The 49,273-nt window shown below is 71.5% G+C and carries 48 protein-coding genes; 18 read left to right on the top strand and 30 right to left on the bottom strand.

Going from position 1 to position 49,273, the window contains the following annotated elements; translation table 11 throughout:
• Positions 1 to 35: 35 nt before the first annotated feature.
• The 3 genes from D7W81_RS06630 to D7W81_RS06620 are packed head-to-tail and all read right to left on the bottom strand — an operon-like array spanning position 36 to position 4,462.
• Complete coding sequence (locus tag D7W81_RS06630; protein ID WP_120554472.1) at positions 36 to 2,456, bottom strand: ABC transporter permease; 2,421 nt, start codon at positions 2,454 to 2,456, stop codon at positions 36 to 38.
• Positions 2,457 to 2,474: 18 nt separating this feature from the next.
• Entirely contained in the window at positions 2,475 to 3,218 is a 744-nt protein-coding gene (locus D7W81_RS06625) for an ABC transporter ATP-binding protein (protein ID WP_438503348.1), read from the bottom strand.
• Complete coding sequence (locus tag D7W81_RS06620; RefSeq protein ID WP_120554477.1) at positions 3,218 to 4,462, bottom strand: HlyD family secretion protein; 1,245 nt, start codon at positions 4,460 to 4,462, stop codon at positions 3,218 to 3,220. The genes D7W81_RS06625 and D7W81_RS06620 overlap by 1 nt, the downstream gene beginning before the upstream one ends.
• 218 nt (positions 4,463 to 4,680) lie before the next feature.
• Between D7W81_RS06620 and D7W81_RS06615 the strand changes: the two genes are divergently transcribed.
• Positions 4,681 to 5,772 (top strand): hypothetical protein, encoded by a 1,092-nt coding sequence (locus D7W81_RS06615; protein ID WP_120554470.1) that lies wholly within the window; start codon positions 4,681 to 4,683, stop codon positions 5,770 to 5,772.
• A 7-nt stretch (positions 5,773 to 5,779) separates the two neighbouring features.
• Here D7W81_RS06615 and D7W81_RS06610 read toward each other — a convergent pair whose 3' ends face one another.
• Both D7W81_RS06610 and D7W81_RS06605 read right to left on the bottom strand, forming a co-directional pair.
• On the bottom strand, positions 5,780 to 6,349 hold the full coding sequence (locus D7W81_RS06610) for a hypothetical protein (protein ID WP_147445366.1): 570 nt from the start codon (positions 6,347 to 6,349) through the stop codon (positions 5,780 to 5,782).
• 16 nt (positions 6,350 to 6,365) lie between these two features.
• Complete coding sequence (locus tag D7W81_RS06605; RefSeq protein ID WP_244227013.1) at positions 6,366 to 6,911, bottom strand: hypothetical protein; 546 nt, start codon at positions 6,909 to 6,911, stop codon at positions 6,366 to 6,368.
• Between the two features lie 224 nt (positions 6,912 to 7,135).
• On the opposite strand from D7W81_RS06605, the gene D7W81_RS06600 reads away from it, so the two are divergent.
• Positions 7,136 to 8,704 (top strand): AMP-binding protein, encoded by a 1,569-nt coding sequence (locus tag D7W81_RS06600; protein WP_120554467.1) that lies wholly within the window; start codon positions 7,136 to 7,138, stop codon positions 8,702 to 8,704.
• A 177-nt stretch (positions 8,705 to 8,881) separates the two neighbouring features.
• Positions 8,882 to 9,250, top strand: a complete 369-nt coding sequence (locus D7W81_RS06595; RefSeq protein WP_120554466.1) for a response regulator — start codon at positions 8,882 to 8,884, stop codon at positions 9,248 to 9,250.
• 10 nt (positions 9,251 to 9,260) lie between these two features.
• On the opposite strand, the gene orn is transcribed toward D7W81_RS06595, so the two are convergent.
• The 4 genes from orn to D7W81_RS06575 all read right to left on the bottom strand — a co-directional run bounded on the left by orn (position 9,261) and on the right by D7W81_RS06575 (position 12,289).
• Positions 9,261 to 9,812: an oligoribonuclease gene (gene orn / locus D7W81_RS06590; RefSeq protein ID WP_120554465.1), complete on the bottom strand. Its 552-nt coding sequence runs from the start codon at positions 9,810 to 9,812 to the stop codon at positions 9,261 to 9,263.
• A 64-nt stretch (positions 9,813 to 9,876) separates the two neighbouring features.
• Entirely contained in the window at positions 9,877 to 11,079 is a 1,203-nt protein-coding gene (locus tag D7W81_RS06585) for an OsmC family protein (protein ID WP_120554464.1), read from the bottom strand.
• Positions 11,080 to 11,535 carry an archease gene (locus D7W81_RS06580; RefSeq protein ID WP_120554463.1) on the bottom strand — a complete coding sequence of 152 codons (456 nt, stop codon included), beginning with the start codon at positions 11,533 to 11,535 and terminating at the stop codon, positions 11,080 to 11,082. It lies immediately after the preceding gene.
• A 67-nt stretch (positions 11,536 to 11,602) separates the two neighbouring features.
• Positions 11,603 to 12,289 carry a phosphoribosyltransferase gene (locus D7W81_RS06575; protein WP_120554462.1) on the bottom strand — a complete coding sequence of 229 codons (687 nt, stop codon included), beginning with the start codon at positions 12,287 to 12,289 and terminating at the stop codon, positions 11,603 to 11,605.
• 123 nt (positions 12,290 to 12,412) lie between these two features.
• Here D7W81_RS06575 and D7W81_RS06570 point away from each other — a divergent pair, with 123 nt between their 5' ends.
• Both D7W81_RS06570 and D7W81_RS06565 read left to right on the top strand, forming a co-directional pair.
• On the top strand, positions 12,413 to 13,333 hold the full coding sequence (locus D7W81_RS06570) for a ribose-phosphate diphosphokinase (protein ID WP_120554461.1): 921 nt from the start codon (positions 12,413 to 12,415) through the stop codon (positions 13,331 to 13,333).
• Between the two features lie 11 nt (positions 13,334 to 13,344).
• Positions 13,345 to 14,097 (top strand): enoyl-CoA hydratase, encoded by a 753-nt coding sequence (locus tag D7W81_RS06565; protein WP_120554460.1) that lies wholly within the window; start codon positions 13,345 to 13,347, stop codon positions 14,095 to 14,097.
• A 77-nt stretch (positions 14,098 to 14,174) separates the two neighbouring features.
• Here the strand turns inward: D7W81_RS06565 and D7W81_RS06560 are convergent, their stop codons facing one another.
• Positions 14,175 to 16,835 carry a M1 family metallopeptidase gene (locus D7W81_RS06560; RefSeq protein WP_306440873.1) on the bottom strand — a complete coding sequence of 887 codons (2,661 nt, stop codon included), beginning with the start codon at positions 16,833 to 16,835 and terminating at the stop codon, positions 14,175 to 14,177.
• Positions 16,836 to 17,026: 191 nt separating this feature from the next.
• On the opposite strand from D7W81_RS06560, the gene D7W81_RS06555 reads away from it, so the two are divergent.
• Positions 17,027 to 18,061, top strand: coding sequence for a lysophospholipid acyltransferase family protein (locus D7W81_RS06555; protein ID WP_438503347.1), 1,035 nt, complete (start codon positions 17,027 to 17,029; stop codon positions 18,059 to 18,061).
• Between the two features lie 4 nt (positions 18,062 to 18,065).
• Here the strand turns inward: D7W81_RS06555 and alr are convergent, their stop codons facing one another.
• Positions 18,066 to 19,307 (bottom strand): alanine racemase, encoded by a 1,242-nt coding sequence (gene alr, locus D7W81_RS06550; RefSeq protein ID WP_244227012.1) that lies wholly within the window; start codon positions 19,305 to 19,307, stop codon positions 18,066 to 18,068.
• 230 nt (positions 19,308 to 19,537) lie between these two features.
• Here alr and D7W81_RS06545 point away from each other — a divergent pair, with 230 nt between their 5' ends.
• Positions 19,538 to 20,485, top strand: a complete 948-nt coding sequence (locus D7W81_RS06545) for a transcriptional regulator (protein ID WP_244227011.1) — start codon at positions 19,538 to 19,540, stop codon at positions 20,483 to 20,485.
• A gap of 88 nt (positions 20,486 to 20,573) precedes the next feature.
• Positions 20,574 to 21,230, top strand: coding sequence for a metallophosphoesterase (locus D7W81_RS06540; protein WP_120554458.1), 657 nt, complete (start codon positions 20,574 to 20,576; stop codon positions 21,228 to 21,230).
• A 24-nt stretch (positions 21,231 to 21,254) separates the two neighbouring features.
• Here the strand turns inward: D7W81_RS06540 and D7W81_RS42260 are convergent, their stop codons facing one another.
• The 3 genes from D7W81_RS42260 to D7W81_RS44040 are packed head-to-tail and all read right to left on the bottom strand — an operon-like array spanning position 21,255 to position 22,820.
• On the bottom strand, positions 21,255 to 21,506 hold the full coding sequence (locus D7W81_RS42260; protein ID WP_158621472.1) for a twin-arginine translocation signal domain-containing protein: 252 nt from the start codon (positions 21,504 to 21,506) through the stop codon (positions 21,255 to 21,257).
• A gap of 25 nt (positions 21,507 to 21,531) precedes the next feature.
• Positions 21,532 to 22,002, bottom strand: a complete 471-nt coding sequence (locus D7W81_RS42255; protein ID WP_158621470.1) for a hypothetical protein — start codon at positions 22,000 to 22,002, stop codon at positions 21,532 to 21,534.
• Positions 21,999 to 22,820, bottom strand: coding sequence for a hypothetical protein (locus tag D7W81_RS44040; RefSeq protein WP_147445365.1), 822 nt, complete (start codon positions 22,818 to 22,820; stop codon positions 21,999 to 22,001). The genes D7W81_RS42255 and D7W81_RS44040 overlap by 4 nt, the downstream gene beginning before the upstream one ends.
• A 270-nt stretch (positions 22,821 to 23,090) precedes the next feature.
• Here D7W81_RS44040 and D7W81_RS06525 point away from each other — a divergent pair, with 270 nt between their 5' ends.
• Entirely contained in the window at positions 23,091 to 24,149 is a 1,059-nt protein-coding gene (locus D7W81_RS06525) for a hypothetical protein (protein WP_147445364.1), read from the top strand.
• A gap of 19 nt (positions 24,150 to 24,168) precedes the next feature.
• Here the strand turns inward: D7W81_RS06525 and D7W81_RS06520 are convergent, their stop codons facing one another.
• The 3 genes from D7W81_RS06520 to D7W81_RS06510 all read right to left on the bottom strand — a co-directional run bounded on the left by D7W81_RS06520 (position 24,169) and on the right by D7W81_RS06510 (position 29,255).
• On the bottom strand, positions 24,169 to 25,053 hold the full coding sequence (locus tag D7W81_RS06520) for a zinc ribbon domain-containing protein (protein ID WP_120554454.1): 885 nt from the start codon (positions 25,051 to 25,053) through the stop codon (positions 24,169 to 24,171).
• A 432-nt stretch (positions 25,054 to 25,485) separates the two neighbouring features.
• Positions 25,486 to 27,777 carry a serine hydrolase domain-containing protein gene (locus D7W81_RS06515; protein WP_120554453.1) on the bottom strand — a complete coding sequence of 764 codons (2,292 nt, stop codon included), beginning with the start codon at positions 27,775 to 27,777 and terminating at the stop codon, positions 25,486 to 25,488.
• On the bottom strand, positions 27,774 to 29,255 hold the full coding sequence (locus tag D7W81_RS06510; protein ID WP_244227010.1) for a GDSL-type esterase/lipase family protein: 1,482 nt from the start codon (positions 29,253 to 29,255) through the stop codon (positions 27,774 to 27,776). The genes D7W81_RS06515 and D7W81_RS06510 overlap by 4 nt, the downstream gene beginning before the upstream one ends.
• A gap of 344 nt (positions 29,256 to 29,599) precedes the next feature.
• Here D7W81_RS06510 and D7W81_RS06505 point away from each other — a divergent pair, with 344 nt between their 5' ends.
• Positions 29,600 to 29,983: a helix-turn-helix domain-containing protein gene (locus D7W81_RS06505; protein WP_208721197.1), complete on the top strand. Its 384-nt coding sequence runs from the start codon at positions 29,600 to 29,602 to the stop codon at positions 29,981 to 29,983.
• Between the two features lie 78 nt (positions 29,984 to 30,061).
• The gene (locus D7W81_RS06500) at positions 30,062 to 30,427 is read left to right on the top strand and encodes a response regulator (RefSeq protein WP_158621468.1); all 366 of its coding nucleotides are present in this window, start codon (positions 30,062 to 30,064) and stop codon (positions 30,425 to 30,427) included.
• A gap of 20 nt (positions 30,428 to 30,447) precedes the next feature.
• On the opposite strand, the gene D7W81_RS06495 is transcribed toward D7W81_RS06500, so the two are convergent.
• Both D7W81_RS06495 and D7W81_RS06490 read right to left on the bottom strand, forming a co-directional pair.
• Entirely contained in the window at positions 30,448 to 31,059 is a 612-nt protein-coding gene (locus D7W81_RS06495) for a hypothetical protein (RefSeq protein ID WP_244227008.1), read from the bottom strand.
• Between the two features lie 102 nt (positions 31,060 to 31,161).
• The gene (locus tag D7W81_RS06490; protein WP_120554449.1) at positions 31,162 to 32,655 is read right to left on the bottom strand and encodes a sensor histidine kinase; all 1,494 of its coding nucleotides are present in this window, start codon (positions 32,653 to 32,655) and stop codon (positions 31,162 to 31,164) included.
• A 285-nt stretch (positions 32,656 to 32,940) separates the two neighbouring features.
• Between D7W81_RS06490 and D7W81_RS06485 the strand changes: the two genes are divergently transcribed.
• Positions 32,941 to 33,327: a serine/threonine protein kinase gene (locus tag D7W81_RS06485; RefSeq protein WP_120554448.1), complete on the top strand. Its 387-nt coding sequence runs from the start codon at positions 32,941 to 32,943 to the stop codon at positions 33,325 to 33,327.
• Here D7W81_RS06485 and D7W81_RS06480 read toward each other — a convergent pair.
• From D7W81_RS06480 to D7W81_RS44035, 7 genes are all read right to left on the bottom strand, one after another.
• Complete coding sequence (locus tag D7W81_RS06480; protein ID WP_120554447.1) at positions 33,324 to 34,322, bottom strand: hypothetical protein; 999 nt, start codon at positions 34,320 to 34,322, stop codon at positions 33,324 to 33,326. The two genes, D7W81_RS06485 and D7W81_RS06480, sit on opposite strands and share 4 nt — an antisense overlap.
• Positions 34,323 to 34,324: 2 nt before the next feature.
• Positions 34,325 to 34,720, bottom strand: a complete 396-nt coding sequence (locus D7W81_RS06475) for a hypothetical protein (protein WP_120554446.1) — start codon at positions 34,718 to 34,720, stop codon at positions 34,325 to 34,327.
• Between the two features lie 13 nt (positions 34,721 to 34,733).
• A complete protein-coding gene (locus tag D7W81_RS06470; RefSeq protein WP_120554445.1) occupies positions 34,734 to 35,414 on the bottom strand; it encodes a hypothetical protein in 681 nt (226 codons plus the stop codon).
• Positions 35,411 to 36,403 carry a hypothetical protein gene (locus tag D7W81_RS06465; protein WP_120554444.1) on the bottom strand — a complete coding sequence of 331 codons (993 nt, stop codon included), beginning with the start codon at positions 36,401 to 36,403 and terminating at the stop codon, positions 35,411 to 35,413. Before D7W81_RS06465 ends, D7W81_RS06470 begins: the two co-directional genes overlap by 4 nt.
• Positions 36,404 to 36,460: 57 nt before the next feature.
• The gene (locus tag D7W81_RS06460; protein ID WP_120554443.1) at positions 36,461 to 37,417 is read right to left on the bottom strand and encodes a YdbT family protein; all 957 of its coding nucleotides are present in this window, start codon (positions 37,415 to 37,417) and stop codon (positions 36,461 to 36,463) included.
• 63 nt (positions 37,418 to 37,480) lie between these two features.
• Complete coding sequence (locus tag D7W81_RS06455) at positions 37,481 to 38,476, bottom strand: hypothetical protein (RefSeq protein ID WP_120554442.1); 996 nt, start codon at positions 38,474 to 38,476, stop codon at positions 37,481 to 37,483.
• Between the two features lie 70 nt (positions 38,477 to 38,546).
• Positions 38,547 to 38,669: a hypothetical protein gene (locus tag D7W81_RS44035; protein WP_279637804.1), complete on the bottom strand. Its 123-nt coding sequence runs from the start codon at positions 38,667 to 38,669 to the stop codon at positions 38,547 to 38,549.
• A 220-nt stretch (positions 38,670 to 38,889) separates the two neighbouring features.
• On the opposite strand from D7W81_RS44035, the gene D7W81_RS06450 reads away from it, so the two are divergent.
• Positions 38,890 to 39,936, top strand: coding sequence for a pirin family protein (locus tag D7W81_RS06450; RefSeq protein WP_120554441.1), 1,047 nt, complete (start codon positions 38,890 to 38,892; stop codon positions 39,934 to 39,936).
• On the opposite strand, the gene D7W81_RS06445 is transcribed toward D7W81_RS06450, so the two are convergent.
• Complete coding sequence (locus D7W81_RS06445; RefSeq protein WP_244227007.1) at positions 39,937 to 40,746, bottom strand: hypothetical protein; 810 nt, start codon at positions 40,744 to 40,746, stop codon at positions 39,937 to 39,939.
• A gap of 37 nt (positions 40,747 to 40,783) precedes the next feature.
• Between D7W81_RS06445 and D7W81_RS06440 the strand changes: the two genes are divergently transcribed.
• The gene (locus D7W81_RS06440) at positions 40,784 to 41,695 is read left to right on the top strand and encodes a DUF6310 domain-containing protein (RefSeq protein ID WP_120554439.1); all 912 of its coding nucleotides are present in this window, start codon (positions 40,784 to 40,786) and stop codon (positions 41,693 to 41,695) included.
• 1 nt (position 41,696) lies between these two features.
• Positions 41,697 to 42,449: a DUF5953 family protein gene (locus tag D7W81_RS06435; protein ID WP_120554438.1), complete on the top strand. Its 753-nt coding sequence runs from the start codon at positions 41,697 to 41,699 to the stop codon at positions 42,447 to 42,449.
• A 5-nt stretch (positions 42,450 to 42,454) separates the two neighbouring features.
• Here D7W81_RS06435 and D7W81_RS06430 read toward each other — a convergent pair whose 3' ends face one another.
• Both D7W81_RS06430 and D7W81_RS06425 read right to left on the bottom strand, forming a co-directional pair.
• Positions 42,455 to 43,264 carry a hypothetical protein gene (locus D7W81_RS06430; RefSeq protein WP_244227006.1) on the bottom strand — a complete coding sequence of 270 codons (810 nt, stop codon included), beginning with the start codon at positions 43,262 to 43,264 and terminating at the stop codon, positions 42,455 to 42,457.
• Positions 43,265 to 43,310: 46 nt separating this feature from the next.
• Positions 43,311 to 43,709 (bottom strand): phage holin family protein, encoded by a 399-nt coding sequence (locus tag D7W81_RS06425; protein ID WP_120554436.1) that lies wholly within the window; start codon positions 43,707 to 43,709, stop codon positions 43,311 to 43,313.
• Positions 43,710 to 43,863: 154 nt separating this feature from the next.
• On the opposite strand from D7W81_RS06425, the gene D7W81_RS06420 reads away from it, so the two are divergent.
• Both D7W81_RS06420 and D7W81_RS06415 read left to right on the top strand, forming a co-directional pair.
• Positions 43,864 to 45,117 carry a hypothetical protein gene (locus D7W81_RS06420; RefSeq protein ID WP_120554435.1) on the top strand — a complete coding sequence of 418 codons (1,254 nt, stop codon included), beginning with the start codon at positions 43,864 to 43,866 and terminating at the stop codon, positions 45,115 to 45,117.
• A 57-nt stretch (positions 45,118 to 45,174) separates the two neighbouring features.
• Positions 45,175 to 46,398, top strand: a complete 1,224-nt coding sequence (locus D7W81_RS06415; protein ID WP_120554434.1) for a glycosyltransferase family 4 protein — start codon at positions 45,175 to 45,177, stop codon at positions 46,396 to 46,398.
• Here the strand turns inward: D7W81_RS06415 and D7W81_RS06410 are convergent.
• A complete protein-coding gene (locus tag D7W81_RS06410; RefSeq protein WP_120554433.1) occupies positions 46,329 to 47,522 on the bottom strand; it encodes a glycosyltransferase in 1,194 nt (397 codons plus the stop codon). The genes D7W81_RS06415 and D7W81_RS06410 overlap by 70 nt on opposite strands.
• 88 nt (positions 47,523 to 47,610) lie before the next feature.
• Here D7W81_RS06410 and D7W81_RS06405 point away from each other — a divergent pair, with 88 nt between their 5' ends.
• A complete protein-coding gene (locus D7W81_RS06405) occupies positions 47,611 to 49,053 on the top strand; it encodes an MATE family efflux transporter (protein WP_120554432.1) in 1,443 nt (480 codons plus the stop codon).
• The last annotated feature ends 220 nt before the right edge of the window (positions 49,054 to 49,273 follow it).

The raw sequence follows: 49,273 nt of genomic DNA, 5'->3' as shown, positions 1-49,273 counted from the left end.
CCACGGAGCGGAACTGTGCCAGAAAAGGAGGGACGTCAGTCCGCCCGGAGCGCGATGATGGGGTCCACACGCGTCGCGCGCCGGGCAGGCAGCCATGAGGCCCCCAGCGCCACCCCGGTCAAGAGCAGCGCGACCCCGCCGAACGTCCACGGGTCGTCCACCGATACGCCGTACAGCAGCGACCCCAACAGCCGCGCCAGCCCCAATGACAGGCACAGCCCCACCGCCACGCCCGTGAGCGACAGCCGCAGGCCCTGCGCCAGCACCAGCCGCAGCACGTCCCCTCGCGCCGCGCCCAGCGCCATGCGGATGCCCAGCTCCCGCGTGCGCTGGGTCACCGAGAAGGCGATGACGCCCGACAGCCCCAGCGCCGCCAGCAGCAACGCGACGCCCGCGAACAGCCCCATCACCAGCGCGGACAAGCGCCGGGGGCCCGTGGACTGGTCCATCCGCTTCGTCAGCGAGGACACGTCAAACAAGGGCAGGTCCGCGTCCACCGCGCGCACCTCCGCCTCCACCTGCGCGCGCAGCGCCTCCGGGTCGCCTGACTTCACGCGCACCGCCAGGCCCAGGTACACGGACGGCAGCTGCGACAGGGAGTAGTACGCCCCCGGACGCGCCGGCACGTCCAGGCCCCACTCGCGCAGGTCGTCCACCACGCCCACCACCGTGGCCCACTGCATGTCCTTGCCGTGCAGCTTCACCCGGTGCCCCAGCGCGTCGCCCTGGGGCCAGAAGAGGTCCGCGAAGGAGCGGTTGATGACCACCGCCCAGGGTGCGTCCGGCCCGTCCGAGTCCTCCAGCAGCCGGCCCTGCCGCAGGTGGAAGCGCAGCGCGTGCAGGTAGCCCGGCGTGGCGGCGCGGTACTCCACCGCCTTCCACAGCTCACCCGGCTGGCGCTGGCGCCCGTCGATGTCGAAGCTGTTGTCCATGGAGCCGCCCAGCGGGAGCACGTTCGTGAGCCCCGCGGACTCCACGCCCGGCAGCGCCTGGAGCCGCGGCAGCAGGGCCTGAAGGAAGGCCGCCTGCCGCGGACGATCCGGGTACTGCACCTTGGGCAGCGCGAGCGCTCCGGTGAGGACGCCGTCCGGCACGAAGCCCGCGTCCACCCGCTGGAGCGCGAGGAAGCTCTTCACGAACAGACCCGCGCCCACCAGCAGCACCAGCGCGAGCGACACCTGCGCCACCACCAGCGCGGCGCGCACCCGGCTCGTGCGGTGGCTCCCCGTGGCGCGTGCGCCCTCGCGCATCGCCGCGTGCAGGTCCACGCGGCTTGCTTGAAGCGCGGGCACCAGCCCGAAGAGCACGCCCGTGAGCACGGACACCCCCAGCGTGAAGAGCACGGAGGCCACGTCCAGCTTCACGCCCTGGGCGCGCGGCAGGCCCTCACCCACCACCGCCACCAGCGCGTCCGTGCCCCACAGCGCGAGCAGCAGCCCCACCGCGCCCGCCACCAGCGACAGCACCAGGCTCTCCGTGAGGAACTGCGCCACCAGCCGCGGCCGGCCCGCGCCCAGGGCCGCGCGGATGGACACCTCGCGGCCCCGCGACACCGCCCTCGCGAGCAGCAGGTTGGCCACGCTGGAGCACGCCACCAGCAGCACGAAGCCCACTGCGCCCCAGAGCAGCCATAGCGTCTCGCGGACCCCGCCCACCACCTGGTCCTCCAGCGACTTCACGCTCATGGACCACCCCGCCTGCCGGTACTGGTCCACCAGATTCGCCGGGCGCGCGTTGCCCATGCGCACCAGGTCCGCGCGCGCCGCGTCCAGCGTCATCCCCGGCTTGAGCCGCGCCATCACGCTCAGGAAGCGGTTGCCACGCCGGGACTCCTCCTGCTGCTCGGGCGTGGGCGCGAAGGGCAACACCGCCTCCGTGTCCTCCGGGTACACGCCGCCCGGCGGCAGCACGCCCACCACCGTGCGCGGCACCCCGTCCAGCCGCAGCACGCGCCCCAGCACCTCCGGGTCCCCCTGGAAGTGGGTGCGCCACGCGGCGTCCGTGAGCACGACGACCCCGTCATGGCCCGGCGTCTCCTCTTCTTGCGTGAAGCCCCGGCCGAGCACCGGCGCGACGCCCAGCGTGGGCAGGAAGGACGCCGTGGCGACGACGACGCGCAGGCGCCGGGGCGACTCGCCACCGGTGAGCGTCATGTCGTCGGGCCGGAAGGCCGACAGCGACGTGAAGGCCTTCGTGTGCGTGAGCAGGTCCCGGTACTCGGGAATCGAGTTCGACACCTCCTTCAAACCGAAGGCGTCGAGGTTCGGGGCCAGCATCACCAGCCGCTCCGGCTGCGCGAAGGGCGGCGGCGTGAGCAGCACGCCCTTCACCACGCTGAACACCGCGCTGTTCGCGCCGATGCCCAGGGCCAGCGTCAGCACCGCCACCGCGACGAAGCCCGGGGCGTTCTTCAGGGAGCGCCACGCGTAGCGCAGGTCGCCGAGCAGGTGTTCCATGGCCGTGTCCCCTTGCCTTCAGCGAAGCTGTTCGTCCTGCACGACGCGGCCGTCGAACAGGCTCACCGTGCGCGTGGCGATGCGCGCGTGCGCCGGGTCGTGCGTCACCATGCAGAGGGTGGAGCCCGCCTTGTGCAGGTCGGACAACAGCTGCATCACCGCCTCGCCGTTCTTCGAGTCCAGGTTGCCCGTGGGCTCGTCCGCCAGGAGGATGAGGGGGTCTCCCGCCACGGCGCGCGCCACCGCCACGCGCTGCTGCTGACCGCCGGACAGCTGCCCCGGCAGGTGCCGCGCCCGGTGCGCCATGCCCACGCGCTCCAGGGCCCGCTCCACGCGCTGCTTGCGCTCCTGCGCGGGCAACCCCCGGTAGGTGAGCGGCAGCTCCACGTTCTCGAAGACGGTGAGGTCGCCGATGAGGTTGAAACTCTGGAAGATGAAGCCGATGTGCTGGTTGCGCACCTTCGCCCGGTCCGTGGGCGACAGCTCCAGCACGCTCCTGCCATCCAGGAGGTAGCTGCCGCGCGTGGCGGTGTCCAACAGCCCCAGCACCGCGAGCAGCGTGGACTTGCCGGAGCCGGACGGGCCGACAATGGCCACCCATTCGTTCTGGCGGATGGTGAGCTGGATGTTGGAGAGGGCGTGCGTCTCCACCTCCTCCGTCTCGAACACCTTGGTGAGCCCGTCGAGCTGGAGCAGCGCCTTGCCCGGCACCGCGCCCGGGACCCCGGCCTTCGCCTCGCGGTCGTTCGTCATCGTCGTCATCATCGCAGCCTCACGCGCTCCACCGCATCCCACGCGGTCATGTCCGACAGCACCACCTGATCGCCTTCCGAAAGTCCCTGCACGACCTCCACCGCGTTCACCGAGCCGCGGCCCAGCTTCACGGGGATGCGCACCGCCTCGTCGCCCCCGGGCAGCAGCCGGAAGAGCGCCAGCGTGCTCTCCGCCTGCGCCCCCGCCGGGCGGCCCACGGACAGCACGTCGTCCAGCCGCTCCAGCTCCACGGTGCCCTCCACGGTGAGGTCCGGCCGGGCCCCCTTGGGCAGCGCGTCCGGCAGTGACACCTCCACGCGCACCGTGCCCTGGCTGGCCGCGGGGGCCACGCGCGCGACGGTGCCCTCCACCACGCCGTTGCGCGTGTCCACCTGCGCCTTGAGGCCCGGGAGGATGTCGCGCGCCTGCGTCTCCGCGATTCGCAGCTCCGCCTTGAGCCGCTCCGGCTTCACCACCTTGGCCAGGAGCACGCCGGGCGTCACCCACTGGCCCAGCTCCAGCGGCAACTCCTGGAGCACGCCGTCCTCGCCAGCGAGCACCTTCATGGACTCCACCTGCTGGCGGCGGAAGCGCGCCACGGCCTTGAGCCGCTCCACCTGCTCCTGCTGGGAGGCCAGACGCTGGCGCAGGCTCTGGGACATGACGTCCAGGCGCTGGCGCTCCAATTCCAGACGCTGGCTGGCCTCCTCGGCCTTCTCCCGGGTCTGGCGCGTCTCCAGGTCTCCGACGAAGGCATTCTGGAAGAGGGCCGCGTTGGCCTGGGCGCGGCGGCTGGCGTCGGCGGCCTCGGCGGTGAGAGTGGCCACGGTGGCCTGCTGGGACAGCCGCTGCGTCTGGAGCAGTTCGCGCAGCTCCAGGAAGTCGCCTTCGGCGCTCGCGAGCTGGCGTTCGGCCTCCAGGGCCTGGAGCTGCACGTCCGGGTTGGACAGCTCCAGGAGCAGCGTGCCGGCGGTGACGGTGGCGCCGGGCCGGACGTGGATGCGCTCCACGCGGCCGGCGGTGTCGGCGGTGAGCCAGCGGATGGACTCCGGCACCAGCGAACCGGTGCCCTTCACCTGACGCACCAGCGGACCGCGCTTCACCGTGTCCAACCACACCGAGGCCTTGTCCACGGTGGGCGCGGCGGGGCGCAGCCGGGACAGGCCCACCGTCACCGCCACGAGCACGGCGAGGCCCAGGGCGGCCAGGAGGTAGGGTTTGCGGCGCGGTGCTCGAGCCTTCGGGATGTCCACGCCCCGGTCCATAGCGAGCCGTGTGCCAGGGCTTCGAGCCGGTGCAAGCGCCCGGAAACACGGGGGTGGCGGAGGGAGGTCCGGCCGCGTTGACCGCTTGCGCGAAAGGCGCGTCCCAGGAACGGACACCGCGAAGAAGTGTGCTGGGGTTGAATAGAAACAGCGTCAGGCCGTCTGCTTGCTCGAATCAATTCCCACACAATCTCAAGGAACCCCCGATGCGCTCCACCGCTCCCCGGACGCGCGCCAGCCTGCTGCTGGCCGCCACGCTTCTGCCCTTCTCCGCCTTCGCCGACGCCCTGTACCTCCAGCTCAAGGACGTGGGCAGCGAAGTGGACGCCGCCGGGCTGACCGCGAGCACCGTGGCGGAGCGCACGCGCTATGGCATCAGCGAGGCGCTGAAGAACGCCACCACGGAAGCCATCCTGATGGACCCGCAGCACGAGGGTTCGCCGGACGTGACCGTGAGCGCGAAGGTGACGCGCAACGGGGAGAAGTACCGGCTGACGTACCTGCTGAGCACGACGCACGCGCCGGTGCACACCAAGACGCTGGCGTATGATTTCGTCAATCCCAGCCTGAGCGACAAGGGCTCGGTGGCGATGGCGCAGGCGGTGCTGGCCGAGGCCCAGAAGCTGGAGGCCGCGAGCGAGGAGACGCCGGTGGCGACGGCGGACGAGGTGCCCGCCGCGGCGGGCTCGGACTCGCTGGTGTCGGAGCGTTTGAACAACGACTCGCCCCGTTATGAGGGCATGGCCGGGGACTCGATGGGGCGCGAGACGGAGAGCCCGCAGCTGCCTCCCCGGCGCGGGGGCCGGACGAACCTGGACCTGGGTCTGGCGTTGGGCTTCAACAGCCCGTCCGGCATCTTTGGCGGTGAGCTGGAGTACCGGGTGGCGCCGGTCCTGGGGCTCAACCTGAGCGCCGGCACGGGCGCCTGGGGTTTCCGCGTGGGTCCGGTGGCGCGCCTGTATCCGCTGGGCGAGGTGCGCACGAGCCCGTTCCTGGAGGCGGGCATGAGCTTCAACATGGGCGGGACGTCGACGACCACCCTCTCGTTCGGAGACGAATCGGAGGAGTTCACGACGGAGAAGCTGCTCACGCCGGTGGCGACGCTGGCGGTGGGCATGCGTCAGTCAATGGGCCCCATGTACCTGGGACTGCGCGCGGGCTGGGGCTTCCGCCTGCGTGAGGACAACTGGCGCACGGCGGATGGCCGCGACCCGAACCTCCTGGATGATCTCGACATCGCCACCACCCAGCACGGCGGCTTCCTGTGCAGCGTCACGCTGGGCATGTCGGTGTTCTGAGGCAGTGCTACGGCAGCGGCGCGGGAGCGGGTGAGCCTGCGTCCTGCCAGGAGCGCGGCAGGAACGGTGAGGGCCCGTCGTTCAGCGCGTCAGGGGACGCGCTGCCGGGTTCTCCCGGCGTGGAAGGCACACCGGCGTCTTCCGGCTTCGCGACATCGGGCTGACCGTCGACGAGCCGCCGGAGGATCCGGCCATCCCGGTGGATGGCGTAGCTCGCTCCCGAATCCAGCGCGGGATGCGTACGGCCACACGCCTTCGGGTCTTCATCGATGCGGATGAAGATGAGGTCGCCCTGCCGGACGACCCGGTACTGCTGGGACTCCCAGCGGCTTCCGCAGGACACGTGAGGGTCCTGTGGCGGAAGCAAGTCACGGGCAGCGACGGTGAGCGCCCGCAGGGTGTCTCCATCCAGCTCGTACACCGTGCCTTCTGTCCCCAGTGAGACAGCGGGCTGCGAGAAGAACGCGGGGAAGGCAATGGAGGCGTCCTCCTCCACCTTCGTGGGCGGTGGTGCGGACGCCCTCAAGCAGCCCGTCAACACAAGCGCGGAGGCCAGGATGGAATGAGTCCTCTTCATGAAGCGCTCCTGGCGGCTACTTCTCATCGATCCGGTAGTGCGTCTCATCCTGCCAGGTGACCGTACCCAGCACCTGCTGGCGCCATCCACTGCGGACTCCGCCGGTCCACTTCTTCAGTTCGCCTGTCACCGGGATGTACTGGAAGAAACCGTCGCATGAAGGGTGCTCCAGATCATCGGAGTTCGAAAAGAACGCGACGATTGATAGGGGAACCTTCTTCCCGCCCACCTCCGTGACCCATTCATGCACACGCCCCATGGAGACGATCATCCGGAGGTCTCCATCGGAGAGGTGCCCGTCATAGGGATGGTTGTGCAGAGCGAAGACGTACTTGAGGCTTCCTGGTGGGAAACGGGCATCGTTGACGGTTTCTGGAAGCAGACAGCTCTTCCTGCGGTCCAGGTCATCCAAGGCGGACTGATCCGTCAGCATGCTCATCTCGTACTTGCCGGCCGGCGTGTAATACAGCCAGGCGCAATACTCCTTCGATACACGCCAGCGGACATCGAAGTCCTGGGCTCCCTTGCGTCCTGCGGTCGCGTGGGGCTTGGAGAGAATCACGGGACACGCGGCCATCAACGCGTCGGAGAAGGTCCCGAATGGGCCAAAGCCAGGCATCGGGCCCGGAAGACTCGCCAGTCTTTCCCCAGGCTGGCCCCGGACGACACCGGGCGTGGGCCGTGGCGCGGAGCACGACAGGCCCATGAGCAGCCATGTCACCCGAGGCAACCACCGACGCACGGACATGCACCCAGCGTATCCCGTCCCGGGTAGGCTCGCGCGCCATGCCGGCCTCCCTGCTCGAAGTGTTCCTGGACCACGCCCATCGCGAGCCCGCGCGTCCGCTGCTCTCCTTCGAGGGCAAGCGCTACACGCGCGGCCAGCTGGCGGACGCCGTCACCGCGTTCGCTCGCGGACTCAAGATGCGGGGGCTGGCTGCGGGAGAGCGCGTCGCCCTCTTCCTGGAGAACAGTGACGCGTTCGTCGTCACGTGGCTGGGCGTCCAGGCCGCGGGCTGCGTCGCCGTGCTCGTCAACACCGCCTACCGTCAGGTGGAGCTGGCCCACATCCTCTCCGACGCGGAGGTGAAGGTCTGCGTCACCGGCATCTCCGGTGCCTCGGAGCTTGGGCCGCTGCGCGAACAGCTCCCCTCGCTGCAATGGCTCATCACAGTGGAGCCGCCTCCACCCGGGCTCCCCGCGTCACTTCCCACCGTGGCCTTCGACGCCATCGTGGCGCAGGGCTCCGCCTCCAGCGTGGACCTGCCGCTGCCCCGCGCGGAGGACCTGGCCGTGCTGGGCTACACGTCCGGCACCACCGGCCGCTCCAAGGGCGCCATGCTCCAGCACCGGCAGCTGCTCGCCAACGTGCGCGCCGTCACCGAAGCGTGGCGCTGGACGGACGCGGACCGGCTGCTGCTCACCCTGCCGCTCTTCCACACCCACGGCCTCATGGTGGGCCTCCACGGCACCCTCTTCACCGGCGCCAGCGTGGACCTGCGCCGCCGCTTCGTCGCGTCCGAAGCCCTCACCGCCCTGCACGACGACGCGTCCCTCACCCTCTTCTTCGGCGTGCCCACCATGTACGGCCGCCTCCTGGAGGAGTCCCGCCGCACCGGCGTGACGCCGCGCCCCCTGCGCCTTTGGGTGTCCGGCTCCGCCCCCTTGAGCCCCCAGCTGTGCGGGGACATCGAGGCGAGATTCGGCGCCCGCATCCTGGAGCGCTACGGCATGACCGAGACGCTCATGAACACCACCCAGCCCTACGACGGCGAACGCCGCCCCGGCACCGTGGGCATGCCCTTCCCCGGCCAGGAGGCCCGCGTCGTGGACGTGCGCTCCCGCCAGCCCCTGCCCCGCGGCGAGACGGGCGAAATCGAGGTCCGCGGCCCCCACGTCTTCACCGGCTACTGGCGCCGCCCGGACGCCACCCAGGAGTCCTTCGACGCCGACGGCTGGTTCCGCACCGGCGACCTGGGCGAATGGGACCCGGACGGATTCCTGCGCATTACCGGCCGGGCCCGGGAACTCATCATCAGCGGTGGCTTCAACATCTATCCCCGCGAAGTCGAAGAGGTCCTCACCCAGCACCCCGCCGTCGCGGAGGCCGCCGTGCTGGGCCTGCCCGACCCGGACTTCGGGGAACAGGTCGTCGCCGTCATCGTCCCCCACCCTGGCGTCCCCACCGACGCCCAGGCCCTGGTGGACTGGTGCCGCGAACGGCTGGCCGCGTTCAAGAAGCCGCGCCGCGTCATCTTCACCGACGCCCTGCCCCGCAACGCCCTGGGAAAGGTCCAGAAACACACCCTCAAGGAGCGCCTGGCCGCTTCTCAAGACACACCCGCCGCGACATGACCCACGAAACCCACATCGGCCACTGGCCGAAATCCCGCGCGGACCTACCTTCTGCGGCGAGAGACCATGGAGCCACCGCGTGAAGTCCCATCCCGCCCGCATCCCGTCCCACCTGCCCCCGGCCTCCTGGCCGACAGGGGCGCTGGGCAGCGTGCGGGCGGTGCCGAAGGGCCACGCATGAAGCGGTTGCTCATCGTGGACGACGAGCTCGCCATCGTGGAGGCGCTCGAGGACATCCTGTCGCTGGAGGGCTACGACATCGTCACCGCCTACAACGGCGACGAAGGCCTCCAGCGGCTCCTGGCGTCCAAGCCGGACCTGGTCCTGCTGGATTTGATGATGCCGGTGATGGACGGCGGCGAGCTGCTGCGCCGCATCCGCGCCCACCCGGACCTGCAAGACCTGCCCGTGGTGGTGATGAGCGCGGGCCGCCTCACGGACGAGGAGCGCCGCGCCAGCTCCCACTTCCTCGCCAAGCCCTTCGAGCTGGACGACCTGCTGGGCACCATCGCGAAGCAGCTGCCCGCCGAAGCGGCCCGCATGTAGCGGGCCGTTTTCAGCCCGGCGTCGCGCGGAAGAGGATGTCCCGGTAGTACTGGAGCTCGCTGATGCTGGAGCGCAGGTCGGAAAGCGCGGTGTGCCCACTGGGCGGCTTGCGCGGCTCCACCAGCGCCGGGTACCAGGCGCGCACCAGCACCTTGAGGCTCGTCACGTCCACCATGCGGTAGTGCAGGTAGCGGTCCAGCAGGGGCATGTGGTCGATGAGGAAGCGGCGGTCCGTGTGGATGGAGTTGCCCGCGAGGATGCCCTCGCCCAGCTCGCAGTGGTCCGCGATGAAGGACGTCACGTCGCGCTCCGCCACGCGCAGGGACACGTTGGAGGCGCGCACCTTCTCCAGGAGGCCGTTCTTCGTGTGCATCTCGCGCACGACGGGCTCCATGCGCAGGAGCATCTCCTCCGGCTGCCAGATGACGCGCTCGAACTCACCAATGGGGCGCAGGTCCGGGCCGGTGATGATGACGCCCACCTCGATGATGCCGCAGGTGTTCGGATCCAGACCCGTCATCTCCAGGTCGAGCCACACAAGGCGGGGTTCACGGGAAGGCATGTCCGAAAGGTCCTGGTCGAGAAGGGAAGAAACGTCCCTATAGCAGCCCAGGGCCCCGGCGCACTCACTCCGTGGACGAATCATCCCACCGCGTCCGCACGTCCACCTTGGATTCGAGCGTGCGGTGCACGGGGCAGAAGTCCGCGATGCGCAGCAGCTGCGTGCGCTGCTCCTCCGTCAGGGGGCCCTCCAGCCGGACGAGCCGCTCCAGCCGGTCCACGCGGCCCACCCGCGACTCGCACTCCGCGCCGTCCTTCGCGTGCACCTTGTCGTGCGACAGGCGCACCCGCACCCCCGTGAGGGGCCAGCCCAGACGATCCGCGTACATGCGCACCGTCATGGACGTGCACGCGCCCAGCGCCGCCGCCAGCAGGCCGTAGGGCGTGGGCCCCGAGTCCTGTCCGCCCAGCGTCAGCGGTTCGTCCGCGCGCAGCCAGTGCGGTCCCACGCGGATGTCCTGGGCCAGCCCGCCCTCGGAGGCCTCGCGCACCTCCACCTGGCCTTCCGGCAGGGGCTCCGCACGCTCGCGCAGGGGGGCCACGTGCCGCACGGCCCATGGGCCCAGCACGTCCGCCGCATAGTCCGCGTCCGCCGGCCGGGAGAGGAAGTGGTCCGCCCCGTCCAGCGTCACGAGGCTCGCGGGCCGCCGCGCGCACGCCGCCAGCCGGCGCGCGTTGTCCCAGCCCACGTAGCGGTCCTCCGGCGCGTGCAGCACCAGCAGCGCGCCCGGGAACGCGCCCAGCGCCTTCGCCACCACATCCGCGTCGATGGCGGCGAGGAAGTCGCGCTTCAACCGCAGCCGGCCGGGCTCCAGGCGCAGCTCCCCCTCCCCCGCCTCCCGCTCACGCGGAGACAGGAGCGCGAGCACGTCCCTCGCGCCCGCGGGAGCGTTCACCAGCGCGACGGCCGCCACGTCCGGCAACCGGGGCAGCGCCGCCGCCACCGCCGTGCCGCCCAGGCTGTGCCCCACGAGGAGCCGGGGCGCGGGAGCATGCGCGGAGAGCCACGCCGACGCGGCCACCACCGTGTCCACGCTGGGAAGCGTGTCCGGGTGCCCGGCCGCCGTCGCGTTGACGGGAACCTCCGTGAAGTCCAGGCGCAGGACGGCGAACCCCCGCGACACCAGCGCGCGCACCAGCCGCTCCGGCCCGGGCGAGCGCCCCAGGCACGCGAAGCACGACACCAGCACCGCGGAGGCCGCGGGGACGCCCGGGGGCAGCGCCAACCGCCCCGCGCCGCCGGGGAAGTGGACCGCCCGCGCCGGCATCTAGAAGTCCACCAGCGCCTCGGCGGTCCACACGCCTTCTGGCCCCTGTCGCACGGACACCTGGGTGAGCGACGCGCCCGTCACCGCCACGTTGACGCCGTGGCGCGCCTGTCCCGCGCGCTCACCGAAGCCGTGGCCGAAGAGGTTCAGCCCGTCCAGGCGCACCACGAAGCACTGGAAGCGCAGGCGCCGTCCGGCCATCGCGCCCACCACCGCCCGCAGCCAGTCCGCGAGCAGCTGGTCGTGGTCCACCGACTGGACGGCCACCTCCAGTTCCTCGTGCGTCTCCACGCTCCGGGGGTCCGTGACCAGCGCGCTCAGCCCGAGCGCCGCCATCTCGAAGGCCTGCTCCATGGAGCGCCCCACGCCCCGCACCCCGAGCAGCTCGTCCTGCGTGAAGTGTTCCCAGTGCGTCCGGGGCCTGCGGTCCTCCGCATGTACGGTTTCGACGTCCATACGTCCTCCTCATGTCCTCGCCGTTCCCGGCTTCCGTTCCCGCGACGGGGCCCTCCGAGCAGCCCCGTCAGAACCACCACCCGCCCGCCACGTCCGTCGTCACGCCCCCGGTCCGCGCGGGGCTGGTCTCCCGGGCGCGTGTGAGCCAGCGCCGCAGCTCGTCCTGGGTGAGCGCGGGGAAGGTGTTGTAGGCCTCGGAGACCTCGCGCAGCGCGGGGTCCAGCGTCAGCGCGTGCACCGCGTCCGCGCGGCCCCGGACCAGCTCCAGCGCCCGGGGCGTCGTCACGCCCACCGCCACGACGCTCTGGCGCGCGCCCTGTTGCTTCAGTGCCAGCAGCGCCGCGGCCACGGTGGCGCCCGTCACCATCCCGTCATCCACCAGCAGCACCGTGCACCCGCGGATGCGGGGCGTGAGGCCGCCTCGCAGCTGCCGGGCCTGCCGCTCCACGTCGTCCACCTCGTCGTGCACGAAGCGCTGGAGCGTCTCTCCCGGCAGCTTCGCCGCGCGCGCGGCCTGGGGGTCCAGGAACAGCCCGCCCCCTTCCGTCACCGCGCCCAGCGTGAGGCGGCTTCCCGGCACGTGAAGCCGGCGCGCCACCCACAGGTCCAGGGGCTTCTCCAGCGCCCGGGCCACCTCATACGCCACGCGCAGCCCTCCGCGCGTCAGCCCCAGCACACACACGTCCCCGGAGCGGTAGGGCGTCAGCACCCCCGCGAGCTTCTGTCCCGCCTCCGCCCTGTCCCGGAAACGCATTGGAAAGCCTCCACTTCCGGAAGGTGTTGTTGCCTCGGCGACGCGGCGGCGGAGGCACGGTCAGCGGCTCTCCTGGCGGGATGCCCGGGAGGCCAGGGCACCGCGAGCAAATCCCGCGCTAGGGTGGGGCCCATGACGCCATTCGCCCTCGTCGTCGGCAGTGCCAGTCCCCACCTCGGCCGTGCGCTCGCCCAGGCGTCCGGCGCGGATCCGGTGGGGGTGAAGCGGGAGCGCTTTCCGGATGGAGAACTGCACATCGAGGTGCCCCCGGAGGAGGTCCGGGGCCGCCGCGTCGTCGTCCTCCAGTCCTCCACCCCGCCCGTGGGGGAGAACCTGCTGGAGTTGCTGCTGCTCGCGGATGCGTGCTGGCGGGCGGGCGCGGCCTCCCTGGAGGCGGTGATTCCCTACGTGGGCTACGCGCGCCAGGACCGGCGGGCCCGGGCGGGTGAGCCCCTGGGCGGCCGTCTGGTGGCCGACATGGTGTCCCATGGCCGCTTCACGCGGGTGTTCACCGTGGACCTGCACAACCCGGCGTTGGAGGGCTGCTTCGGCGCCCCGCTGGAGCACCTGTCCGCGCTGCCGCTGCTGGCGGACGCGCTGCGCTCCCACGTCACCGACACGACCGTGGTGGTGGCGCCGGACCTGGGCGCGGTGAAGCGGGCGGAGGCGCTGGCGAAGCTGCTCGGCCGCCCGTGGGCGGTGGTGCACAAGGCGCGGCTGAGCGGCAACGACGTGGAGACGCTGGGCCTGCTGGGCCAGGTGCGCGGCATGCGCCCCATCCTGGTGGACGACATGGTGTCCACGGGCGGCACGCTGGCGGCGGCGGCGAAGGAGCTGAAGGGCGAGGGCTGCGTGGACGACTTCATCCTCGCCACCACGCACGCCTTGCTGGTGGGCCCCGCGATGGAGCGCCTGCACGGGGTGCCGGTGAAGCGGCTGGTCTGCACGGACAGTGTGGAACCCCACCAGAGTCTGCCCTTCCCCCACCAGGTGGTGACGCTGGCCCCGCTGCTCTTGCGCGCACTGCGGCCCGACGCGCGTTAGTCTGCCCGGCCATGTCCGACACGCTTCTGACGCAGCTCGACGCCGGGGTCTTCTCCGTCACCTTCAACCGGCCGGAGAAGAAGAACGCCTTCACCCACGCCATGTACGAAGCGGCCACCGCCGCCCTCCAGGAAGCGGACCGCCGCGACGACGTGCGGGTGGTGCTCCTGTCCGGCGCGGGCGGCGCGTTCACGGCGGGCAACGACATTGGCGACTTCCTGGAGCACCCGCCCACGGGCGAGGACAGCGCGGTGTTCCAGTACCTGCGCGCCCTGGCCGGACTGAGCAAGCCCGTGCTCGCGGCGGTGGAGGGCGCGGCGGTGGGCATCGGCACCACCATGCTCCTGCACTGCGACTACGTGGTGGCCGGGGAGAAGGCGCGCTTCAGCATGCCCTTCGTCAACCTGGGCCTGTGCGCGGAAGGCGCCAGCAGCCTGCTCTTGCCGCGCGCGGCGGGCTTCGCGCTGGCGTCGGAGCTCCTGCTCTTCGGAGACCCGTTCGACGCGGCCACCGCGCTGCGCGCCGGCATCATCAACAAGGCCGTCCCGGAGGCGCAGTTGAAGGAAGTGGCCACCGAGCGCGCCCGCGCCCTGGCCCAGCGTCCCGCCCAGGCGCTCAAGGTGACCAAGGCGCTCATCCGCGGCCCGCTGCGTGAGGGGGTGGACGCGGCCCTCAAGCGCGAAGGCGCCGAGTTCGTCCAGCGCCTGGCCTCCGACGAGGCGAAGGAAGCCTTCATGTCCTTCATGTCGCGCGGCCGGAAGTAGTCCGCTCCCTTCGCGACGAAGGCATCACCCACCGGGTCCGCGTGCATGTCACGCGGACCCGGCGTCGTTTCAGGTGACTACCGGGGCGCGGGCGGCGCCTGCGGCGTCTTCGCCGGCTTGCCCGTCAGGAACGCGCCGATGCTCGCGCCCTGGGCCTCCTTCAGCGCGACGCACTGGTCGACGATTTCCAGCACCTGCCGCAGCACGCGCTCGGAGCCGGGCACCTTGTCCGTGCGCTTCTCGAAGAACGTGGCGAACTCCTGGCGCTTGCCCGCGTCGCAGTAGCCGGCGGCCATGTACGGCAGCCGGGAACCCATGCCCTCGGGCAGGAGGCCCGGCTTGTCGCCGGTGCCCACCAGCGTGTCGAAGTTCGCCTTCACGAACTCCACCGCGGTGTCACGGGTGCGCGAGTCGCGCGACGCGCCCATCAGGAGCCACAGGTTCTCCCGCACGTCCTGCTTCGGGTCGAGCAGCAGCTCCAGGTTCGCCTTCACGAGCTTCGGGTCCGTCACGTGGGACAGACCGCCCAGCAGCTGCTGGCGCTGGTAGCGGCTCTTCTCCGCGCGCAGGGCCTCCATCAGCTTCGTGTGCAGGGCCGCGTCCCCGTGCTCCACGGCGATGGAGAGCACCGCGCCCACCACGTCCGGAGCCACCGCGTTGCGGTCCTTGAGCCACTGGTCCGCCAGCGTGCGCGCCTCGGCGACGAGCTTCGGGTCATGGCCCTCGTTGCCGGCGAGCTCCAGCAGGCGCGGGCGCAAGAGGCGCAGGTCCTCGCTCTCACCCGTGCGCGGCTTGAAGCCCAGCTTGCGCGCGCGCGGCCCGAAGGTGTCGCGCACGTAGCGGGCGCGGTCCGCGTCCTGTGCCTCCGTGAGCAGCCGCGACGACACCAGGTCCATCAGTTCCAGGCCCGCCTCCAGCACCTGCCGGTCCGGGTCCTCCGCCACGCCCGTGAGCAGGGGCAGCGCCTCCGCCGCGGGCATCAGCCCCGCCTGCGCCAGGGCCAGCGAGTCGCTCAGCAGCACCACGCGCTCCGCGCGGGACAGCTTCGTCAGGCCGGACTTCATCAGTTTCGCGCGCGTGTCGTCCGCCAGCCGCAGGCGGTAGTAGCCCGCGCCGTCCGCGTTGGGGAACACCCACGCCGGGCACGCCTTGGCCTCCGTCAGGGCGACCTCCGCCTTCTCCTCCGTCATCAGCGTGCACGCGGTGGCGTCCTTGCCGGCGCCCGGGTACTTCACGCACACCGGCACCTTCCACGACTGCGCGTCCGGGGCCTTGGAGCCCAGGCGCACGTAGCGCTGCTGGGTGAGGGCCACGCGCGGCTTGCCGCCGTCGCACAGCAGGGTCGCGGTGATGAAGGGCGCGCCCGTCTGGTCCAGGAAGCTGTTCATCACCTGGGCCACGTCCTTGCCGGACTCCTGCGACAGCGCGTCCAGGAAGTCCTTCGCGGTGGCGTTCTTCCCGGCGTGCGCGCGGATGTAGCGCTGGATGCCCTTCTGGAAGACGTCGCGGCCCAGCCACGTCTCCGTCATGGCCAGCACCGCGCTGCCCTTGCCGTAGGTGATGCCGTCGAAGGCGTTCTGGATGTCACCCGCGTCCTTGATGGGCTGGCGGATGAAGCGCGCGGCCACCAGGCTGTCCGCGTCCAGCGCGCCGTTGCGGTCCTGCACGCGCTCCACCGGCGCGTCCCACGTGGGCTGGTACGTCTCCAGGATGCGCGGGGTCATCCACGAGGCGAAGGACTCGTTGAGCCACAGGTCGTCCCACCACGCCATGGTGACCAGGTCGCCGAACCACTGGTGCGCCAGCTCGTGCACCTGCGTGCCCGCGAACGCGCGCTGGCGGCCCACGGAGTCCTCCTCCGGCTTCGCCAGGGCGAGGCGCGAGTTGAACGTCACGAGGCCCGGGTTCTCCATGGCGCCGCCCATCAGCGGAACGGCGAGCACGTCCAGCTTCTCGTACGCGTAGGGGATGCCGAAGTACGCCTCCAGGCGCTCCAGGATTTCGGGCGTCACCTTCGCGGCCCAGGCGCCTTCAGCCGCCCGGCCGCGCGGCGTGATGATGCGCGTCTTCACCTGCTTCTGCCCCGAGTCGCGCGCGGGCAGGAAGTCGAACGGGCCCACGCCGAAGGCGATGAGGTAGCTGGGCAGCGGCTGCGTGGGGGCGAAGCGGTAGATGAGCCAGCCGTCCGCGCCCTTCTCGTCCGCGAGCTGCGGCGTGTTGGTGACGGCCACGTTGCCTTCGGGCACGTGGAAGGTGAGCTGCCACGGCACCTTGAAGCCGGGCTCGTCGAAGGACGGGAAGGCGCGGCGCGCGCCCAGCGGCTCGAACTGCGTGTAGATGTACCAGTCGCCGCCCTCATTGACGCGGAAGGCGCCGGACGTCTCGCGCTCGGACGCGGTGCCCGTGTACGTCAGGTGCAGCTTCGCGCCGCCCACGGCCAGGGGCTTGTCCAGCGTCAGGCCGAGGAAGTCCTCGCCGGCGGAGGAGGCCTTCAGCGTCCGCGTGACGCCGGCCTGCTCCAGCGTGGCCTCCTTCACGATGAGGCCCTTGCCGTGCATCCAGATGACGTTCGTGGCCTTGGCCACCTCCAGCATGACGTCGACGGTGCCTTCGAAGGTCTCCGCCTTCGGATCCATCTTCAGGACGATGGCGTACTTCGTGGGCCGCACGTCATCCGGCAGCCGCAGCGTGGGGGGAGTGGGCGCGGCGGCAGCCTGAACGGCGGGCGGCGTTTCCACGGCACCGGGAGCGGGAGCGTTACCCTGACGGGCACCGCATGCCGCAAGGAAGGTTGCGGTGGCCAGGGCCACCGGACGGAGCAGGTTGGGCATGGCCGCGCAGTGTGGACCAGAGCAGCCTGGCAAGGTAGCGACGAGCGAGCGACGCGTGGCCTTGCTGTCAGGTCGTGTTCGCGATGGAGTGCGCCGCCGTGTCCGCTCCCCTCTCTTCGCATCCGCTGCCATCGCAAACGAACACCCCTCCCGAGGGGAAAAGGCCGCCGGAGCACCTGCGCCGCATCATCGGGTCGCCGCCGGGTCCCATCGTGGCGTTCCTGACGCGCGGCGTCTGGGCGCTGCTCACGTGGCTGTCCCCGGCGGCGCGGGATGCGCTCGCACGCTTCGTGGCGAAGCTGGCCTACACGCTGGGCATCCGCCGCAAGGTGGCGCTGGACAACCTGGCGCAGGCGATGCCGGAGAAGAGTGAAGCGGAGCGCCGCGACATCGCTCGCGGCGCGTACCTCACCATGGCGCGCGTGGTGGTGGAGTCCCTGCCGTCCGGGGACCGGATGACGCCGGACTGGGACCAGCAGGGCATTGAAGGCGAGGAGGCGTGGGCGGCGCTCAAGGCGCACGTGGCCACGGGCAAGGGCGCGCTGCTGGTGACGGCGCACTTCGGCAACTGGGAGCTGGTGGGCCAGATGCTGATCCGCTGGGGCGTGCCGCTCAACGCGCTGGTGCGTCCGCTCAAGGGCGCGCTGAACACGCGCATCGCGGTGAACCGGCTGGGCGCGGGCGCGGGGCTCATCTACCCGAAGGGCGCCATCCAGGAGATTACCGACGCGGTGAACCGCGGCGAGTCCGCGTACATGCTGCTGGACCAGGCGCTGCCCGCGAAGTCCGCGGTGTTCGTGCCCTTCTTCGGCCGGCTCGCGTCCACGACGCCCGCGATGGCGGTGGCCGCCGAGCGCACGGGCGTGCCGGTGTTCGTGGTGATGGGCGTGCGGCCACCCGGCCCGGGCGCGCGCTACAGGCTGGAGGTGGAAGGCCCCATCCTCCCGCCGAAGCCCGGCGAGTGCGCGGACCCCATCACCGAGCACACCGCGCGCGTGACGGCGGCCATGGAGCGCGCCATCCGCCGGCATCCGGAGCAGTGGCTGTGGCTGCACCGCCGCTGGAAGGTGCAGCCCCCGGCGCTCGTGACGGCGCCGTCGCCGGGACTCACCGAGGGCACGCCTCCGAAGTAGCGCGCTACTCCACGACGACGCGGCGCAGGTGCGCGCCCAGGCGTGTCACCAGCTCGTAGTGGATGGTCTGCGCCCAGCCGGCCAGGGACTCGGCGGACACGGACTCCTCGCCGTCGCGTCCCAGGAGCGTGGCCGTCACGGGGCGCTCGTCGGACGTGGCGCGCGTCACGTCCACCATCAGGTGGTTCATCATCACGCGGCCCAGCACCGCGCACCGCCGCCCGTTCACCAGCACGTGCGCCTTGCCGGACGCGAGCCTTGGATAGCCGTCGTAGTAGCCCACCGGCAACACGGCGAGGCGCGTGGGCTCCGGGCAGCGGTACGTGCAGCCGTAGCCCACGTAGGCGCCCGCCGGCAGCCACTTCACCACCTGGCTTTTGCACCGCCACGACAGCACCGGCTTGAGCAGCGGCAACTCGCCCAGCACCAGCCGCGCCGACAGCCGCGTCTCCGGCGAGGGCCACAGGCCATACAGCGAGATGCCCACCCGCGCCGCCTCGTAGCGCGCGCGGGGCAGCACCAGCGCCGCGGCGCTCGCGGCGATGTGCCGCTGCAACGGCTTCGCGGGCTTCAGCTGCGCCGTGAGGTGCCCCAGCGCCGTCTCGAACGCGTCCAACTGCGCCAGCGCGTACCCCTGCTCCGTCACGTCCTCCGTGTTGGCGAAGTGGCTGAGCACGCCCACCGGCTCGAACACGTCCGGCGCGTCCGCGAGGAACTGCGTCTCCCGCGGCAGCTGATCCAACGTGAAGCCCTCGCGGCCCAGGCCCGTGTCGATGTGCACGTGCACGCGCAGGGGGCGCACCAGCTTCGCCGCGCGCAAGGAAGGCACCGCGTCCGCCCAGGAGCGGTCCGCCACCACCACGTCGATGCCCTCGCGCGCCAGCACGACGGCCTCTTCCGGGGCCACCGCGCCCAGCACCACCACCTGCCGCGCAGACAGCCCGTGCGCGGACTCGTGCGCGCGCACCGTGAGCGAGTCCTGCGGCGCGATGAAGTAGAGGACGTCCACGCCCGCGTGCACCAGGGGCAGCACCTGCGCCAGGCCGTGGCCGTAGGCGTTGCCCTTGAGCACCGCGCCCAGCGCCCGGGGCGTGGGACCGGAGGACTCCAGCGCGCGGAACGCCGCCACGTTGTGCTTGAGGTGGGATGCGCTCACCTCCAGCCACGAGGAGTACGCCGCGTCACCGGGCCCGGCCCCGAGCCCGCCACCGAGCCCGCCACCGAGCCCCACACCGACTTCATCCACGTTCACACCTCCGCACCAGCCCACGTCCCTTCCGCCTCTACCAGCAAAGCGCAGGCCATGGACGGCCGTGGCCGGAGGGCCACGGGGGGCGGGACGCCGGCTGGATGCCGCTCGGGCGGACGAGGGCAAGAGGGGGAGCCCCACACGGCCGGGCGGGCGTGCGCGGGTGGACACGCGTGGCCTGGAGCGTGTGCCGGGGGACACCTGACAGGTGGGAGGAAGGGCGCGACATGTCGGGTGACCCGGCGGCGCGACAGGGGCCGGTGCTAGTGTCCGCTCCCGTGGCCGCACCGGACCTGCCCCTAGCCCAGGCCTTCATGACCGCCCGAGGAAGAACCGAGCCGGCGGACGCCGTCTCCGTCCTCCAGGAGCGGCTGGCCCAGGCCCTGGACGCGGCCCGTCAATCCTGGCCGGACATCCCGCTGGAGGGCCCGCGCTTCGCGGCGCACCTGGCGCGGCTGGTCCCCGCGGACGGCCACGAGGAGGCCTGGGGCCGGCTGCACATGGCGGACGTGTACCTGGCCCGGGCGGCGGCGGACGGGCTGCCGGCGGCGCTGGCCACGTTCGAGCAGCGCCTGATGCCGGAGGTGGACGCGGCGGTGGCGCGGCTGAAGCTGCCCCCGGCCGGGCTGGACGAGGTGCGCCAGGCGCTCCGGCAGCGGATGCTGGTGGGCAGCGCGGAGGCTCCGGCGCGGCTGGCGGCGTACCCGGGCACCGGGCCGCTGGCGGGCTGGGTGCGCGCGGCGGCGCTGTGGCTGGCGCTGGACTGGCAGCGGCAGCGCTCCGGGCAGGCGCAGTCGGAGGACGGCGACCTGTCCATGCTGGTGGCGCCGGGGGACGACCCGGAGCTCGCGTACCTCAAGCAGACGTACCGCGCGGAGTTCGCCGCGTCCTTCCAGGCGGCGCTGGCGGCCCTGTCCGCGCGGCAGCGCAACTTCCTGCGGCTGAAGTACCTGGACGGGCTGGGCATCGACCAGCTGGGGGCGCTGTACGGGGTGCACCGCTCCACGGCCGCGCGGTGGGTGGTGGGCGCGCAGGAGGAGCTGCTGGACGGGACGCGGCAGCGGCTGACGGAGCGGCTGCGGCTGACGCGCTCGCAGCTGGACAGCGTGCTGCGGCTCATCTCCAGCCAGCTGGACGTGAGCTTGAGCCGGCTGCTGCGCACGAAGGCCGAGTAGTAACGCGGCGCGCGAGGCCTCGTCCGTCCACGAGGGGCCCGAGAATCCGGGCGGGGCATTTCCGGACAGTGCGTTAAAGAGGAGGGAGATGCGAACGCTCTTCATCGGAGATGTGCACGGCTGTTCCGCCGAGCTGGACGCGCTCCTGAAGGCGTGTGACTGGACGCCCGGCGACCGGGTGGTGCTGGTGGGCGACCTGGTGGCGAAGGGGCCGGACTCGGCGGGCGTGGTGCGGCGGGCGCGCGAGCACGGCTTCCACGCGGTGAAGGGCAACCACGACGCGCACGTGCTGCGCTGGCACGGGGGCCATGCGTCGAAGGGCAAGAAGCTCAAGCCGGAGCACCGGCAGGTGCTGGACACGCTGACGCCCGCGGACTGGGCCTGGATGGAGCGGCTGCCGTCCTACCTGCACCTGGCGGACCTGAACGTGCTGGCGGTGCACGCGGGGCTGGTGCCGGGCGTGCCGCTCACGGAGCAGAAGGAGGAGTTCCTCTTCAACCTGCGCAGCATCGCGGCGGACGGGACGCCGTCGAAGCGGCTGGAGGCGGGCGAGCCGTGGGGCAGCCTGTGGAGGGGCCCGGAGCTGGTCATCTTCGGCCACGACGCCATGCGCGGCCTGCAGCGGCACCCGTTCGCGGTGGGGCTGGACTCCGGCTGCGTCTACGGCGGCAAGCTCACCGCGTACGTGCTGCCGGAGGACAGGTTCTACTCCGTGCCCGCGGCCCGCGCGTACATGTCGCTGTAGGCGCGGGCCCCGCGTGCGCCGCGTTCAGTACGGCAGCGCTTCACCGCGCGCCTGGACGGCCGCCACCAGGTCCTGCCGCGCGGAGCCGTAGAGCCCCGCGTCCAGCACGCCCGCGCCGGTGTCCAGGAGCCACAGCTCCAGCGCGCCCGAGCCTCCGGACACCGCCGGGGCCGCGCCGGCCACGCGGGCCGCGCCCAACCCCATGGGCACCACGGCCGCGACGGCGGTCAAACCCATCGCCTTGAGGAAGTTCCGGCGGTTCGAGTCTTCCGACATGACACGCTCCTTCGCTTGAAAAGCTTCAGGGTTGAGCAGCCTGCACCTGTGACGCCACCACCGTGAACAGCTCTGGATCCAGGTGCGGCCTGGACCCCAACAACAACCGCTCCTCCACCGCCCGCGCCGTGTCCTCGCGCAGCTGCGCGCGCCCATCCGACACGAACTCCACGACGTCGCGGTACACCGTGGCCCGCGCGCCGTCCGCCCACGTCACCGTGAAGCCCCGGTAGCCCAGCCCCACGTCCGGCAGGGGCCGCGTCCCTTCCGGCAGCGCGTCCACCGCCTCGCGCAGGGCGCGCGCTTCTTCGCCGGACAGCATCCAGGTGGGCGGCTCCCGGCCGCTGAAGACATCCACGCTCGCCCGAGCCGCTGACGCCATGGACTTCTCCTCCACGCCCGGCCCGTCCGCCGGAGCACCGCCCGTCGCACAGGCCCAGGCTCCCAGAAGCCCCAGGCCCGCCGCCACCCAGACGCCTCGCTGTGAGCGCTTCACGACACCGCCACGTTGAAGCCGCGGTAGTAACCGCAGAACACGGTGTAGCCACCCCGGTCGCACGTCTCCGGATTGAGGATGAGCTGGTTGGCGTTGTCGTAGTTGCGCGCCGCCGTCCCGCCCGGCTTGTGGCACCAGTGGCTGTTCGCGCAGTAGCGGTACCAGTGGTAGTCGTAGCCCGGCCAGATGACCAGACAGACGTTGTAGTTGGCGTCCGTCCGGCACGTCGTCTGCCAGCCGTCCCGCAGCGCCCCGGTGCCCACCGCCGAACAGCTGATGCTGGTGTACATGGCCCCCGCCGCACGCCCCGGCTGCGCGAAGGTGTTGGTGCGCAGGTTGCTCGCGAAGTTGTAGCAGTTGTTGGAGCCGACGTTCGCGGCCCCGTTCCAGAAGCTGAAGTCCGTGTCGCTGGAGAGCGCCGCCGGGCTGCAGAGCGTCATCACGCCCTGCACGTCCAGGGACTGGAGGATGACGGACTCCGCCTCCGCCAGCACCGGGCCCGGGTCACGCAGGTCCAGTCGCGCGCCCTCCGCCGAGTGCAGCAGGAAGCGCGAGCTCTCCGCCGCCTCCGGCTGGAACGCGCCGCCCAGGCGCACCACCGGCGGCAATCCCAGACGCTTCCAGTCGTCCGCCATGCCGGTGTCCTCGGCGCGCACGATGAAGCCCCGGTAGCCCAGACCGCCCGTCTCCGCGTCCAGCGGCAGCAGCAGCGACCGGTCCGCGCGGATGCGCTCCGTCAGCTGCCGGGCCTCGCGCTCCGTCAACGCCCACCGCGGATTGGGACGCCCCGAGAAGATATCCAGCTCGACAGTCACCATGTGACACCTCTGGAGACGCTCGCGAAGCCACGCGACGAGCGCCAGGGAAGGCGGGAGGGATGTCCACGTTGGATATGACCAAGCTTCTCAATCGTCTATAGTGGAAATCACGGTTTCCTAACTTTTACAGGATGACGCGCTAAGCCGAATTTGAGCAGGGATTGAAGGATTCAACGTGGCCCTTCGGATGTGGGCTCCAGGTGGCTTCCGCCCGCACCCATGGCTCTGACATATTCCGTGGACGTCGTCTTTTTCCGGGAGAACTTCAACATGGTCCGCACCTCGAGCCTCTTCAGCGCCCTGCTCCTCGTGAGCGCCTGCCAGAAGCCCCCGGAGGCTTCCCCGGCCGCGCCGGAGGTGGCGCGGGTGAAGGTGGCGCCGTTCTCGCTGTCAGTGCTCCAGGACGCGGCGCCGTCGGGCTGTACGTGGCTGCGCCTGGAGTCGGACGGCAGACGCAGGGCGCTGGTCACGGTGGACGCGGCGTGTGACGGACTTCAGCTGGCGTGGAGCGCGGATGGGAAGCACGCGGCGGTGCGCGACCCGGCCGGCAGCGCTCGGGGCCCCGGGCGCGTGTGGACGGTGGACCTGACGTCCGGGCAGGGCGTGGCGCAGCTGTTGCCGGAGGAAGGGCTGACGGGCGCGGTGGGGTTTGATTCCGCGGGGAGGCTGGTGGCGCTGACGGCGCACACGGGCGAGCTGGTGCGGCGCGACGACGCCTTCCTCTTCGAGGGCCGGCGCATCCCCATTCCGGAGCTGGACGAAGGCGCGGGGCTCGCGCACGCGTACCGGCTGGAGGCGGGGACGTGGAAGCGCATCGAGACAGTGGCGACGCGCGGTGACGCGGACGCCGTGTTCGCGCTGGCCACGGCGGAGATGCTGGTGTCCTCCACGGTGTCCGGGGACTCGGATGCACTGGCGGCGCAGGGGCTGGACGAAGGCAGCCAGGACGCGATCCGGCTGGACGCGGTGGTGCCGCACCGGGGGCACGACGTGTTCGGCGGCTGGGCGCGCGTGGAGTCGCGGGGCGGTCCCCTGTTCGCGTGGCAGACCACGGGCGAGCAGACCGCGCTGATGATGCCGGTGCGCTGGGAGGTGGAGGACGGCCACCTGGCGGAGCCCGAGGGCCTCGCCCTGCCCGCGCGGAGCCCCGTGCGTGCGATGGCGCGTGGGGACCTGCTGCTGCTCGCGGGGGCGACGCAGGCGCGCGTCTACGACCTGGGCTCGCGGCGCCTGGCGGCGTCCTTCGATGGGCTCTGGGGCGCGCGCTTCTGGCCGGAGCCGGGCTCGCTGGTGCCGCACGGCGCCACGGCGGCGTCCGGGCAACCGTAGGCGTGGGTGCGGCGCAGGGTCAGCCCTGTCCCGAGCTCTTGATGGCCGCGAACATGATGGCGCCGTAGACGCCGCCACAGAGGCAGCAGGAGAGCACGGGCGCCAGGAGCGCGCCCGCCACCGCCGTGCCCCAGCTGGTGCGGTGCAGCGTGCGGTAGGTGACGACCCGCAGACCCATGGCCCAGAAGGGTGCGGCGTACACGGCGATGAAGGGAATCACGCCGACGATGTACGGCGCCTGGGAGATGGCGTGCGCGCGCATCGTCACGGAGAAGCCTCGCTCCACGCCGCCGATGCGGAGGATGAGGTGGTCCAGGCCCGCGGTCACCAGGGTCATGCCGGTGCTGAACACGGGCATGAGCACCATCCAGGTCGCCATGCCCACCATCATCCACAGCTTCACGGTCTTTGGATCCGCCCCGTTCGTGTCCGTCTCCGGAGCGAGCCCCATGATGAGGCCCATGACGGCGGTGTAGACGAGGCCCGTGGTCAGGAAGCCCGCGATCGCGGACAGGAACACGAACAGCATGGAGCTGCCCACGGGCGCGTCGGGGTTGACGCCTCGGAGCAGCTCCGTGGGCCGCATCAACATGCCGAAGCACGTCCGCCAGAACGCCTTGAGCGTTCCCAGCTCCTCGCGCTGGTCCCACGGCAGCGGAGCCAGGGGTTCACGTTCGAAGCAGGTGGCGCAGACAGCGCCCTCATGGCCCCGGCGCAGACAGCGGGCACAGGCGAACGCACCACAGCGGGGGCACGTGGCCACGCTCAGCCACTCAGGGTGCACGGCGCAGACGGGGTCGACCGCGCCGGGAGCCGCGGCCACCAGCAGCGAGGCCCCGCACCGCCCGCACGTCTCCGCGCCGGGGGTGAAGGGGGCCTGACAGGAAGGACAGGAAGGCGTCATCGCCGCGCATCCTCGCACGGCCCGGGCCCCGTGACGCACGTGGCCATCGATGCGGTCCCCGCCGCCCGGCGGGGTGCTCCCAACGGGTCCGACTGTCGGACCCGTTCGCAGGGTCCGGCCGGAGCAGCCCCTCCCCGGTCACGGTCCTCCAGCTGGTCCGACTGTCGGACCCATTCGCGCGGTCCGGCCGGAGCAGCCCCTCCTCCGGTCACGGTCTTCAACTGGTCCGACTGTCGGACCAGTTCGCACGGCCCGGCCGGAGCAGCCTCTCCCCGGTCACGGTCCTCAACTGGTCCGACTGTCGGACCAGTTCGCAGGGTCCGGCGCGGACGGGAGGTCCCCGCAGGGTTCTCACCTTCTCATCCGTGGGGAGAGCGTGGAGGCCCGGGGGCTTGGACGACGTGCTCCCCCGCGACGCCCGGTGCGCGGGCGCTACGGCTCCGGAGCCGACTCCGGATCCACGGGCACCGAGGGGGACGTGCTCCCTGCCTTGTCCTGGGCCGGGGCGTTCCCCGCCGGGGCCGTGACGCCCGTTGTTTTCGGAGCCCGGGCCTCCTGGGCGGCCCGGGCCTGGCGGGCGCGCTTCGCCTGGGACTGCGCCGTCTTCGCCGCGCCCGCGTCACCCAGGGCCCGCTCCCGCTTCGCCAGCGCGTCCCACAACTCCGGCGCGTCAGGGTGCAGCGTCACCGCCGCTCGCAACAGGCCCCGCGCCACCTTCGGCGAACGCGTGTCCAGCAGCCGCTTCAGGAAGCCCGAGGGCGACAACACCAGCGACCCCTCCGGCGTCTCGAATGCCTCTCGCACGTGCGGAATCCCTTCCGCCTCGCGGTCCGCCTCCATCAACCCCACCGCCTGCGCCAGGTGCGCGTCCATCGACTCCGGATGCAGCTCCGTCGCGCGCTCCAGCCAGCGCATGCGGTCCGTGGGCTTGCGCTTCGCGCGGTCCGCCAGCGTCAGCAGCTCATCCGTGTAGTCCGGCCGCACCGCGGGGGCGCGCACCGCCGCCTCCTTCAGCGAGGGCCACAGCCGCTCCGGATCCTTCGCCGCCTCCAGGCGGGTGCGCTTGAGCGCCGGCACCTCCGCGCGCTTCCACCCCGCGACGAAGCGGGCCACGTCGCCGCGCACGGCCGGGCTGAAGCGCTCCGCGTCCGGGCACTTCAGCGTCTCGCACGCGGCCAGGTAGTCCGCGAAGAAGCCCGCCGCGCCCTGCGTCCGGTACGCGCGCAGCCGCTCCGCGCCCATCGCCTTCTCCACCGTGGCCGCCATGTGCGCGCCCACGCGGATGAAGAGCGACTCGGCGCGCGGCTCGTGCGCGCCGCGGATGCGCTCCATGGCGCCCCGGCCGTCCCGGGCGATGGCCGCCCGGTCGAAGAGCGCGGACACCTTCGTGAACGCCCCCGCCAGGTCCGTCTCCGGCGGCAGCGTGCCCGGCCCGCGCGTGGCCCAGTCGTGGTACGCGAGCCCGTAGCTCGCCAGCCGTCCCATGCCTTCGTAGACGACCGCGTCCACGGGGTCCGTGAAGTGGCCGCCCCGGGCCGGCGCGCCCTCGTCCAGCACCGTCTCCATCAACCGGATGGACAGCCGGCGCAGCCGCTTCGCCTCGTCCTCCACGTTGGTGGCGAGCGCGATGGCCGTGTCCTCCGCCGGCAGCAGCACCAGCAGCGTCGTCGTCTCCGGCTGCCCGCCCGCGTGCGCCACGATGTAGTGGCCCCGCAGCGGATAGGTCGCGAAGCCCATGCCGTAGTCGGTGATGTGGCCGTCGCGCGTCACCATCGTGGCCTGCATGCGGCCCATCGTCTCGCGCGTCACCAGCGTGTGGTCCAGCACCGCGCGCGCGAAGCCCAGCAGGTCCTCCACCGTCGCGCGCGTGCCGCCGCCACCGAAGCGGCTGGTGACGTCCAGGAAGCGCGACGGCTTCAGCGCGGCGCCCGCCACGCGGTAGCCCACCGCCTGCTGTGCGTCGCGCGTGCTGATTTCATCCACGTCCGCGTGGCTCATGTTCGCGGGCCCGAAGACGTGGTCGCGCATGTACTCGCGGTAGGACTGGCCGGACGCTGTCTCCACCGCCGCGCCCAGCAGGTTGAAGCCCCACGTCGTGTACAGGTAGCGCGTCCCCGGCTCCGACATGAGCGGCCGGTCCGCGAACAACCCGATGGCCTCCTTCGTCGTCACCGGCTTCGTGTTGTTGCCAGCGCTCGGGCTGTCGTAGGTGGGCACGCCGCCCAGGTGGCCCAGGAGCTGCCGCACCGTCACCGGCCACTGCTTCACCGGGTACTCGGGCACCAGCGTGTGGATGTCCGCGTCCAGGTCCAGCTTGCCCGCCTGCGCCAGCTGCATCACGGCCACCGCCGTGAAGGACTTGGTGATGGACGCCATGCGGTACGTGGTGCGCACCGTGGCGGGCAGCTTCTTCGCCAGGTCGCGGTAGCCGTAGCCGCTCATCCACCGCTGGCCGCCCCGCATCACGCCCACGGACAGGCCCGCCGTGGGCCCCTGCTTCAGGTCCGCGCGCACCAGCGCGTCCAGCGCGCGCTGCACCTCGGGAGGGAACTCGGAGGCCTTCGCGTCCGGCGCGACCTTCGCGCTGGACTCCGGCGGGGACGCGGGCTTCGCGACGGGCTCGGACGGCGCGGCCTCCGGCTTCGCGACGGACGCGGCGGGTGCCTGCGCGAACGCGGGCCCTGCCTCCAGCAACAACCACAGCGCGACGAAGAGCCGCTTCATGGCACCGCCTCCGCGGTCTGGCGGACTTCACCGCCGGCCGGTGCATCCTCTCGCGTGACCGTGAGCGCCGGTGCAGGCACCGCGCCCTCGTTCACCCATCCCGCCAGCAGCGCGTCCGCGACCAGCTGCCCCAACAGGTCCAGGCCATGACCGCGCGGATGCACCAGGTCGTCGTGCATGAACCCCGCCTGATGGAAGCGCGCGAGCGAACCCGCGCCGCCCATCGCCGTGTAGAGGTCGAAGAAGCCGCAGCCCTCGGCGAGCGCCACCTCGCGCTCGGCGCCGATGGCGGCCTCCAGGAATGGCCGCTGCGTCAGGGGCTTGCCCTTCGCATGGCCGTCCTGCACCGCGTCCATGGGACCCACCACCAGGCATGCGCTGCCGGGCGCGGCGGCGCGAGCGCGGCGCAGGAGCGCGGCCAGGTCCTGGCGCACGGTGGGCAGGTCCGTGCGCTTCCACTCCAGGCGCTTGGATTCGTTGCCACCCAGGAAGAAGAGCAGCAGCTTCGGGTCGCGCTGCGCAAGCTGCGACTTCAGCGCGTCCTCCTCCATCCGGGCGTACAGCGTGGCATCCGCGGACGGAACGCCGAGCATGTCCAGCACGATGCCGGCCGCGTCCTGCTGCAACACCACGCCCTGCACGATGGCACCCTTGCCCTCCGCGGTGACGTCCAGCCACTTCGCGCCCGCGGGCAGTTCAAAGGACGTGGTGCGGCTGGCCCCGTCCCCCTGGGGCTCCGTGCGCGCGAGCACCGTGCCGTCCACGGATACGACGAGGCGGCCCGCGCCCTTCACGTCCTTCCACCACAGCGTCCCGCGCGGCTCGCCCTCCAGCTTGAAGCGGCCGCGCGCGCGGTTCTCGGTGGCCAGGTGGTACACGCCGGTGATGCCGAAGGAGTGCGGCGGCGCCTTCAGCTCGCCCAGCGTGCGCGGCTGCCAGCCGTTGCTCACGGTGGCCGTGCGCGACCGCCCGCCGTAGGGAGCCATGCGGTCCACCAGCAGCACGCCCCGGCCCGCGTTGCCGAAGCCCGCCGCCAGCTCCTCGCGCACCACGTCCACGATGCGGTCCCCCGCGATGAGCGAGTTGCCGAACGCGGCGATGACCGTGGGCGTCGTCCCCGGCTTCTCGATGAGCCCGTCCAGCGCGGTGAAGAACGGCGTCAGCGCGGACCGCGCACAGCCCGTGCCCCCAGCGGGCTCCAGGCACGGAGCCTCCACCGTGGCGCCAGGTGCTTGCAGCCGAGTGGCCAGCGCGTGCAGGTGACCGGCACGCTCGGTGATGGGAGGCAGGGCCCGGAACGCGGAGGGCCCGGCCGGACGCGGCGTGCTTCGCGCCGGTGCGGGCAGGCTCGCGGAAGCGGGCACCACGGAGGGCGATGCCACGTCCTTCCCCGTGTGCTCGGCCTCCACGGCCGCGCGCTGCGCGGAGGCCGCTTCGTCAGACGCGGGTCGCGCGGCACCTGGCTTCGGCGGCGGCACGGCGTCCGTCGCGGGAGCCGTCGTCAGGGGAAAACGGTGAGGGGGTATGCGGGACTCGCACCCGGGGAGCAGGACCCCCGCCAGGACAGCGAGCAACCCCGCCCGCCGGAGCCCCCGCGAGACATCGGGAACCGTCATGTGGCCCGCGAGCGTAGACGAAAGCCCGGGGACGCGCATGTTCTGGACCCCACGCTCGGCCGCCTGACGGGCCGCCCCCGGCGTGGTTTCCCTGACACGCATTTCGTCCAGCACCGCACGTCCAGGCCGGACGCGCGCGAGGAAGAACGGATTTTTCCGCGTCCCAGCACGAATGCAGGGTCAGGCCGCGAACATGCTCCCTTCACATGGCGCGGGCCGCCCCCAAATTATCCGCCGCGAACATGGCGAAGAACCGGCTCACAACGTGGACAAAGCTCCACCGGCGATTTGGCAACCACGTGCGCGGCATGCGCAACAGCCGCTCGCTCACGCAGGAGGCCCTCGCCGAGCGCAGTGACCTGTCGGTGGATGCCATCCGCCGCATCGAGCGGGGTGCGTTCTCTCCGTCGCTCGACACCCTGGGCAAGCTGTCCGTGGGACTCGACGTGTCGCTGAAGACCCTCTTCCACTCGTTCGATTCGGAGCGAACCGACGGCGTGGCGGAGATCTGCGACTACCTCGCGTCCCGCTCCGGTACCGAACTGAAGCTCGCGTGGCGCGTGCTCCAGGCCATGTTCGACGAGCGCTGAAGCGCACCGCGCTGCCGGTCACACCCGGCAGATGTTCCCTGTCACCCCGGGAGTGTTTGCCCTATGCGTCAGGTGCCCATGAGCCGCGCGCCCCCCACCCTCCTCCTCGTCGAGGACGACAGCGACCTGTGCGACGCGCTCGTGGAAATCCTCCAAGCCGAAGGGCACACCGTCGTCGCCACGGGGAGCGGTGACGAGGCCCTGTCGTGGCTGGGAGCCCACCCGCTTCCCGGGCTGGTGCTCCTGGACATGTGGACGCCGCGCAAGGACATCTGGCGGATGCTGGACATCCTGCACCGCGAGCCCCGCTTCGCGGACGTGCCCGTCGTGGCCATCAGCTCCGGCGATGAGCGCCACCCCGCCATCCGCGAGGTGCTCTCCAAGCCCTTCGACCGCGAGGCCCTGCTCGCCGGGGTGCGCCGCTTCGTGCCCCCGCTGCACTGAAGGAACGGAAGGAACGGCGCTCAGCCGCCGGCCGCCCGCTGCCCCAGCCGCCCCGCCACGCCCGGGTCCAGCCGGAACGAGTCGAAGAAGCGGTCCGCGTCCTGCGGCGCACGCCCCTCCGGGTGCAGCAGGAGCTGCTGGTACAGGCGAGGCCCCACCATGAAGAAGCGGCCCCGGAGGCGGCGCGGACCGGACACGCCCCCCACCTCCTGGCCCGGGAAGCCGCCCTCCATCTCCAGCGGCCTGGCGGTGATGCCGGTCGCGCCCAGGGCCTCCAGCGCGCCCTGGCTGGCGCGGTCCACCACGTCGCGCGGGCTCACCTGCGCCACGGCCGCGGGCGGGAAGTCCGTATAGGAGACGTAGTAGGCGGTGTCGTCCTGCGTGCGCGCGGCGATGAACGTGTGCAGCGTCACCTCGCCCACGTCCGTGGGCTGCACGCGCCGCTCCTCGGTGACGGGGCTGGGGAACGTCACGCTGAAGCCGCCCTCCTGGGACTGGACGACGGAGGACGGTGGCTGCCGTACGGGCTCGGCGGAGGACACGGGGGGCTCGGTCTGCGTGCGCCCCGCGCACCCTCCCAGCACCAGCAGGGCGGCGGCCAGCGGCACGGCCCGGTAGGAACGCTTCATCATCCAGACGGCTCCTGACATGGGGCCGCAAGGTACGCCCTGCCCCGCCCGGGCGCATCCCTCCGCGTCACCCGGGCTCGCTTCAGGCAACGGTTGCCCCTGCCTTCAGTGCACCGCGAGAGGACCTGCCGTGGCGGGGTCCTCCTCGTCGGAGGGCGCGGGCGGCTCCGGCGGTCCGGCGGAGGACACCCGGGCCAGGTGGACGCGGAACACGGAGCCCTGGCCGGGCTGGCTCTCCACCTCGATGCGGCCGCCGTGCGCTTCGATGATCCGCCGCGACACCGACAGCCCCAGCCCCACCCCGGGGGCGCGCTGCTTCGCGTTGCCCGCGCGCTGGAACGGGACGAAGAGCCCCTTGAGGTCCTCCGTCGACATGCCGATGCCCTGGTCCGCCACCGCCACCACCGCGTGCTCGCCGTCCCCGCGCACGGACACCTCCACGCGGCTGCCCGCGGGGGAGTACTTGATCGCGTTGCTCACCAGGTTGTTCAGCACCTGCTCCAGCCGGGAGGGGTCCGCGCGCACCAGCACCGCGGTGTCCGGCAGCACCAGGTCCAGCGTGTGCCCGGAGTCACCGGACTGGTACAGCTCCACCACGGAGCGCGCCAGCTCGCGCGTGTCGCGCACCTCCGGCTGGAGCTCCAGCTTGCCGGCCTCGATGCGGGTCGCGTCCAGCAAATCGCCCACCATCTGGTCCAGGCGCGCCACCTGCCGGCGCACCAGGGCCAGCGTGCGCTGCATGCGCTCCGGCGTCACCTCTCCGCGGCCCGTCAGCGCGGTGGACAGCTTCAGCGCGGAGAGGGGGTTGCGCAGGTCGTGCGCCACGCCGGCCAGGAACGCCAGCTGCTGCTCCTGCTGGTGGGTGAGGCTGTCCGCCATCTCGTTGAAGGTGCGGGCCATGTCGCGGATCTCCAGCGGGCCCTCCTCGGGCGCGCGCAGCTCCCGCCCGCCCCGGCCGAAGCCGGACATCGCGTGCCGCAGCGCCGTCACCGGGCGCAGCGCGAAGCGCCGCAGCCAGAAGGCCACCAGCACCAGCGCCGCCAGCAGCAGCAGGCCCAGCACCAGCCCCAGCAGGTCGGCCATCTCGCTCCAGTACGCCGCGCTCTGCCGGGCCTCCTGCGCCTGGTCCACGTTGAGCTGGATGAGCCGCTCCAGCGAGCGCAGCGCCTCGTTCAGCGCCGCCATGGCCTCCGCTTCATGCTGGGCCGAGGACAGCCCCGGGCCGAGCGGCGCCTGCTGCGCGTGCAGGTAGGCGTAGACCTGCGTCTGCACCTCCGCCACCATCTGGCGCTCCTCCTGGGTGGAGGCGGTGCCGTGCATCTCCACCATCTGGCGGCGCAGGTCGGACTCGATTTCCGGCGGCGAGCGTCCGCGCGACGGGTCCGCGAGGATGGGAGCACCCGGCAACACCACGAGGCGCGAGTGGACGAGCAGGTCCACCTCCAGCTCCTCGGCCTGACGGACGCCCTCCACGGATTCACTCAGCGTGGAAGCCATGCGCTCCAGGGCGGTCGTCAGCACCACGAGCAAGGTAGCGGCGACCACCGTGAGCAACACCAGCCCGCCCACCACGGCGGAGAAGAAGGCGCGCAGGCTCATCGCGCCTCCTGTGCGGGCCTCCAGCCGACGTACCCGGTCATGTTCAGGCATCCTCCCTCCGAGCCCGCGCCAACCCCCGTGGTCGCCGCCCTCTTCCTGAGGAGAGCAACAAGCGTCCGATATCGTGGATTCGCGCCCCGGATGCGGGCGGTCCCACGGCTGACGCCGCCCCCAAAAGGAGCCGGCCCCTCAAGGCCCGGCCATGCTAGTGAGCACGGACACGCGGCTCGATGCGCCCTCCCCCGGACTTCCCGGGCGCCCCGCCCTGCTTGAAGAGGTCACCCGATGGATCTGCTCGCACCACCGGCCCGCACGCTGAACTTCGATGCCTTCTGGCGCTGGCTCCAGGAGCACACCAACTGCATCCTGCGCTGTGGCTCCCCCGACATGACGCTGTTCGACCATGACGACTTCCACTGGATGCTGATGGAGGAGGAGCGGCAGCACGTCCTCCAGCTCATCAAGGGCAAGTCGCTGGTGGGCGAGATGGTGATGGTGGGCCGCGAGGTCTCCGAGGTCACCATCTCTCCGGATCCGGACGCGGATCCGCAGGCGGGCCACTTCCTGGCGGAGCTGATGGGCGGTCCGAAAGAGGACCCGCAGGTGCTCTACCACTTCATCATGGCCCACGGCATCGAGCCGATCGCCGGCCACCAGGGCTTCAAGCACTAGCGCGCCACGCGCTCGATGGCCTCCACCGCCGCGTGGACGCCGTTGACCCAGGGAGCGGGACGCGCGCGAGGCCCGTCTTGAAGCAGGAGCGCGGACAGGACCTTCGCCTCCAGCTCCGCCGCGTCCCCCACCCGCTCCGCCTCCGTCAGTCGCAGGGCCTGCCGGTCATAGAGCCGGGGCCGCGCCCAGGCCACCAGCGGCGTCCCGGTGGCCCGGGCCTCCTGCACGGTGTTGTAGCCGCCCGCCCCCACCAGCACGTCCACGCCCCGCATCACCGCGAGCGCCGGCCAGACCGCCCGGCCCGGCGCGTGCGCCGTGGGAACGAGCCACCGCACCGCCGCCCGCTCCTCCAGCGACACGCACAGCCGGTCCGCGGTCGCCCCGGCCTCCGCCACCTCCTCCGGACGGCCACAGCCCATCACCGCCACCACGGGCCGCGCGTCCCCGTCCGCCACGCCCAGCCTCCGCCGGGCCTCCTCGCGGGGCAGCAGCGCGTCCGCGTCCAGCAGCAGCCACGGCGCCGTGCGCACCGCGCGCGGATGGTGCGCGAAGGGCGCGTCCTCCCCGGGCACGACGAGCAGGTCGAACGCGTCCACGGCGCCGGCCACGTCGAAGCGCTCCACGTAGACGGGGTTCAGGTCGCGGTGCACCAGCACGCGCGGCGCACGCACCGTGGGCAGCAGCGCCACCAGCTCTCCGGCGAGCCCCCGGGGAAAGGTGTCCACCACCAGCACGTCCGGCGTGGACTCCGCGAGCCACGCGCCCACCGCCGCCACGGTGGCGGCCTTGTCCAGCCGCGCGTCCACCCGGTGCACCGTGGCGTGGGGGCCCAGCCACGACTCCAGGGGCAGGCCTGGGGCGAACGGGCTGTTGGTGAGGACGTCCACCGCATGGCCCCGGGCCACGGCCGCGCGGGCCAGGGCCGCGGCGCGCGTCAGGTGGCCCAGGCCTCCGCCGAGCGCGTAGAGGCGCCAGTGCTGACGTCGCGCGGCCACGCTCAGCTACCGCCCAGGTCCTCCTCGAAGGAGGCGTCGTCCTCGCGCCGCACGCTCTCGCCGTCGGCCTCGGTGAAGTCGTTGGTGTCGTGGGAGGAGGACGCCCCGGAGCCGCGCCACGCGTCACGGCCGTAGTAGCCGTAGTCCTCGTAGTAGTAGCTGGGGTCGTCCTCGTCGGTGGAGGTGTCGGACGGGTCGCGGTTCTCGTCGCCGTTGTCGGCGGCGCGCGCGCACGTCACGCAGACCGTCTCCGCGCCGTCGAGCATGCGCATGTGCAGCGGGCAGATGGACTTCTGACACCGCGTGCACTGCGTGGACGCCCCGCGCTCACACGGGTGGGAGAAGAGGAAGCCGGAGGTCTCCAGGCACTGCTCGGCGGACGGGAAGGAAGGGGACATGGCTTGGGAAGGCTCAGGGCGACGCGGCGCCCGCGGGGGACTGGAGGCGGAAGAGCAGGGCCATGCGCAGGGGCAGGTCCAGCGAGTCGAAACCCAGGCACGCGGCGGCCTCGGGCGGCACCGGCTGCTTGGTGGCGAGCACCGTCTTGCCGGACGGGTCGCGCAGGGACAGCTTGCCGTCGCGCACCTTCACGTGGACGGACTCCAAGCCGGACGCGCCCTTCACGGACGCGCCACCGCCGTCGGCCGCCACGGTGTAGAGCACCGCGCCCTGCGCGTCCGTGAGCTTCCACCCGGCGCCCTCGCGCGCGAGCGTGTAGCGCACGGCCGAGCGCGCGGCGTCCTTCACCTGGAACACGTCCGGGCCGCCCGTGACATAGGCCAGCACCGTGTCGTCCGGACCGGACACCTTGAGCTCGCCGCCCTTCCACTTGTAGCGGGCGACCTCCTTGTCCTCGCCGTCCACGAGCTTGGCGCCGTCGTCCTTGGGCTTGAGCGAGAAGCGCTCGCGGTCATCGCCGTCCTTGAACTTGAGCTTGGCGCCCGCGTCCTTCGGCTCGGCGGCGGCAGTGGCGGCGCCGGTGGCGGACATCGCCTGGGTGGGCGTCGCGCTGGAGGAGGGAGTGCCCCCCTGCGAACAGGCGGAGGCCCCGAGCACGCCGAGGCCCACGAGGAACAGGACACGAAGCTTCACGGCGTGGACCTCACCTTCCCGGGCTGGCCCTGGGAAGAACTGGAGTGGTTGAGCACCTGGTAGAGGCTCAAGAGCATCATCGTCACGGTGCGCGACGCATCCGTCTTCTTGTCGTCCTCGCCGGACGCACGGGGAGACCGGGGCACCCCGTCCTCGTCCAGCAGGACGCGCAGTTCCACCCGGTCCCCGGCCACGCGCAGCCGCTTCAACGTGGCGCCGGGAGGCAGCCGCACGAGGCCCTGCGCGCGCGCGTTCATGTCCGCGAGCCCGGGGTAGCGCTCCGGATTCACGCGCAGCGCCACCGTCATCAGGCTGACCCCGCTCTGCTTGCGCTGGTGCTTCACCTTGCGCGGCATGACCTTCTTGCGCTCCAGCCTCCGCACCTGCTCCTCCACGGACAGGTGCAGCTGGGTGCCGTCCGCGAAGCGGCCCTGCAATGACAGCCACGGGTCGCTGAAGTCCTCGCGGTCCCACGCGCCGTGCTTCCCCTGGTGGACGCGCTTGCCGGGTTCGGTGGGAGACGTCAGGTCCATCCTCACGTCCACGGGCGCGTTCGCGTCCAGGTCCACCTGGAAGCGCTTGAGCAGCGTGGCCAACAACTGGCGGCGCGGCTCCTTGTGCGGCGCGGCGAACAGGTTCTCCCGGTCCAGTGACATCCCCATCGATGCCGTCTGCCTGTTGATGAAGGACACGAGGAGCACGATGAAGCCGCTCAACAGCGTCAGGAAGCACAGGAAGCCGAACAGGGCGGCCAGCCCCTCCTGACTCGAGGGCAGCAGCCGGAGGATGACGAAGGACACCCCGGCGGTGAGCAGCAGCCCCTGCCCGAGGCGCTTGCCCTTGCGCGCCTGGACGCTGGCGGGGTCGGGCTCTTCCGGGGCGCGCTTGGACCGGGGGTCCAGGGCCTGCAGGTCCTCCAGCACCTCCGCCACGGTCGCGCGCGCCTGGTAGACCCGGGTCTTCTGGAAGGCTTCGAGGTCGAGCGGCACGGGAGGGAAGCCTTGTTCAGCGGGAGCGGGCGAGCGTAGGAGGCGCCTTCTGACAGGTCAAACCGGCTGTTGCCGCCCCGGCGGAGCGCTCCGCCGGCGCGTGGTGCCCAGCACCTGGTAGAGGCTCAGGAGCATCATCGTCGCGGCGCGCGACGCGTCCTGGGACGCGGGAGGCCTCCGCCCGTTCTTGTCGGCCACGGGCTTCGGCGTCCGGGCCACCCAGTCCTGGGCCAGCAGGGCGCGCATCGACAGGCGGTCCTCGGCCACGTCCAGCTTCGACAGCGCGACTCCCGGGGGCAGCCTCGCGGCCCGCTTCGCGTTCGCGCCCAGGCCCGCCAGTCCGGGGAAGCGCTCCGGCTTCACGCGCAACCCCACCTGGAGCAGCGTCTTGCCCTTGCGCTTGGTCTTGACCTTCGTCTTGCCGCTGCGGCTGCGGCCGTAGCGCTTGCGCTTCTGCAGGTGCTCCACGGCGGACAGGTGCAGGTGCGTGCCGTCCGCGAAGCGGCCGTGCAGGGACAGCCACGCGTCGGTGAAGTCCTCGCAGTCCCACCGGCCTCGCTTGGGCTTGCCCACGCACTTGCGCGCCTCATCCGCCGGCGCCAGGTCCAGCTTCACGTCCACCGGCGCGTTCACGTCCAGGTCCACCTGGAACCGCTGGAGCAGCGTGGACAGCAGCCCGTAGCGCCGGTTGTCCACGTCCGCGCTGCGGGAGAGCGACCGGATGATGAAGAGCGTGATGCCGGCCACGAAGCTCGCCACGCCCACGAGGAACGGCAGACCTGCCAGCGCGTCCTGCTGCGCGTACGACAACTGCACCACCACGGCGGACAGGAGGGCCCAACCGCCGATGCTGAAGGCCATCAGGCTCCAGGCGGCGATCCACAGCCGGCGCCGCTTCTGCTCCACGCGGGCGTCCAGCGCCTCCAGCGTCTTCAGGTCCGCCAGCACCTCCGAGACCGGAGCGCGGGCTTCATACACATACGTCTTCTGGAACGCGGAGGGGTCGAGCGCCACGGTGGAGGACCTTGTTCAGCGGGAGCGAGCGGGAAGGCAGCGTAGGAGTCGCCCCCAGACAGGTCAAACCGACCCGCGGCGTCGGCGCGCGGCCTGCTGCTTCGCGCGCCGCCGGGCGTAGCCCAGCACCTGGTAGAGGCTCAGGAGCATCATCGTCGCGGTGCGGGACGCGTCGTCCTTCGCCAGCGCCTGCCGCCAGAACGCGGGCGCTTCCGGATCGCCCGCCTCCTTGTGCGGCCGCGCCACCCAGTCGTCGGACAGCCGCACGCGCAGGGACATCCGGTCCGCGGCGACGCGCACCCGCTCCAGCTCGATATGGCGGGGCAGGCGCGTGGCGGCGCTGGCGCGGGACTTGAGCCGCTCCAGGCCGGGGAAGCGATGCGGCTTCACGCGCACGGACACGTCCAGCAGCGCGAAGCCCTTTCGCTTCGTCTTCGTCCGCGACTTGCCGCTGGCGCTCGTCTTGGAGCGCTCGCGCTTCTGGAGCCGCTCCACCATGTGGATCCGCACGAAGGTGCCGTCCGCCAGCCGGGTCTCCAGCTTGAACCACGGGTCGACGAAGAAGTCCGTGTTCCACCAGCCCACCATGTCCTGTCTCACGCGCTTGTCGAGCAGGTCGGGCGGGCGCAGGTCCAGCTTGAGCCACACCGGCGCGTCCGGGGCCAGGTCCAGCTGAAGGCGCTGGAGCAGCACCTGGGCCAGGCCGTAGCGCCGGTTGTCCAGGTCGCGCCTCTTGAGGGACGCACGCCACAGGAACAGGCAGAGGCCCGCGACGAGCAGCAACCCGCCCACCACGCCCGTGACCTGAAGGAGCAGCGTGCCCGCCTCCGAGAACGGATCCTCGGCCTCCATCGAGCCCATCCACACGCCGTAGGCCAGGATGGCCATCACCCCGCCGGGAATCACGGTGAGCCACCCGGACCACTCCAGCGCGCGCCGCTGTCCTTCCGCGCGGGCGTCCAGCTGGGACAGGACCGTCATGTCCTCCAGCAGGTCCGGCACCGGCGCGCGGGACTGGTAGGTGAAGCGCTCATGGAATCGGCTGACGTTGACCGCCAAGGCGGTGGACTCCCTGTGACGCCCGGCGGGCGGACCCGCGCGCGAGCGTAGGAGCCCGCGCGAAGGACGGTCAAACGGACCGGCGGCGAGGCTTCCTGCCGGGCGCGGGGGCGGGGGCTTTTCGAGCCTGCCGCAGCAGCGGGTAGAAGCTGCGCAGCAGGTCCGTCAGCATGCGGGAGGCACGCAGGGGCATGCGGACCTCTTTACCAGAGGTGGAACGCCGGCCGTGCAGGCAGGCCGGGCGCCGGGCGGGCCTGGCCGTTAGGTAGGATGGAGCGGCCCCAGCGGCATCGGGCGCGAGGTGGACCGTGGACGAAGTGAGCCGGAGAGCGGCGCTGAAACTCATCGCGGCGGCGGGCATCAGCACCACCGTGGGGTGCTCACGCGGTTCGGGAAAGGCAGAGGAGTCGAAGATGAGTCAGCAGCAGGTACAGCAACCCGAAGCCGTGGTCCGTGTGGATCCCCTGGGTCCCTCCCCCACCCCGTGGCGGACGCCGGATCCGTTCCTCTTCTGCGTGCACCACGACGACCGCTATCCCCAGGGCAACGAGCAGCTGGGACCGAAGGCGTCGCTCGCGGGCCGGGACATCGGCCAGGACTTCGCGGGGCGGGACGGCTGGAACATGTATCACGGCACCGTGGTGCCGGGCTTTCCGCAGCACCCGCACCGGGGCTTCGAGACGGTGACCATCGTGCGCAACGGCCTGTTGGACCACTCGGACTCGCTGGGCGCGGCGGCGCGCTTTGGCGGGGGCGACGTGCAGTGGCTCACCGCGGGCGGCGGCATCAACCACTCGGAGATGTTCCCGCTGCTCAAGCAGGACCAGGGCAACCACATCGAGCTGTTTCAAATCTGGCTCAACCTGCCGCGCGCCAACAAGATGGTGACGCCGCACTTCTCCATGCTGTGGGACCAGGTCATCCCGCGCCACGTGGCGAAGGACGACGCGGGCCGCGCCACGCACCTCACCGTGGTGGCCGGCAACCTGGGTGACGTGAAGGCACCGCCTCCGCCGCCCAAGTCCTGGGCCGCGAACCCGGACGCGGACGTGGCCATCTGGACGTTGAAGATGGAGCCGGGCGCGCGCTGGACGCTGCCCGCGGCGGCGCGTGGCACGAACCGGATGCTCTACTTCTTCCTGGGCTCGCGGTTGAGCGTGGGTGGCAGGGCCGTGACAGCGCGCAACGCCATCGAGCTGCGCGCGGACGTGGACGTGGTGCTGGAGAACGGCCCGGAGACGGCGGAGCTGCTGCTGCTCCAGGGCAAGCCCATTGGCGAGCCGGTCGTGCAGTACGGCCCGTTCGTGATGAATTCGCGGCAGGAGATCCAACAGGCCTTCGCGGACTACCAGCGCACGGGCTTCGGCGGCTGGCCGTGGCCCAGCCACGACCCGGTGCACGCGAAGGAAGAAGGCCGCTTCGCGCGGCACGCGGACGGCCACATCGAGAAGCCGGCCTGATCAGGGCTTCTTCGACTCGGCGCCTTCCCACTCGAACCGGATGGAGGGCGCCTTGACGGTCTTGGCGTCCTTCATGAGGAAGCCCTCCTGGCGCGAGCTGGCGCGCTCCAGGACGGGCTTCAGGGATGCGGGGATGGGCAAGAGCACGCCCACGACGAACATGTTCCCGCGGCACGACTCGTTGTCGTAGGGGAACGCGATGCGCACGGCGACCTTGCCACCCTCCAGGTGGTGGAAGGCCACGGAGCGCTTCACGCTGTCGAGCCCGTACCGGAAGCCCACGCAGTCCTCGCCGGGCTCCAGGGTCTCCAGCATCGCCTCCACGGTCCTAGCCTTCTTGAAGGCCTCCGCGTCGCCGATGTGCTTCTTCACGAAGCCATCGGCCTTGAGGGCGGCGAGGACGTCCTTCTCCGGGAACACGTCCAGCAGGGAGAACTTCCCCTGCGGCTTCGTCACGTCCACGGTGACGTAGGAGAAGTGCGCGTAGGGATGAGCGCCGCCGGTGTAGCCCGAGTTGGCCTCCTCGTAGCTCACCCACGGGCCCACCACGGACCGCACATCGAAGGCCCACAAGGCCTCCCAGTCGGACGTGTCCCGCTCTTCGTCCTCGGCGGGCGTCACGTCCTCGAGGAAGCCCTTCTTGCGCGACTGGAAGCCGAAGACCTCCTTGCCGTCGCGCAGGGCGCGCAGGTCCTTGGACGACATCTCGAACGTGACGTCGGAGCCGGTCACCTTCCACGTGAGCGGCTGGGTCTTGGGAGCGGGCGAGGCCGCGAACAGGGCCGCCATCACCACGGAGCTCATGAGCATGGGCGTCATCTTGCCTGAATGCTAAGGCAGCCAGGCCATGCGTTCCCGCACCTGCGTCGCGCTGCTGCTCCTCGTCGTCACGGCCTGCGCGACGACAGAGCCATCCGTGTCCCGCAGCCCGAGGCATGCCAACCTCCAGCGCGCGGCGACACTGCCCTGGAGGGATGATGGGCGATGCGTCGTGCGGGAGGCATCCGGTCCCTGGTCCGAAGTGGTGGAGCAGTGCTTTCCCGCGCTGGACACGCGAAGGGTCCGCTTCCGCGACATCAAACACCGGTGCCCTGTGGCCATGACGGACGCGGCCAGCCTGGAGATGGTGGTGGGCGTCTGCCTGCTGACGCAGCCGGAGCTCGCCGTGGGCGCTGTGGTCGTCATTGGCGTGGTGGTGGTGGCGATCGCCATCAAGGAGGAGCTGGACGCGTACGAACTGCGGCATGCGTATCCGGATGAAGATGCGCCCCGGACGCGGCCTCTCACGCGGCAGCCCGTAGCGGAGCACAATCCTGAGCCCGCGGGCAGTGCTTCCGGACGGGACTGGTTTCCTCCGCCAGGACCACCTGGCTCCGTGGATCCACGTGAGCGCCGCCCGGAGTGCCGTCCTCAGGCCGTGTCTCACCTGGGCGGTGATGCCCTGCACAACCAGTGCGCGGACCGGGTGCCGTCGAATGATTTCGCCGGTTCGGATGTACTCATCAATGGCAAGCACTTCGATGCGATGCAGCTCCGCGCAGGTGTGCTGTGGGAGATCAAGACCGACAACTTCGACACGTTCACCCCTGCCCTTCAGAGAATCGTGCTCGGGAAGCAGGTGGACGAACTGCAACGTGAGCGCAATATCGCGAAGGCCTGCGGCTACAAGTTCGTGGTCGGAGTCCGAAGCGCAGCACACAAGGCGGCGTTGCTCTCACAGATTCGCGACCTCACCATCGTTGTCATGGACTGGTGCTGAGATGGCAACTCCTTCCCTTCTGCTCATCGCCCATGCGCCCGCGCTCGTTCCGGATGACGAACGGCCAGCCCTGGCTGCTCGCGCCATGGAACAGGCATTTCCGGGCGTGGACTTGTCGTGGACGATTTCCGACGAGGGTCGGTTCATCCCGTTGCCGCAGCGCGATGCCTGGATTGCCCAGGAACTGCGAACCGGAGGAATCCACCTCGTATGCAACGGAGACGAAGCATTCCTCGTGTCGATAAACGGCCAGGAAAGCTCTGCGGCTTTTTCTGCTGGCGGGCAAGCCCAGTACGAATCTCACGCGGAATGGCCGTGGACTCCTTCCTCCGTTCTTCCGTCAGCGCCCGTGCTGTCAGCCGTGGCGGAAGTTGCACGCGCCTTCTGGGGCCATCTGACTCCCAGCGGCGCTGCATTGGACATCGCGTTGCAGACGAGCCCTACGTTGGAGGGACCGCCCAATCCCACCAGAGGCCTGCCCCCACTCAAGCTCCCTTGGGAAATCCGTGCACCGGAGGTGCCGCATCACCTCGGGTGGCTCAACTACTGGTCCGCGGCCACCGCGCGGCTCCTCAAGTTCCCGGATCCGTCGCGCGACGCGGAGCTGCTGACCCGCTCACGCCGCACCGCGAGCGGGGGCTGGATCGTCCAGCTCACGGACACCCCGCTGGACCTGGACGACCCCGCCCATCTGGATGCCCTGCTGCGGGCCTACGCGCGCTTCCCTGAAATCGGCGGACGCGCCGCTCCCTGAAACACTCAGGGCTTCTTCGATTTGGCGCCGTCCCACTTGAAGCTCACCGTAGGCGCCTTGACGGCCTTGGCGTCCTTCATGAGGAAGCCCTCCTGGCGCGTGCGAGCGCGCTCCAGGGCGGGCTGCAAGGATGCAGGGATGGGCAGGAGCAGACCCACGACGTACATGTTCCCTCGGCACATCTCCGCCGCGTAGCCGAAGGAGATGCGCACGGCGACCTTGTCGCCTTCGACGTGGTGGAACGCGACCGAGCGCTTCACGTTGTCCAGCCCATACTCGAAGCCCACGCAGTCCTCGCCGGCCTCCAGGCTCGCCAGCAGCGCCTCCACGGTCTTCGCGCTCTCGAAGGCCTTGGGGTCGCCCATGAACTTCCTCACGTAGCCGTCCGCCTTGAGGGCCTTGAGGACGTCCTTCTCCGGGAACACGTCCAGCAGGTTGAAGGCGTCCTTGCCCTTCGTCACGTCCTCGGTGACGTAGATGCGGCTCGCGTACGGGTGCGCGCCCCCGGTGTAGCCCCCGTTGGAGTCCTCGTAGCTCACCCACGGGCCCACCACGGACAGCACGTTGAAGGACTGGGAGGCTTCCCAGTCAGTCGTGTCCTGCGTGGCGTCCACACCTTCCGTGATGCTGTCGACGAAGCCCTTCTTGCGCGACTGGAGGCCGAAGACCTCCTTGCCATCGCGCATCGCGCGCAGGTCCTTGGACGACATCTCGAACGTGACGTCGGAGCCGGTCACCTTCCACGTGAGCGGCTGGGTCTTGGGAGCGGGCGTGGCCGCGAGCAGCGCCACCATCACCACGGAGCTCATGAGCATGCGCCCCATCCTGCCTGAGCTCTCCTGTTTCCGTTGAGTCTCCTGTTCAGTGCGTGAGCTGCTCTCCGATGGTGGAGGCGATCGTCTGGAGCCCTTCGCGGGAGCGCCCCAGGGGCTTTCTAGGCAGGGTGCGCAGCCCCGTGAGTCCGATGCCCAGCGAGCCGCCCACCAGCGCGGTGCCAATCACGAGCGCGCCTTTGACGGGCCGCTTTGGGAGCGCGAGGGCCGCAGCGATGATCAGGGCGCTCACCCCCGTCATCCCCATCCAGGCGCTCGCGCCCAGCAGCAGCGAACTCTTCGCGGTGTTCTTCGCGTCCTCCTTGAGGTCCTTCTGGGCGAGCTTCGCCTCCGTCTTGAGGATGCGTTTGCCCTGCGTGAGCACCGTCGACATCAGCGACGGGCGCTGCTGCGGCTGTCCGGCCTGCTGCTGCTTCTGTTCGTCCATTGGAGTGCTCCGGTGGGTCGAGGGGCCTGGGAAAAAGCTAGGACCGTGCCGCCGGAAGCGAGCGGCAGGGGGACTGGGCAGCGACTCCTCTTCCCGAGGCCACCCGCTCCAGCCAGTGGGGCAATGCACGCCCGTTCACGCTAGAACCCCTCCGGTGGAGAACGTGGGAGGCACCGTGGAGAAGAAGGCGCTGGTGGCATCCGAACGCGCATTGGCCAGGACCGAGGAGCGCCGGGCGGTGGCGCAGCGGGTCCTGGGGACGGTGGGCGGAAGTCTCCTCCTGGGGGGCGCGGGCATTGGCGTCATGGGCGCCGTCCTCACGCCCTGGCTCTTCATCCCCGCGGGCGTGCTCGCCGTCGGCTCCGGCGTCCTCTTCATCGTGCGCGGTGCCCTGGGCGCGGCGAGCGCCGCACGGGCGCAGGGGGACAGTGCCGCGCGGATCGGCCTGGGGGCGGAGATCGCCGGCTCGGCGCGCGTCGAGCCCGGTGCCGTCATCGAGATGGGCGCCACGGTGCAGGCAGAGGCGGTCATCGAAAGCGGTGCCGTCATCCGCATGGGCGCCACCGTGCAGCGCGGCGCGACGGTGCAGCGGGGGGCCGTGGTCGGTTGGGGCGCCACGATTCAGGAGGGGGCGACCGTGGAGCGCGCCGCCAGCGTCGGTGCGGGGGCCACCCTCGGCCGGAATGCGCGGCTGTCCGCGGGCGGTCACCTTGGAGCCGGTGGGCATATCGAGTCGACCGAAAGCCCCGGTGCGCCCTTGAAGCGTGTCCCGGACGCGGTCGCGGTGTTCCAGGAGGATGCGCGGCTCCGGGAGCTGGATGAGGTCTGCGACCGGCTGGAGGCTGCCTTCCGCAAGGCGTCGCCGGCCGTGCGGGGTTTCCTCAGCGGGGGCGAGGAGTCCGTGAAGGCGCTGCGCCGCTCGTGCCACGACCTGCGGGAGCGCGAGCAGGGCCTGCGCCGCGAAGTCAGCCCGGAGTTGATGGGCCGGCTCGACGTGGAGCGCACGACGCTCTCCGCGCGCATCACGGCCTCAACGGATCCGCAGGTGCGCGCCTCGCTGCAGAGCGCCGTGGATGCCATTGATGCACAGCGGGCGCAGCGCGAGCGGCTGGCGCGCAACGCGGACCGTCTGGATGCCGAGCTCACCCGCCTGCGCTGGAGCATCGAGGGCGTGGCCACCCAGCTGGTCCAGGTCCACGGTCAGAGCGGACCGACGGCCCCGCCCGCCGACACCGAGTCGGGCTTGAGCCGCGTGCGTGAAGAGCTGGCCGCCATCAGCGAGGCGCTCGAGTCGGTCAACGAGGCGGAGCGGACGGGACTGCGGCCGATGCAGGAGCCCTTCGCGCCCCAGGAGTCCCCCCAGGAGTCTCAAGCGCAGGGCACCCGGCCTCCACGTGTCCGAGGCTGAGCCGCGGACCCGTCCCCCCGGTTTGCCGCCGGGCCGCCGTCGCGGTAGCACCCGTCCGTGGGCACCTCCGGAATCGTCTACGCGTCCTTCGACCGCTTCCCCGCGCCCAAGGGCGCCGCCGTGCACATCCGCGCCTTCGTGGAGGCGCTGGGCGCCGCGTTCGGCCCCATGGACCTCGTGGCCATTGGCGACGCGCCGGGCGCTCCTCCGCCTGCCCTGGGCCCCCACGTCACCTACCACCCGATGGGTGCCCGCGGGAAAGACCTCATCGCCCAGGCGCTGACGTTCCGCTCGCACCTGGGCGCGTGGTGGCACGGCCGGCCTCGCGCGAAGGTCGTCCACGTCCGCTCCATCTTCGAGGGCTACCCCATCGCCCGGCGCAAGGCCGCCCTCACCGACGCCCTCGTCTACGAGGTCAACGGCCTGCCCTCCATCGAGCTCAAGTACCACCACCCCGACGTCGCCGATGACGCGGAGCTGATGCGCAAGCTGCTCGGCCAGGAAGAGGCCTGCCTCCAGGCCGCGGACCTCCTCGTCACCCCCAGCGCCGTCACCGCCGAACACCTGGTGTCACGCGGCGCGGACCCCAAGCGCCTGCGCGTCATCCCCAACGGCGTGGACCTGGAGGTCTTCCGCTACGCACCTCCACGCCCGCCCGAAGCCGGCCGCCCCCTGCGCCTGCTCTACAGCGGCACCATGACCGCGTGGCAGGGCGTGCACCACGCCATCGAGGCCTGCCGCCTCCTGCGCCGCGACCTGCCGGTGACGCTCACCCTCGTGGGCCCCCTGCGCAAGCACGCGCGCCGCGCCCTCCTGGACCGCTGCGGGGACCTGGTGCTCCAGGGCGCGGTGGAGATCCTCGAGCCCCTGCCCCAGGAAGCGCTGGCCCGGCTGCACCACGCCTGCGACGTCGTGCTCGTGCCGCTGCCCGTGAACGACCGCAACTGCGTGCAGGGCTGCTGCCCGCTGAAGCTCCTCGAAGCCATGGCCACCGGCACGCCCGTCATCGTCAGCGACCTGCCCGTGGTGCGCGCGCTCGCGGAAGCCCATGAGGCCTTCCGCATCCGCCCCGGCTCACCCAAGGCCATCGCGGAGGCCGTGAAGGACCTCCTCGCGAACCCCGCCCTCGGCGCCGCGCTGAGCGCCAACGCCCGCGCCCGCGTGGAGCGCGACTTCCCGTGGGGCCGCGCGCAGGAAGCGCTCGTGAACGCCTACGCAGACGACCTGGGAATCGTGCGCGCCAGCACCCGCGACAACACCGCGGCCTCCGCGTCCGCCTGAAACCCCGCTTCCACGCGAGCGCGCGCCGCCGTCCCCAGCGCCGCGCGCTTCGCCTCGGGCATCCCCAGCACGTCCAGGCACGCCTGCCCCAGGTGGTTGAGCAGCGCCTTCTGCACGATGAAGCCGTGCACCCCGGACTCCACCGCCTCCGGGATGCCGCCCGCGTCGCTGGCGATGACCGGCCGCGCGCACGCCATCGCCTCCAGCAGCGCGTTGGGCATGCCCTCCCACAACGACGGCTGGAGATACACATCACACAGCCGCAGGTGCTCCGCGATGAGCGCCGGGGACTCCAGCGCGCCGGAGACGATGATGCGCGCCGCGTCCTCCGGATGCTCGGCCCGGTAGGCCACCAGGTGCTCCGCGTCCCGGGCGCGCACCTCGCCAATCACCAGCAGGCACGCGGGCCGCACGCGCCGCACCTCCGTGAGCGCGGACAGGAGGAACGGCAGCCCCTTCTTGTGGCGCAGCTCTCCAGAGAAGCCGAGCACCGCCTCGCCCGGCAGGATGCCCAGCCGCTCGCGCAGGGCCCCGTCCGCCGGGCCCGGTGAGAACAGCGCCGTGTCCACCGCGTTGGGGATGACCTCCACGCCCGGGTCGCGCCCCAGCAGCATCGCCATCTTCCGGCCCAGGTCCGCGGACGCGGCCGTGAGCACGTCCGCCCGCTGGAGGGTCCAGAGCAGGCGGGCGAAGTCCCCCGGCGGGAACATCAGCTGATCCACGTCGTTGCCCCGCGCGCTGATGACGGACTTGAGCCCCGCGCTCTGCGCGAACACCACCGCGAGGAAGCCCGGCGGGTACAGGTAGTGCCCCCACACCAGGTCATACTTGCGCCGCGCGTGCAGGTGGCCGAGCACATCGAGCGTGTGCTGCATGGACAGGTCCGCGCTGCCGAACAACCCCAGCCGGTGCAGCGTGACGCCCTTCGCGAACGGCGACACATCCCCCGCGTCCTGCACCGTCTCCAGCGCTCCGGGCGGCGCCGTGCGAGTCCACGCAACCACGTCCACGCGTGCGCCCAGCCGCACGAGCGAGCCCGCGGTGCGCGCGCCGCTGCGGGCAAGTCCTCCGATGTCAGGAGGAAAGCGCTCGGCGAGGAGGAGGACGCGGGGACCGGAAGCCATGCCCTGAATCTACCCGGACGCGAGCACCGGCAGGCGGGGAACCGCGAGGGATGAAAGGCGGAAGGCGTCCCGTTGCAACGGCCAATCCATGACGCAACCCTCACCTGAATCCTTCTCTCCGGACGCCTCCCCTTCGACCTCGGGTGTCAGGGGCCTCTTCGCCTCCCTGTGGCTGGCGGTGAAGGGCTCCACCGAGGACCTGGCCACCGGGCCCGTGGACCGCGCCTTCCTGCTGCTCTCCGTGCCCATGGTGCTGGAGATGGTGATGGAGTCCATCTTCGCCCTGGTGGACGTGCTCTTCGTGTCGCGCCTGGGCGCGGACGCCATCGCCACCGTGGGCCTCACCGAGTCCGTGCTCACGCTCTTCCAGACCGTGCCGCTGGGCCTGTCCATCGGCGCCACCGCGCTCATCGCGCGGCGCATCGGACAGAAGGACCCGGAGCGCGCCGCGAGCGCCGCCGTGCAGGCCCTGGGCCTGGGGTTCGCGTTGTCCGTGCCGCTGGCGCTCGCGGGCGCCCTCTTCGCGCGTCCCATCCTCATGGCGCTGGGCGCCGCGCCCGGCGTACTGGAGCACGGCGCGGGCTACACGCGGCTGATGCTGGGCGGCTTCCCCATCATCATGCTGCTCTTCCTCATCAGCGCCATCCTGCGCGGCGCGGGGGACGCGGCCACGTCCATGCGCGCGCTGTGGCTGGCCAACTCCGTGAACATCGTGCTCGCGCCGCTGTTCATCTTCGGCCTGAGACCCGTGCCCGCCATGGGCGTCGTGGGCGCCGCGCTGGCCACCACCGTGGGCCGCTCCACCGGCGTGGTGTATCAGGTGTATCGCCTGCTGAAGGGCAACGGACGTCTGGAATTGCACCGCCGCCACCTGCGCGTGGAGCTGTCCACGCTGCGCTCGCTCTTGAAGCTGTCGGGCGCCGCCATGCTCCAGTCGCTCTTGAGCATGTCCAGCTGGTTGGTGCTGATGCGCATCGTGGCCACCTTCGGCAGCACGGCGCTCGCGGGCTACACGCTGGCCATGCGCATCCTGCTCTTCGTGCAGCAGCCGTCCTGGGGCCTGTCCCACGCGGCGGGCACGCTGGTGGGCCAGAGCCTGGGCGCCGGCGACACCGACCGCGCCGAGCGTGCCGCGTGGCGCGCCAGCTTCTACACGCTCGCGTTCCTGGGCGTGGTGGCGGTGGGCCTCTTCCTCTTCGCGGAGCCCCTCATCCACCGCTTCACCACCGAGCCGGAGGTCGGCCTGCACGCCGTGCGCTGCCTGCGCATCGTCAGCTGCAGCCTGGCCCTCTACGCCTTCGTCACCGTGCTGCCCCACGCCTTCAACGGCGCCGGGGACACCACCACCCCCACCGTGGTGAACGCCCTGTTCTCCTGGGGCCTCCAGCTGCCGCTCGCGTGGGTCCTCGCCCATCCGCTGGGCCTGGGCCCCTCGGGCGCGTTCATCGCCATCGCCGTGACCTATGGGGCGCTCGGCCTGGCGAGCGCGGCCCTGTTCCGGCGCGGCGGGTGGAAGCTGCGGCACGTCTGAGGCCGTCCTCCACCAGCCGACATTCGCCACCGCCCGGGGGCTGAGTTGAAAGCCCTCGGGGAGTGCGGACTTTCCCGAAACTCTCGCGGCGGGTAGGCGCCCTCCAAGCGCTTCCAGCCACAGGGCTCCCGTCACCCCGGGGTGCCTCCAAGGTGTCGCCGCGAGAGCACGGGGCACAACGGTGGGGGAGGGGCTTCACACATGGCGGGCAACGAGCGGG

The sequence above is a fragment of the Corallococcus aberystwythensis genome (genome assembly GCF_003612165.1).
Classification (GTDB): domain Bacteria; phylum Myxococcota; class Myxococcia; order Myxococcales; family Myxococcaceae; genus Corallococcus; species Corallococcus aberystwythensis.
This window is presented reverse-complemented; position numbering and strand designations above follow the sequence as displayed.

What these genes read in the sequence shown, in the direction of transcription:
- D7W81_RS06630 (WP_120554472.1), bottom strand. Translation starts at nt 2,456, where the DNA reads ATGGAACACCTGCTCGGCGACCTGCGCTACGCGTGGCGCTCCCTGAAG.
- D7W81_RS06625 (WP_438503348.1), bottom strand. Translation starts at nt 3,218, where the DNA reads ATGACGACGATGACGAACGACCGCGAGGCGAAGGCCGGGGTCCCGGGC.
- D7W81_RS06615 (WP_120554470.1), top strand. Translation starts at nt 4,681, where the DNA reads ATGCGCTCCACCGCTCCCCGGACGCGCGCCAGCCTGCTGCTGGCCGCC.
- D7W81_RS06610 (WP_147445366.1), bottom strand. Translation starts at nt 6,349, where the DNA reads ATGAAGAGGACTCATTCCATCCTGGCCTCCGCGCTTGTGTTGACGGGC.
- D7W81_RS06600 (WP_120554467.1), top strand. Translation starts at nt 7,136, where the DNA reads ATGCCGGCCTCCCTGCTCGAAGTGTTCCTGGACCACGCCCATCGCGAG.
- D7W81_RS06595 (WP_120554466.1), top strand. Translation starts at nt 8,882, where the DNA reads ATGAAGCGGTTGCTCATCGTGGACGACGAGCTCGCCATCGTGGAGGCG.
- orn (WP_120554465.1), bottom strand. Translation starts at nt 9,812, where the DNA reads ATGCCTTCCCGTGAACCCCGCCTTGTGTGGCTCGACCTGGAGATGACG.
- D7W81_RS06585 (WP_120554464.1), bottom strand. Translation starts at nt 11,079, where the DNA reads ATGCCGGCGCGGGCGGTCCACTTCCCCGGCGGCGCGGGGCGGTTGGCG.
- D7W81_RS06580 (WP_120554463.1), bottom strand. Translation starts at nt 11,535, where the DNA reads ATGGACGTCGAAACCGTACATGCGGAGGACCGCAGGCCCCGGACGCAC.
- D7W81_RS06575 (WP_120554462.1), bottom strand. Translation starts at nt 12,289, where the DNA reads ATGCGTTTCCGGGACAGGGCGGAGGCGGGACAGAAGCTCGCGGGGGTG.
- D7W81_RS06565 (WP_120554460.1), top strand. Translation starts at nt 13,345, where the DNA reads ATGTCCGACACGCTTCTGACGCAGCTCGACGCCGGGGTCTTCTCCGTC.
- D7W81_RS06545 (WP_244227011.1), top strand. Translation starts at nt 19,538, where the DNA reads ATGTCGGGTGACCCGGCGGCGCGACAGGGGCCGGTGCTAGTGTCCGCT.
- D7W81_RS06540 (WP_120554458.1), top strand. Translation starts at nt 20,574, where the DNA reads ATGCGAACGCTCTTCATCGGAGATGTGCACGGCTGTTCCGCCGAGCTG.
- D7W81_RS42260 (WP_158621472.1), bottom strand. Translation starts at nt 21,506, where the DNA reads ATGTCGGAAGACTCGAACCGCCGGAACTTCCTCAAGGCGATGGGTTTG.
- D7W81_RS44040 (WP_147445365.1), bottom strand. Translation starts at nt 22,820, where the DNA reads ATGGTGACTGTCGAGCTGGATATCTTCTCGGGGCGTCCCAATCCGCGG.
- D7W81_RS06525 (WP_147445364.1), top strand. Translation starts at nt 23,091, where the DNA reads ATGGTCCGCACCTCGAGCCTCTTCAGCGCCCTGCTCCTCGTGAGCGCC.
- D7W81_RS06520 (WP_120554454.1), bottom strand. Translation starts at nt 25,053, where the DNA reads ATGACGCCTTCCTGTCCTTCCTGTCAGGCCCCCTTCACCCCCGGCGCG.
- D7W81_RS06515 (WP_120554453.1), bottom strand. Translation starts at nt 27,777, where the DNA reads ATGAAGCGGCTCTTCGTCGCGCTGTGGTTGTTGCTGGAGGCAGGGCCC.
- D7W81_RS06505 (WP_208721197.1), top strand. Translation starts at nt 29,600, where the DNA reads ATGGCGCGGGCCGCCCCCAAATTATCCGCCGCGAACATGGCGAAGAAC.
- D7W81_RS06500 (WP_158621468.1), top strand. Translation starts at nt 30,062, where the DNA reads ATGAGCCGCGCGCCCCCCACCCTCCTCCTCGTCGAGGACGACAGCGAC.
- D7W81_RS06495 (WP_244227008.1), bottom strand. Translation starts at nt 31,059, where the DNA reads ATGATGAAGCGTTCCTACCGGGCCGTGCCGCTGGCCGCCGCCCTGCTG.
- D7W81_RS06490 (WP_120554449.1), bottom strand. Translation starts at nt 32,655, where the DNA reads ATGAGCCTGCGCGCCTTCTTCTCCGCCGTGGTGGGCGGGCTGGTGTTG.
- D7W81_RS06485 (WP_120554448.1), top strand. Translation starts at nt 32,941, where the DNA reads ATGGATCTGCTCGCACCACCGGCCCGCACGCTGAACTTCGATGCCTTC.
- D7W81_RS06475 (WP_120554446.1), bottom strand. Translation starts at nt 34,720, where the DNA reads ATGTCCCCTTCCTTCCCGTCCGCCGAGCAGTGCCTGGAGACCTCCGGC.
- D7W81_RS44035 (WP_279637804.1), bottom strand. Translation starts at nt 38,669, where the DNA reads ATGCCCCTGCGTGCCTCCCGCATGCTGACGGACCTGCTGCGCAGCTTC.
- D7W81_RS06450 (WP_120554441.1), top strand. Translation starts at nt 38,890, where the DNA reads ATGAGTCAGCAGCAGGTACAGCAACCCGAAGCCGTGGTCCGTGTGGAT.
- D7W81_RS06445 (WP_244227007.1), bottom strand. Translation starts at nt 40,746, where the DNA reads ATGCTCATGAGCTCCGTGGTGATGGCGGCCCTGTTCGCGGCCTCGCCC.
- D7W81_RS06440 (WP_120554439.1), top strand. Translation starts at nt 40,784, where the DNA reads ATGCGTTCCCGCACCTGCGTCGCGCTGCTGCTCCTCGTCGTCACGGCC.
- D7W81_RS06435 (WP_120554438.1), top strand. Translation starts at nt 41,697, where the DNA reads ATGGCAACTCCTTCCCTTCTGCTCATCGCCCATGCGCCCGCGCTCGTT.
- D7W81_RS06430 (WP_244227006.1), bottom strand. Translation starts at nt 43,264, where the DNA reads ATGCTCATGAGCTCCGTGGTGATGGTGGCGCTGCTCGCGGCCACGCCC.
- D7W81_RS06425 (WP_120554436.1), bottom strand. Translation starts at nt 43,709, where the DNA reads ATGGACGAACAGAAGCAGCAGCAGGCCGGACAGCCGCAGCAGCGCCCG.
- D7W81_RS06410 (WP_120554433.1), bottom strand. Translation starts at nt 47,522, where the DNA reads ATGGCTTCCGGTCCCCGCGTCCTCCTCCTCGCCGAGCGCTTTCCTCCT.
- D7W81_RS06405 (WP_120554432.1), top strand. Translation starts at nt 47,611, where the DNA reads ATGACGCAACCCTCACCTGAATCCTTCTCTCCGGACGCCTCCCCTTCG.